At 72.6% G+C, this 57,671-nt stretch carries 46 protein-coding genes and 2 tRNA genes (2 of these 48 running past the window's edge); 11 read left to right on the top strand and 37 right to left on the bottom strand.

All coding sequences use genetic code 11. The annotated features are described in order from the left end of the window. From rsfS to E0L36_RS02760, 4 genes are all read right to left on the bottom strand, one after another. A protein-coding gene (gene rsfS / locus E0L36_RS02775; RefSeq protein WP_180927239.1) for a ribosome silencing factor crosses the window boundary here: on the bottom strand, nt 1-157 show its start. The gene continues 272 nt to the left of window position 1, outside the view; the window shows 157 of its 429 coding nt (coding positions 1-157); it begins with the start codon at nt 155-157; its stop codon lies off the left edge, out of view. Between the two features lie 140 nt (nt 158-297). After that, nucleotides 298-2,181 (bottom strand): LCP family protein, encoded by a 1,884-nt coding sequence (locus tag E0L36_RS02770; protein WP_180927238.1) that lies wholly within the window; start codon nt 2,179-2,181, stop codon nt 298-300. After that, nucleotides 2,178-2,804, bottom strand: a complete 627-nt coding sequence (nadD, locus tag E0L36_RS02765; RefSeq protein WP_180927237.1) for a nicotinate-nucleotide adenylyltransferase — start codon at nt 2,802-2,804, stop codon at nt 2,178-2,180. The genes E0L36_RS02770 and nadD overlap by 4 nt, the downstream gene beginning before the upstream one ends. A 198-nt stretch (nt 2,805-3,002) precedes the next feature. Further along, a complete protein-coding gene (locus E0L36_RS02760; protein ID WP_180927236.1) occupies nt 3,003-3,167 on the bottom strand; it encodes a hypothetical protein in 165 nt (54 codons plus the stop codon). 481 nt (nt 3,168-3,648) lie between these two features. On the opposite strand from E0L36_RS02760, the gene E0L36_RS02755 reads away from it, so the two are divergent. Continuing rightward, a complete protein-coding gene (locus E0L36_RS02755; protein ID WP_180927235.1) occupies nt 3,649-4,761 on the top strand; it encodes a M48 family metallopeptidase in 1,113 nt (370 codons plus the stop codon). Between the two features lie 175 nt (nt 4,762-4,936). On the opposite strand, the gene E0L36_RS02750 is transcribed toward E0L36_RS02755, so the two are convergent. From E0L36_RS02750 to proB, 5 genes are all read right to left on the bottom strand, one after another. Then, nucleotides 4,937-6,055: a hypothetical protein gene (locus E0L36_RS02750; protein WP_180927234.1), complete on the bottom strand. Its 1,119-nt coding sequence runs from the start codon at nt 6,053-6,055 to the stop codon at nt 4,937-4,939. Between the two features lie 154 nt (nt 6,056-6,209). After that, complete coding sequence (locus E0L36_RS02745) at nt 6,210-6,869, bottom strand: hypothetical protein (RefSeq protein ID WP_180927233.1); 660 nt, start codon at nt 6,867-6,869, stop codon at nt 6,210-6,212. Nucleotides 6,870-6,954: 85 nt separating this feature from the next. Further along, nucleotides 6,955-8,232 carry a glutamate-5-semialdehyde dehydrogenase gene (locus E0L36_RS02740; RefSeq protein ID WP_180928554.1) on the bottom strand — a complete coding sequence of 426 codons (1,278 nt, stop codon included), beginning with the start codon at nt 8,230-8,232 and terminating at the stop codon, nt 6,955-6,957. A 110-nt stretch (nt 8,233-8,342) separates the two neighbouring features. Continuing rightward, nucleotides 8,343-8,807, bottom strand: coding sequence for a hypothetical protein (locus tag E0L36_RS02735; protein ID WP_374705503.1), 465 nt, complete (start codon nt 8,805-8,807; stop codon nt 8,343-8,345). 411 nt (nt 8,808-9,218) lie between these two features. Beyond that, a complete protein-coding gene (proB, locus tag E0L36_RS02730) occupies nt 9,219-10,367 on the bottom strand; it encodes a glutamate 5-kinase (RefSeq protein ID WP_374705479.1) in 1,149 nt (382 codons plus the stop codon). 284 nt (nt 10,368-10,651) lie between these two features. On the opposite strand from proB, the gene E0L36_RS02725 reads away from it, so the two are divergent. Next, nucleotides 10,652-12,784 (top strand): hypothetical protein, encoded by a 2,133-nt coding sequence (locus tag E0L36_RS02725; protein ID WP_180927232.1) that lies wholly within the window; start codon nt 10,652-10,654, stop codon nt 12,782-12,784. Nucleotides 12,785-12,895: 111 nt separating this feature from the next. On the opposite strand, the gene E0L36_RS02720 is transcribed toward E0L36_RS02725, so the two are convergent. Beyond that, the gene (locus tag E0L36_RS02720; RefSeq protein WP_180927231.1) at nt 12,896-13,471 is read right to left on the bottom strand and encodes a dihydrofolate reductase family protein; all 576 of its coding nucleotides are present in this window, start codon (nt 13,469-13,471) and stop codon (nt 12,896-12,898) included. Between the two features lie 242 nt (nt 13,472-13,713). On the opposite strand from E0L36_RS02720, the gene E0L36_RS02715 reads away from it, so the two are divergent. After that, nucleotides 13,714-14,292: a TetR/AcrR family transcriptional regulator gene (locus E0L36_RS02715; RefSeq protein ID WP_180927230.1), complete on the top strand. Its 579-nt coding sequence runs from the start codon at nt 13,714-13,716 to the stop codon at nt 14,290-14,292. Between the two features lie 56 nt (nt 14,293-14,348). Here E0L36_RS02715 and obgE read toward each other — a convergent pair whose 3' ends face one another. The 14 genes from obgE to E0L36_RS02645 form a co-directional block, all read right to left on the bottom strand. Beyond that, a complete protein-coding gene (gene obgE / locus E0L36_RS02710) occupies nt 14,349-15,803 on the bottom strand; it encodes a GTPase ObgE (RefSeq protein WP_180927229.1) in 1,455 nt (484 codons plus the stop codon). 283 nt (nt 15,804-16,086) lie between these two features. Beyond that, on the bottom strand, nt 16,087-16,338 hold the full coding sequence (rpmA, locus tag E0L36_RS02705) for a 50S ribosomal protein L27 (protein ID WP_180927228.1): 252 nt from the start codon (nt 16,336-16,338) through the stop codon (nt 16,087-16,089). 14 nt (nt 16,339-16,352) lie between these two features. Continuing rightward, nucleotides 16,353-16,679, bottom strand: a complete 327-nt coding sequence (gene rplU / locus E0L36_RS02700) for a 50S ribosomal protein L21 (RefSeq protein ID WP_180927227.1) — start codon at nt 16,677-16,679, stop codon at nt 16,353-16,355. A gap of 359 nt (nt 16,680-17,038) precedes the next feature. Beyond that, nucleotides 17,039-21,229, bottom strand: coding sequence for a ribonuclease E/G (locus E0L36_RS02695; RefSeq protein ID WP_180927226.1), 4,191 nt, complete (start codon nt 21,227-21,229; stop codon nt 17,039-17,041). 252 nt (nt 21,230-21,481) lie between these two features. Then, the gene (locus tag E0L36_RS02690; RefSeq protein WP_180927225.1) at nt 21,482-22,276 is read right to left on the bottom strand and encodes a TIGR03936 family radical SAM-associated protein; all 795 of its coding nucleotides are present in this window, start codon (nt 22,274-22,276) and stop codon (nt 21,482-21,484) included. A gap of 519 nt (nt 22,277-22,795) precedes the next feature. Then, nucleotides 22,796-24,724: a TIGR03960 family B12-binding radical SAM protein gene (locus E0L36_RS02685; protein WP_180927224.1), complete on the bottom strand. Its 1,929-nt coding sequence runs from the start codon at nt 24,722-24,724 to the stop codon at nt 22,796-22,798. A 155-nt stretch (nt 24,725-24,879) separates the two neighbouring features. Continuing rightward, entirely contained in the window at nt 24,880-26,079 is a 1,200-nt protein-coding gene (gene rodA / locus E0L36_RS02680; protein ID WP_308416610.1) for a rod shape-determining protein RodA, read from the bottom strand. Beyond that, a complete protein-coding gene (gene mrdA / locus E0L36_RS02675) occupies nt 26,076-28,232 on the bottom strand; it encodes a penicillin-binding protein 2 (protein ID WP_180927223.1) in 2,157 nt (718 codons plus the stop codon). The genes rodA and mrdA overlap by 4 nt, the downstream gene beginning before the upstream one ends. Then, nucleotides 28,229-28,972, bottom strand: coding sequence for a rod shape-determining protein MreD (gene mreD / locus E0L36_RS02670; RefSeq protein ID WP_180927222.1), 744 nt, complete (start codon nt 28,970-28,972; stop codon nt 28,229-28,231). Before mreD ends, mrdA begins: the two co-directional genes overlap by 4 nt. A gap of 3 nt (nt 28,973-28,975) precedes the next feature. Beyond that, nucleotides 28,976-29,920, bottom strand: coding sequence for a rod shape-determining protein MreC (gene mreC, locus E0L36_RS02665; protein WP_180927221.1), 945 nt, complete (start codon nt 29,918-29,920; stop codon nt 28,976-28,978). A gap of 174 nt (nt 29,921-30,094) precedes the next feature. Next, a complete protein-coding gene (locus E0L36_RS02660) occupies nt 30,095-31,114 on the bottom strand; it encodes a rod shape-determining protein (RefSeq protein WP_180928551.1) in 1,020 nt (339 codons plus the stop codon). A 294-nt stretch (nt 31,115-31,408) separates the two neighbouring features. Continuing rightward, nucleotides 31,409-31,834: a nucleoside-diphosphate kinase gene (gene ndk, locus E0L36_RS02655; RefSeq protein ID WP_180927220.1), complete on the bottom strand. Its 426-nt coding sequence runs from the start codon at nt 31,832-31,834 to the stop codon at nt 31,409-31,411. A 152-nt stretch (nt 31,835-31,986) separates the two neighbouring features. After that, entirely contained in the window at nt 31,987-32,316 is a 330-nt protein-coding gene (locus tag E0L36_RS02650; protein WP_180927219.1) for a DUF4233 domain-containing protein, read from the bottom strand. Then, on the bottom strand, nt 32,313-33,893 hold the full coding sequence (locus E0L36_RS02645; RefSeq protein ID WP_180927218.1) for a folylpolyglutamate synthase/dihydrofolate synthase family protein: 1,581 nt from the start codon (nt 33,891-33,893) through the stop codon (nt 32,313-32,315). The genes E0L36_RS02650 and E0L36_RS02645 overlap by 4 nt, the downstream gene beginning before the upstream one ends. A gap of 415 nt (nt 33,894-34,308) precedes the next feature. Here E0L36_RS02645 and E0L36_RS02640 point away from each other — a divergent pair, with 415 nt between their 5' ends. Then, complete coding sequence (locus E0L36_RS02640) at nt 34,309-35,292, top strand: hydroxyacid dehydrogenase (RefSeq protein ID WP_258016002.1); 984 nt, start codon at nt 34,309-34,311, stop codon at nt 35,290-35,292. Nucleotides 35,293-35,407: 115 nt separating this feature from the next. Here E0L36_RS02640 and E0L36_RS02635 read toward each other — a convergent pair whose 3' ends face one another. Continuing rightward, complete coding sequence (locus E0L36_RS02635) at nt 35,408-38,047, bottom strand: valine--tRNA ligase (protein WP_180927216.1); 2,640 nt, start codon at nt 38,045-38,047, stop codon at nt 35,408-35,410. 141 nt (nt 38,048-38,188) lie between these two features. On the opposite strand from E0L36_RS02635, the gene E0L36_RS02630 reads away from it, so the two are divergent. From E0L36_RS02630 to E0L36_RS02620, 3 genes are all read left to right on the top strand, one after another. Further along, on the top strand, nt 38,189-39,091 hold the full coding sequence (locus tag E0L36_RS02630; RefSeq protein ID WP_180928717.1) for a hypothetical protein: 903 nt from the start codon (nt 38,189-38,191) through the stop codon (nt 39,089-39,091). Nucleotides 39,092-39,307: 216 nt separating this feature from the next. Then, nucleotides 39,308-40,285: a hypothetical protein gene (locus E0L36_RS02625; RefSeq protein WP_180927215.1), complete on the top strand. Its 978-nt coding sequence runs from the start codon at nt 39,308-39,310 to the stop codon at nt 40,283-40,285. A gap of 216 nt (nt 40,286-40,501) precedes the next feature. Further along, nucleotides 40,502-41,365, top strand: coding sequence for a hypothetical protein (locus E0L36_RS02620; RefSeq protein ID WP_180927214.1), 864 nt, complete (start codon nt 40,502-40,504; stop codon nt 41,363-41,365). Nucleotides 41,366-41,593: 228 nt separating this feature from the next. Here the strand turns inward: E0L36_RS02620 and clpX are convergent, their stop codons facing one another. From clpX to E0L36_RS02595, 5 genes are all read right to left on the bottom strand, one after another. Continuing rightward, entirely contained in the window at nt 41,594-42,883 is a 1,290-nt protein-coding gene (gene clpX, locus E0L36_RS02615) for an ATP-dependent Clp protease ATP-binding subunit ClpX (protein WP_180927213.1), read from the bottom strand. Between the two features lie 159 nt (nt 42,884-43,042). Beyond that, nucleotides 43,043-43,717 carry an ATP-dependent Clp protease proteolytic subunit gene (locus E0L36_RS02610; protein WP_180927212.1) on the bottom strand — a complete coding sequence of 225 codons (675 nt, stop codon included), beginning with the start codon at nt 43,715-43,717 and terminating at the stop codon, nt 43,043-43,045. A gap of 81 nt (nt 43,718-43,798) precedes the next feature. Then, complete coding sequence (locus E0L36_RS02605; RefSeq protein ID WP_180928550.1) at nt 43,799-44,404, bottom strand: ATP-dependent Clp protease proteolytic subunit; 606 nt, start codon at nt 44,402-44,404, stop codon at nt 43,799-43,801. A gap of 284 nt (nt 44,405-44,688) precedes the next feature. Further along, a complete protein-coding gene (gene tig / locus E0L36_RS02600) occupies nt 44,689-46,113 on the bottom strand; it encodes a trigger factor (protein WP_180927211.1) in 1,425 nt (474 codons plus the stop codon). A gap of 111 nt (nt 46,114-46,224) precedes the next feature. Then, nucleotides 46,225-46,301 (bottom strand) — tRNA-Pro (locus tag E0L36_RS02595). Nucleotides 46,302-46,440: 139 nt separating this feature from the next. Here E0L36_RS02595 and E0L36_RS02590 point away from each other — a divergent pair. Beyond that, nucleotides 46,441-46,511 (top strand) — tRNA-Gly (locus E0L36_RS02590). A 350-nt stretch (nt 46,512-46,861) separates the two neighbouring features. Here E0L36_RS02590 and E0L36_RS02585 read toward each other — a convergent pair. Then, entirely contained in the window at nt 46,862-47,056 is a 195-nt protein-coding gene (locus E0L36_RS02585) for a hypothetical protein (protein ID WP_180927210.1), read from the bottom strand. 635 nt (nt 47,057-47,691) lie between these two features. Here E0L36_RS02585 and E0L36_RS02580 point away from each other — a divergent pair. Next, complete coding sequence (locus tag E0L36_RS02580) at nt 47,692-48,927, top strand: acyltransferase family protein (RefSeq protein WP_180927209.1); 1,236 nt, start codon at nt 47,692-47,694, stop codon at nt 48,925-48,927. A 170-nt stretch (nt 48,928-49,097) separates the two neighbouring features. On the opposite strand, the gene mgtE is transcribed toward E0L36_RS02580, so the two are convergent. The 5 genes from mgtE to E0L36_RS02555 all read right to left on the bottom strand — a co-directional run bounded on the left by mgtE (nt 49,098) and on the right by E0L36_RS02555 (nt 54,463). Continuing rightward, nucleotides 49,098-50,474, bottom strand: a complete 1,377-nt coding sequence (gene mgtE / locus E0L36_RS02575) for a magnesium transporter (RefSeq protein ID WP_180927208.1) — start codon at nt 50,472-50,474, stop codon at nt 49,098-49,100. A gap of 402 nt (nt 50,475-50,876) precedes the next feature. Beyond that, a complete protein-coding gene (locus E0L36_RS02570; RefSeq protein WP_180927207.1) occupies nt 50,877-52,034 on the bottom strand; it encodes a PP2C family protein-serine/threonine phosphatase in 1,158 nt (385 codons plus the stop codon). Between the two features lie 159 nt (nt 52,035-52,193). Beyond that, nucleotides 52,194-53,063 carry an Fpg/Nei family DNA glycosylase gene (locus E0L36_RS02565; RefSeq protein WP_180927206.1) on the bottom strand — a complete coding sequence of 290 codons (870 nt, stop codon included), beginning with the start codon at nt 53,061-53,063 and terminating at the stop codon, nt 52,194-52,196. 139 nt (nt 53,064-53,202) lie between these two features. Then, nucleotides 53,203-53,688, bottom strand: coding sequence for a ribose-5-phosphate isomerase (locus E0L36_RS02560; RefSeq protein WP_180927205.1), 486 nt, complete (start codon nt 53,686-53,688; stop codon nt 53,203-53,205). A gap of 172 nt (nt 53,689-53,860) precedes the next feature. Continuing rightward, nucleotides 53,861-54,463: a biotin transporter BioY gene (locus E0L36_RS02555; protein ID WP_180927204.1), complete on the bottom strand. Its 603-nt coding sequence runs from the start codon at nt 54,461-54,463 to the stop codon at nt 53,861-53,863. A gap of 445 nt (nt 54,464-54,908) precedes the next feature. Between E0L36_RS02555 and E0L36_RS02550 the strand changes: the two genes are divergently transcribed. Both E0L36_RS02550 and E0L36_RS02545 read left to right on the top strand, forming a co-directional pair. Continuing rightward, nucleotides 54,909-56,390, top strand: coding sequence for an amino acid permease (locus E0L36_RS02550; protein WP_180927203.1), 1,482 nt, complete (start codon nt 54,909-54,911; stop codon nt 56,388-56,390). Between the two features lie 152 nt (nt 56,391-56,542). Continuing rightward, nucleotides 56,543-57,184, top strand: coding sequence for a superoxide dismutase (locus E0L36_RS02545; RefSeq protein WP_180927202.1), 642 nt, complete (start codon nt 56,543-56,545; stop codon nt 57,182-57,184). A 209-nt stretch (nt 57,185-57,393) separates the two neighbouring features. Here the strand turns inward: E0L36_RS02545 and E0L36_RS02540 are convergent, their stop codons facing one another. Further along, nucleotides 57,394-57,671, bottom strand: the final stretch of a protein-coding gene (locus E0L36_RS02540; protein WP_180927201.1) for a DsbA family protein. The gene runs 352 nt beyond the window's last position; 278 of the gene's 630 nt are visible here — the last part of the coding sequence; its start codon lies off the right edge, out of view; the stop codon is at nt 57,394-57,396.

Genomic DNA, 57,671 nt, shown 5'->3' with positions numbered 1-57,671 from the left:
TGACCTGGCGGTCGTTGGGCGCCGAGGCCAGCAGGAAGGCGTCGGTGATGGCGAGCACGTCACTCACGTCGTACGCGACGACGTCGTGCGCGAGCTTGTCGGCCGCGGCCTGCGCGGCGGCGGTGGTCAGCTCGATGGAACGGTCCGTGGCGGTCACAGGAGATGCTTTCGGGTCGAGGGCCGGGGTCCGGATGGACACATCCCGCCCAGGATCTCACGGCGCCCGCCGGTACCGGGGGCCGAGCCCGGCGGGGCCGCGCGGCCCCGCCGGATCGCCGACGGGCCCGCGCCGGTGGATCAGCTCCGGTAGTCCCCGCCCAGCACCACCGTGACGTCGGCGTTGGCCGCGCCCTTGCCCTGGCGGACCGCGCTGCCCGGCAGTCCGAGCGTCTTCGCGACCTCCGTGGCCTTCGCCTTGTGCTCGGCGTCCGCGTAACTCACCCGCGAGCGGGCCCGCGCGGCGCCCCCGGCGCCGCCGTCGACCACGGTGTAGCCGCTGTTCACCAGGTCGGCGGAGGCCGTGTCCCCGGCGCCCCGCGTGCCGCTGGCGTTGGTCAGGCTGACCCGCAGGACGGCGTCCGGATCGGAGTTCTTGACGGTGCCGCCGAGCACGTCCTTGACGAGACCGCCGCTGGTGGCGCTGGAGAGCGTGCCGTTCTGCCGGACGGGCACCAGCCGGGTGGCGTGCTCACCGTCCTTCGCCAGCTGCGCGAGCTTCGCGAGGGAGGCGCCGAGCTGCCGCTCGGTCAGGGACGGGTCGGGGATCTGACCGAGCGCCTTCACCAGCTCGGTCGCCCCGTCCGCGTCGCTGGACAGCTTGCGCAGCGTGGCCTGCATCACCCGCCCGAAGCGGTGCAGTTGCTTGCCGTGGTGCTCGCCTGGGACGCGGTGGGTGGCGTAGGCGACGGCCGCCCGGCCGTCCAGGTTCTGGTCCTTGCCCTGCTTCACCCGGGGCGGCTTGCCGCGCTTCTCGGCGGGGACCGCGACGTCCGTGTCGAGCGAGATCCCGCCGACCAGCTCGACGAGGGTCTCCAGGAACGGGGTGTCCAGCCGCCAGGTGCCCTTGATGTCGGCGCCCAGCAGGGTGCTCAGGCCGTCCCGGGTGGCGGCGGCGCCCTCGTCCTCGACGGACTTGCCCAGCGTGGTCGTCGTCCCCTCCTCCGCGGAGACAGCGAGCGCGTTGGGGAGGAGCAGGGTCGTGCCCGCGCCGGCGTCCTCGTTGGCCACCAGCAGTGCGGTGGAGCTGCCGCCGCCGTCGGTGTCGCGCAGGTGGACGACGATCACGTCGCGCTGCTGTCCGCGCGCGGTGGCGGCGTCCCCGCCGCCACCGTCCATCCCGGGCAGCTTTCCCGCCTGCCAGAGGTAGCCCGCGCCGCCCGCCACCACCAGCACCACCAGCACCACCAGTGCCGTGACCCGGTGGCGGCCCTTGCGCTTGGCCTCCTCCCGGCGCTCGGTGCGGCTCTCGGTGAACTTCAGCCAGTCGATGACGTCCTCGGAGTCGTCCGTCGGCTCCTCGACGAAGGAGAACTGCTCCGTCTGGTACCCGGCGCCGTCCGGGGCGCGCTGGGAGGGCACGCGCCCGGCGCCCTCCGGATCCTCGCCCCCCGCCGGTTCCGCGCCCGGTCTCTCGGCCGCGGGCGGTCCGGGCTGCTGGGGCAGCCACTCCCGCTCCCGGGTCCGGGCGTACCCCGGGTTCCCGGCGGCCTCCGCCTCGTGGGACGGGCCGGGCACCGCGTACGGGTCGTAGGCACCGGGGTCGGACGAGGCCGCCGGGGCGCCGTAGCCCCCGCCGTAGCCCCCCGGCTGACCGTAGTCGCCCGGGTAGCCCTCGGCGGGGGCGGCGGGATAGGCGTAGCCGCCGTGCGGATCGTGGGCGGAGCGCTGGTCCGGGTAGCCGGGTGGCTCCGGGTAGCCGGGGTTCCCGGTGTACCCCGGGTGTCCGGGGGGTCCCTGCTGGCCGGGCTGGGCCGGGTAGGCGGCTGTGGGGTCGTAGGTGGGGTCGTACGCCGGGTCGTACGCCGGTTCATAGGGGGCGCCGGGGCCCGGCCCCTGCCGGTAGACGGGCTGTCCGTACTCGTCGTACCCGAGGATCTCCGGCTGCCCGCCCCGGCCGTACGGGTCGTGCTGGCCGTACGGGTCGGACGGGTCGTAGGGGCCGTGGCCGTAGCGGTCGTTCACGCCTGCGGGCCCCCTTCCCGGTACAGCGCCCGCTTGTTGATGTACCGCACGACGCCGTCCGGCACGAGGTACCAGACCGGGTCGCCGTGGGCCACCCGCTCCCGGCAGTCGGTCGAGGAGATGGCCAGCGCGGGCACCTCGACCAGCGAGACCCCGCCGTCCGGCAGGCCCGGGTCGGCGAGGTGATGCCCGGGACGGGTCACTCCGATGAAGTGGGCGAGCGAGAACAGCTCCTCCGCGTTGTGCCAGCCCAGGATCTGGGAGAGCGCGTCGGCGCCGGTGATGAAGAAGAGGTCCGTCTCCGGGTTCTCGTCCCGCAGTTCACGGAGCGTGTCTATGGTGTACGTCTTGCCGCCCCGGTCGATGTCGATGCGGCTGACCGAGAACTGCGGGTTGGACGCCGTGGCGATCACCGTCATGAGGTAGCGGTCCTCGGGCGGCGAGACCGTCTTGTGGCTCTTCTGCCATGGCTGGCCAGCGGGCACGAACACCACCTCGTCGAGGTGGAACCGCGCGGCGACCTCACTCGCGGCCACCAGGTGGCCGTGGTGGATCGGGTCGAAGGTCCCGCCCATCACCCCGAGCCGCCGCTTACCGCCGCCGGGCACTCTGCGCTCTCCCATGCGTGCCGACCCTATCCTCATGTCCGGGCGCCGGTCCCGTGTCCCGCCGAACGAGGGTTCGGAATCCCGTGGGACGCGGCCGAGCGCTGATGGAGTACCAACGAGTGCCGGTGGGCCCCGGCACACCCGACGCGCCTCAGCGCCCCTGGTGACCGCCGGTGGACCCCGGGCGCGCCCCACGCACTCCGGCCGGGGGCCTCAGCGGTCGCGGTTGAACCGGGTGGTGATCCACAGCAGCAGAAGCAGCGTGACCAGCGCGCCACCGCCGACGAGCAGCGGGCTCAGGCTCTCGTGGGCTCCGTGCTCTCCGCCTCCGGAGGCGAGGGCGTTGAGGGTGTCGTGGGCTGCGGCGGTGAGGGTCATCGTCAGCGGGGCCTCTCCACATCGGGACGGACGGTTGCCTGAAGTGCCGGTCGTGCGGTCACTGCCGTCCTGCGCGGACCGAGGCGGCCCCGGCCGTGTCGCCGTGCAGGTCGAGCAGGAACTGTTCAGGCACATCGTAAGCGTGCGTCTTCTGGCGGCTCACGGCGACTCAGCTCTCCCGGTCGTCGCCCGCGCCACCGGGCGCCGCGCGCCCGGCCGTCCGGAGCGCCGCGCGCCCGGCCGTCCGGAGCGCCGCGCTCCGGGGGTGACGGGGCCTCGGCCGAGGACCGGCGGGTCCCGGCGCACGCCGGAGTTCCGGGGAGCCCCGCTCCCCTCCGCCGGCCGACGGTTCGTGACGGTTCCGCGTTTCCGCTGGTCGTGGCGGTACAGCCAGGTGCGGGGCCGGACTTGTCCACAGGCCCGCCGCGCTCCGGTGCCGAACGTCTAGGCTGGACAGCCCAGTCGACGAGGGGGAACGACCATGAGCGACAGCACAGACGGCGTGGAGCGGCTGCCCGGCCGGGAGCGGCGGCGCTTCTCCGGGATCTCCTCCCGCGCCTACGAACACCCGGCCGACCGCTCGGCGCTGGTCGCGCTGCGCAAGCTGAGCGGGTTCGACACCATCTTCAAGACGCTGAGCGGTCTGCTGCCCGAGCGCAGCCTCCGGCTGATGTACCTCTCCGACTCCGTGCGGGTCAGCGACGAGCAGTTCGCCCACCTGAACGCCATGCTGCGGGACGCCTGTTACATCCTGGACCTGGAGAAGGTCCCGCCGATGTACGTCACCCAGAACCCGATGCCGAACGCCATGTGCATCGGGCTGGACGAGCCGATCATCGTCCTCAACACCGGTCTGGTGGAGCTGCTGGACGAGGAGGAGATGCGCGCCGTCATCGGCCACGAGGTCGGCCACGCCCTCTCCGGGCACGCGGTGTACCGCACCGTCCTGCTCTTCCTCACCAACCTCGCGCTCAAAGTCGCGTGGATCCCGCTGGGCAACGTAGCGATCATGGCGATCGTCACGGCGCTGCGTGAGTGGTTCCGCAAGTCCGAACTCTCCGCGGACCGCGCCGGGTTGCTGGTCGGCCAGGATCTCCAGGCGTCCATGCGGGGGCTGATGAAACTCGCGGGCGGCAACCACCTGCACGAGATGAACGTCGACGCCTTCCTGGCCCAGGCCGACGAGTACGAGCGCGCCGGGGACCTGCGGGACTCCGTCCTGAAGATCCTCAACGTGCTGCCGCGCTCCCACCCGTTCACCACCGTGCGCGCCGCGGAGCTGCGGAAGTGGGCCAACAGCCGGGACTACCAGCGCATCATGGACGGCCACTACCCCACGCGTGACGAGGACGGCGACACCACCATCGCCGACTCCTTCCGGGAGTCGGCGACCCACTACTCGGACACGGTCAAGAACAGCAAGGACCCGCTGATGAACCTGGTCAAGGACATAGCAGGCGGGGCGGGCGACCTCGGCGGCAAGTTGCGGGACACCTTCACCGGCCGCAACGGCTCCTCCGAGTCGAAGTCCTCCGGACCGGGCGCCGACGGCGATCCGGAGCCCGGTTCCGACGCGGGCCCCGGCAGGAGCTGAGCCGAGCCGGCACCGGCCTGCCGCGCCTCCGGGCGCCGGGGTTCCGGCCGGAACTCGCCCTCAGGCCAGGCGCGTTGCCCGGCCCGGGCGCCCCGGCCGGGCCGGGTCCCGCGAGCGCCGGGCCGCGTCCGCCGGTGGGGCAGCCGCCGGGTGTGCCTGGGGTGACTCCGCCCGCTCAGCTCTCGGCGCTTTCGGCCCCCTTGGGGCTGGGCTGCGCGTCCGGGGCGAGGACCCCGCACATCGGCGCCGAGGAGCGGCCCCGCGCGAACGGGTCGGTGCCCGCCGGGCCGTCGTCCTTCGCCCGCTGCCCGGCCAGCAGCGGCGTCAGCACGTCCGAGGAGTCGGCGGCGCACGGCAGCGGACCGGCCTGGGTCGAGACCTGCTGGACGCTCAGCTGGTGGTCCCGCAGGGACTCCCGGTCGAAGTGCATCCGCAGCTCCCGGCGCACGGTGAAGAGCGAGGCCCGCCCTTCGGCCCGCTCCCCCGCACCGCCCTTCGCGGCCCGGACCGCGTAGACGAAGACGTGGTCGGCGGTGACCTCCAGCGCGTTGCTCCCGGCCTCCCGCACGGCGAACTTCCCGCTCACCCGGACCTCCGGGTCGGCGAGCGCCACCTTGGCCGGGTCGAACCGGACCATCCAGCTGGTGGCCGCGTGCCGTCCGTCCGCCCGCGGGTCGTCCAGGCTCTCGTCGAACTGCTCCTGCTGGGCGGGGGACAGCATCAGCCGCACGGAGCGGGCGGCGCCGCCGGTCAGCACGTCCGGATCGATCGAACTCTCCACCACGTACTCCTTCGCCGTGGTGAGCGCTGAGAGGACCTGACTCTCCGAGAAGTGCTCGCTGCCGCGGGCGGGCGGCAGCGCCACCCCGCTGGCACCGCTGCGGAACTGTGCCGCCGGGCTGTGCTCGAAGAGGACGTCGGGCGTCTCGCCCGGCACCGCCTCCCGGGGGGCCAGGGGCAGCATGGTGGCCCGCATCGGCTCCGCGCTGGGCGGGTCGGGGGTGTTGTACGGGTTACGGACACCCATGTATATCGCGGTGCCGAAGGCGACCACGATCAGCAGCACGAGTATCAGCCCCTGTCGCGACGCGGCGATCCCGCCACGCACCGACGGTGGGTCGGGTCGGCTGCGGACAGCCGCGTGCTCCTCGTCCTCCAGGCGCTCCTGCGCGGAGAACTCCTGAATGCGTGCCGCCTCGATGAACGACTCGTCGAAGACGAGCGATCGGTACTCTTCTTCGCCTCCCGGGACGCCCTCGGGTGTCCCCTCGGGAGGATCTCCTCGCCCGGCCATACGAACAGGGTAGGGCGGAGAAGACGATCGCACGTCGCTCGGTAGGTCAAGATTTCGACCATTCCGCTTCCGCCCGGCCGCCGCCGCCCGCCAGTGCTCTCGCGGGACCTCGCGCGCCACCCCGGAGACAACCCGGAGGGGCGCGTTCAGCCACTCAGGGGGCGCCGGGCACGACCGGAGTCCCGGCGTCGACCGGGGTGGAGGGGCGGACGGGCCCGCCCAGCCCCTGCTCCTCCTGGCTGTCCACCCCGGAGGTGGTGGGCGGCGGAGAGGGCTCGGGACGCTGACCGGAGCTGCCCCGGTAGACCGCGGAGAAGGCGAGGGCCACCACACCGAGCCCCATCACCAGGGCGAGGACCCAGGCCACCGGCCGCTGCCAGCGCACATGGCCGCGGTAGGGACGGTCCTCCTCGGCCTCGCCACCGATCGGGTAGCCGTAGTCGGCGCCGTGCTCGAAGTCCGCGGCGTCCCCCGTCTGCCAGGGGGGCAGGCCCTCGACACGGGCGCCGCGGCCCGCGCCGAACTCGCCGTTCCCCCGGTGGCCGAGGTGGTCGGGGTGGCCGAACCGGCTGTCGGCGTCCGCGTCCTCCGCGGCGCCGCCCTCCGTACCGCCGCTCCCGCCGTGGTTCTCGGCGGGTGAGGAGGCGGCGGCGCGCAGCCGCTCGGCGGCCGTGGGTTCGTGAATCCCGGCGGCCCGCACGAAGTCGTCGTCGAACACCACGGAGGCGAACTCCTCGTCCGCGTCCGCGCGCTGGTGGCGGTACTCGGGCTCCTCGCCGTCCGGGAACGGCTGGCCCCCCACGTCGTCCGGCACGGGACCAGCGTAGTCCCGCATGGCCGGTTTGGGCAGTCCGGGCGGAAATTCTCGGCCGGACCAGCGTGGCTGCCCCGGCCGGGGGTCAGTCCCGGATATGGCCGTCGCCGGTGACCACGTACTTCGTGGAGGTCAGCTCCGGGAGCCCCATCGGGCCGCGCGCGTGCAGCTTCTGCGTCGAGATGCCGATCTCCGCGCCGAAGCCGAACTGGCCGCCGTCGGTGAACCGGGTGGAGGCGTTCACCAGCACGGCCGCCGCGTCGACCAGCGCGGTGAAGCGGCGGGCCGCGGCGGTGTCCCGGGTGACGATGGCCTCGGTGTGCCCCGAGGACCACTCCCTGATGTGCGCGACCGCCGCGTCCAGCGAGGGCACCACGGCGGCGGCGATGTCGTACGAGAGGTACTCGGTGGCCCAGTCCTCGGCGGTGGCCGGGCGCACCTCCGGGTCGGCGCGCTGCCAGGCCGCGTCGCCGTGCACGGTGACGCCCGCCGCGCGGAGCGCCTTCAGCGCGCGCGGCAGGAAGTCCTCCGCGACGGCCTGGTGGACCAGGACCGTCTCCGCCGCGTTGCAGACGCTGGGGCGCTGTGCCTTGGAGTTGAGGAGGATGTCGACGGCGGTGTCGAGGTCGGCGTGCTCGTCGACGTAGACGTGGCAGTTGCCGGTGCCGGTCTCGATCACCGGGACGGTCGACTGCTCGACGACCATCGAGATCAGCGCGGCGCCACCGCGCGGGATGAGGACGTCCACCAGACCGCGGGCCCGCATCAGCTCGGTGACCGACTCCCGGCTGGTGCCCGGCACCAGCTGCACCGCGTCCGCCGGGAGCCCCGCGGCCTCCACGGCCCGCCGGATCACCGCGACCAGGGCCCGGTTGGAGGCGTGCGCGGAGGAGGAGCCGCGCAGCAGCACCGCGTTGCCGGACTTCAGGCAGAGCGCGGCGGCGTCCGCGGTGACGTTCGGCCGGGCCTCGTAGACGATCCCGACGACGCCGAGCGGCACCCGCACCTGGCGCAGCTCCAGGCCGTTCGGCAGGGTCGCGCCGCGCACCACCTCACCGACCGGGTCGGGCAGCGCGATCACGTCCCGGACATCGGCGGCGATCGCGGCCATGCGCTCCGGGGTGAGCAGCAGCCGGTCCACGACGGACTCGGCGGTGCCGCCGTCCCGCGCGGCGCGCACGTCCTCCGCGTTGGCCTCGACCACGGCGGCCACGTTGGCCGGGTCGGCCAGCGCCTCCGCGACGGCGGTCAGCGCCGCGTCCCGCGCGGCCCGGGGCAACGGCGCGAGCTGAGCGGCGGCCTCCCTGGCGCGGCGGGCCACCTCGGTCACGGTCGGGCTCTGCGATGCGGTCATGCTCCGCAGCCTAGTCCCGGCCGCCGCCCCGTCCCGGCCGCCGTTCACCAGCCGAGACGGCCCGCCCGGAGCGCGGACGGCCGCCCGGTTCCGCGGGCGGGCGACGGGGCGAGGCCGGGTCACGAGCCGCCGAAGGGGTGCACCCCGACCGGGGCGGCGGGCGGTGGGCCGTACCCCTCGGCGACGCGCTGCTGGTAGGTCTCCCGGCCGATCACCTCAAGACCGACGATCTCCCAGGGCGGCAGCCGGGCCGAGGCCCGGTGCTCGCCCCACAGCCGCAGCGCCACGGCGGCGGCGTCGTGCAGGTCCCGTGCCTCCTCCCAGTACCGGATCTCCGCGTGCCCCTGGGCGTACCGGCTGGTGAGAAAGAAGGGGTGGTCGTGGGCGAGCTGTTCGAGGGCCCGTCGGACCTCGGCCAGCGGCAGCTCCGCCCCGGAGACGCTGAGCGTGACGTGCCAGAGCCGGGACTGTCCCGGCCGGGCGGTCGCCGCAGCATCCGACGTGGACGGCCGGTCGGCGCCGGACGGCCCGTCCGTCTCCCGTGGGTACGCCCCGGCGGCGCCGACCCGCCGGGCGGAACCCATGTCGACGCTGGCCAGTCGTCTCACCGGTGGCCTCCTGAGCTGAGTCGCGGTTCGGATGCTGGGCTGGGGCGGGCCCCGGAGCGGTACGCCGGTGGGTCGGCCGCCGGGCCGGGCCGTCCCGGGGCCACAGGTCGCGCCGGGCGGTGCGCCGCGGTGCGCGGGCCCGCCGGGGACGGCCGGGCACCGCCGCCGCCCGCCGGAGCGGAACGGCCCCGCTACAAAGTTGACCAGCCCACGCCCCCGCGCGGGACCGTTTTCCGGAAGCTGTCCGTGGAAAGGCTGGTCTTTCCCCGAACTCGCCCCGGCGGCACGGGAGTCGGGGACCATGGGCGAACGGCGCACCGCGCCACAGCACCCGCCCCACCGGCCCCCCGACCGGCCACCCGCGCCGCCGCTCTCGCGCCAGGGGCCTCAGGGGCGGAGCAGTACCAGGTCGTCCCGGTGCACGACCTCGCGCTCGTACTCCGGGCCCAGCTCCCGGGCCAGGTCGTGGGTCGAGCGGCCGAGGAGCCGGGGCAGCTCCGCCGCGTCGTAGTTGACCAGGCCGCGCGCCACCGCGCGTCCCTCCTGGTCCCGCAGCTCCACCGGGTCCCCGGCCGAGAACCCGCCCTCCACCGCGGCGATGCCCGCGGGCAGCAGCGAGGTGCGGCGTTCGACGACGGCCCGTACCGCGCCCGGGTCCAGCACCAGGGCGCCGAGCGGGGTCGAGGCGTGCGCCAGCCACAGCAGGCGGCCGGTGGTGCGGCGGCCGGTGCGGTGGAAGAGGGTGCCGGTCTCCCCGCCGCCCAGGGCCTCGGCGGCGCGCGCGGCCGAGGTGAGCACCACGGGCACACCGGCCGCCGCCGCGATTCCGGCGGCCTCCACCTTCGTCACCATGCCGCCGGTGCCCAGCCCGGCCCGGCCGGCGGTGCTGATGTCGATTCCGGCCAGTTCGGCGGGGCCGGTGACCTCGGTGATCCGCGAGCTGCCTGGCAGCGAGGGGTCACCGTCGTAGAGGCCGTCGACGTCGGAGAGGAGCACCAGCAGGTCGGCCCGGACCAGGTGGGCGACGAGGGCGGCCAGCCGGTCGTTGTCGCCGAACCTGATCTCGTCGGTCGCGACCGTGTCGTTCTCGTTGACGATCGGCACGGCGCCCATCGCCAGCAGCTTGTCCAGGGTGCGGTACGCGTTCCGGTAGTGGGCGCGGCGGCTGGTGTCGTCCGAGGTCAGCAGCACCTGCCCGACGCGCTGGCCGTAGCGTGCGAAGGACGCGGTGTACCTGGCGACCAGCAGCCCCTGCCCGACGCTGGCCGCCGCCTGCTGCCGGGCGAGGTCCCGTGGGCGCCGGTCGAGGCCGAGCGGGGCGAGGCCCGCGGCGATGGCTCCGGAGGAGACCAGCACGATCTCCCTGCCGTCCTGCTCACGGTGTGTGGCCAGCACGTCGACGAGGGCGTCCACCCGGTCGGCGTCCAGGCCCCCGGAGCGCGTGGTGAGCGAGGAGGACCCGACCTTCACCACGATCCGGCGCGCGGCGCGCACCTCCCGCCGACCGCCCTCCGGCGCCTCTGTTACCCCTGTCACGCGAACGTTCTCCCACCGTCGGCACACCGTGCGTGGCCCGCCCGCGGTACCGCGCGGACCATCAGGCAATTTACGCCAGGGCCCGGGTCGCGGCGGCGCCCCGTCACCCGCGCACGGGCCCGGCGCGTGGAACCTGGCCGTTTGCCCCCTTTAAGCCGAGTGACGCACCATCGAAGATTGTCACTGAGGCACCGACCGGCATACGGTCAGTGGTCACTCTGGCCACCCCTCACAGGCGGCTGTCCACTCGCAACCTTCGACTCTCCCTTCCAGGAGCTCAGCCCGTGCCCTCTGCCGGACTCACTGCCCGACGCGCGGTCCAGCTGGCGGCGCTCCTCGCGCTGGCGGTCTTCTACACCGCCCAGCTCGCGGGCGCCCTACTGCCGAACGTCCCGGTCTTCGTCACCGCCTCCCTGGCGGGCCTCGCGCTCGACATCTACCTCACCCACAGACAGCCGGGGCTGCTGGCGCTGCTGGGGAAGGTCCGCTTCGACGTGACCACCCGGCAGCTGCTGCGCGACATGCTGATCGTTATCGGCCTCGTCCGGATCCCGGACGTGCCTCCGGACATCGAGCGTCCGCTCACGCTGCTGCTGCTGGTCGCCTACGGCGCGCACTTCCTGTGTCAGGCGGTGGCCCAGCTGGTGCGCCGCAGCCGCACGCTCCCGGTCGTCACGCGGAACATCGACACCTCGGGGCTGCGCCTCACCAAGGCGCCGCCGCGGTTGCTCGCCCGCCAGCCCAGCCGGCGGCTGCTGCGCTTCTCCATCCCCGGCACCCTCGGGCTGACGCTGACGGCGGGGCTGTCGGTCGACGTCTGGGGCATCGTCGGCGTCACGATCACGCTGCTGCTCTCGCTGGGCAGCGCCTTCTACCTCGGCACCTGGCTGCTGTCCGGAAAGCGCCGGGTGAACGACGAGCGGGTGCTGGCATGGCTGGACAGCTGGCTGGCCGACTACCAGCCCACGGTGGGCATGTACTTCTCCGGCGGTACCTCCTCCGCGTACCAGGCGAACATGTGGCTCTCGACGCTGGCGTCCGTGCGGGGCCGCCCGATCGTGGTGCTGCGTGAGCGGTTCATGGTGCAGAAGATCGACGCGACGGACGTCCCGGTCGTGTGCATCCCGAAGGTCGCCGACCTGATGCGCCTGGAGCACTCCTCGGTGCGGGTGCTGCTGCACCCCGCGAACTCCGGCAAGACCTCGCAGGTGCTGCGCATCCCGACGATCAAGCACGCGTTCACCAACCACGGCGAGAGCGACAAGCTCTCCTCCTGCAACCCGTACGCCAAGGCGTACGACGAGGTGTGGGTCGCCGGTCCCGCCGCGCGGGAGCGGTACCAGCTGGCCGAGGTCGGGGTGGCCGACGCCGACGTGGTGGAGGTCGGGCGGCCGCAGCTCGCCCCGATCGAGCGGTGGTCCGGCGCCCCCACGGGCGAGTGGCTGACCGTCCTCTACGCCCCGACGTGGGAGGGGTGGGACGGCAAGCCCGGCAACACCTCGATCATCGAGGCGGGCGAGAACATCGTCGCGCGACTGCTGGCCGACGAGCGGGTTCGCCTGGTCTACAAGCCGCACCCGATGACGGGTTCGGTCGACCCCCGCGCGGGCGCGGCGGACGCGCGGGTCCGCGCGATGATCGCGGAGGCGAACACGCGCCGCGCGGAGAGCGCGGGCGCCGCCGCCGCGGCCCCGGCCGAGACCGGCGCGCGGGCGCTGGAGCAGGCGGAGCACGAGCTGGAGGCGCTGACGGCGGCCTCCTTCGGCCGGGGCGCGGACGAGATGGAGCGGATGCTGACGCAGGGCGTGCCGGAGCACGGTCGCGCCCAGCGGGTCGACGCGGCGCTGCGGGCCTGGGAGGACGCCTTCTGGGGCTCGCTGCCCGCCTGGGAGCACCAGGTGGTGACCGGTCCGCGCCCGGGGATCTACGCCTGCTTCAACCGCGCGGACGTGCTGGTGTCCGACGTCTCGTCGGTGATCTCGGACTACCTGAGCAGCGAGAAGCCGTACGCCGTGGCGAACACCAGCGGAATGAGCGAGGAGGCGTTCCGGGAGGTCTTCCCGACGGTGCGGGCCGGTGTGGTGGTCTCGCCCGACGCGCGGGAGATCCCGGGGCTGCTGGAGGCGGTGCGTGATCCGGCCAGGGACGGCTTCGTCGAGGCGCGCGCCCAGCTGAAGACCCACCTGCTGGGACCCTCCGACCCGCCCTCGCTGGCCCGGTTCGACCAGGCCGTGCAGGACCTCGCCGCCGAGGCCGAGGCGCGCAACGCCCGGTTCGAGCGTCGCGAGGCGGAGATCCCCGGCCAGCGCGAACTCGACGCGGACACCGGCGAGGAGCTGGAGTCCCCGGTGGGCGACGGGGAGGGGCTCGACCCCACGGCCAGCGGCGCCGAGTCCGAGGACGCGATGACGGGCTGACGTTCCCGCCCGCGCGGTGGCCCCGGGAGGTTCGCCTCCCGGGGCCACACGCGTCCCGGCGGCGGCGCTACCGCCACCGGTGTCTCGCCACCACCCCGCCGGAGGCGGCGGTCAGGCCCGGCGGTACTCGCGGACGACCACGCCGTTGTTGAAGGAGCGCACCGACTCCAGGGCGAACTCCTCCAGCGCGAACGCGGAGTCGAACATGGGCATCCCGCTGCCCAGCACCACCGGGTAGCTCTTGATGACCAGCTCGTCCACCTCGTCCCGCAGCAGCCCGGCGACCCCGGCGCCGCCGCACAGGTAGATGCCGAGCCCCTCCTGCCGCTTCAACTCCCGTACCAGGCCCACGACATCGCCCGAGACGATCTCGACGTCGGGGTCGGGCGAGGTGAGGGTGCGGGAGACGACGTACTGCTTCAGATGGGCGTAGGGGCTGGTGAACCCGATCTTCAGCCCCACCTCGTAGCTGCCCCGGCCCTGGATGACCGTGTCGAAGCGGCGGTTCTCCCGGTCGGGCAGGCCGAGTATCGCGCGGGCCGGGGTCGGCAGGGTCTCGTAGTACTCCTCGTCGAGCATCGCGGAGTACTCCTCGTCGACGTACCGGGTGAAGAACTCCGCCTCCCCGCTGGGGTCTCCGATGAAGCCGTCGATCGACGCCGCGACGTAGTAGGTCAGCTTGCGCATACGGGTATCTCCTCTGTGTCAGCTGAACGGTTCGCGCCGCGTCGCGTCATCCCGCCGTCCCCGGACGCCGCGGCCCCGGGCGGTCATCCGGGGGTGCTGGCGGGTGGGGCCGTCTGGTGTGCCACAGCCCGGGACGCCCTCCGTCGGACGCGATCCGGTCGACCCCAACCACTCCGGCTATAGTGCTACACCTGTAGTGGTTACGCAACGTGCTTTTTCCCCGCCCAGACCGGGAGGTCCCCATGGTCAGGAATCCGGAGCGACGTACGGCCCTCATCGACGCGGCGATCGAGGTGCTCGCCCGGGACGGCGCGCGCGGGCTCACCTTCCGCGCGGTGGACACCGAGGCGGAGGTGCCGACCGGCACCGCCTCCAACTACTTCGCCAGCAGGGACGACCTGTTCACCCAGGTCGGCGGGAGGGTCCGGCTCCGGATGACGCCCGACCCCCACCAGGTGACCGAGGCGATGAGCGCGCCGCCCTCCCGGGAACTGGTCACCGAGCTGATGGTCTGGCTCGTCGAGCGCATGGCCGCCGAACGCACCGGCTACCTGGCCATGCTGGAGCTACGCCTGGAGGCCACCCGCCGTCCGGAACTCCGCGCCCAGCTGCACCACAGCCTGCGCGCGGAGCTGGCGGAGAACCTCCGCTTCCACGAGGACGCCGGACTCCCCGGCGGGGCGGACCACGTGCTGACGCTCTACTTCGCCATGACCGGCCTGCTCCTCGACCACCTCACGACGCCCGGGATCCTGGAGGGCCGCGGGCCGACGGAGCGGCTGGTGGAGAACCTCGTCCAGCTGATCATCCCGCCCGAGTAGCACCGGCCGGGCGGCGGTTCGCGGTCCCGTCCGGTGCGCGGAACGGGACCGGGTGGTCAGCGGCCCGACCGACCGTCGAAGGGGTCGAACTCGTCGAACTCGCCCAGCGCCTCGTCCCGTTCCGACTCGCGGTCCCGGCGGCGCTGGGCAGCCGGACGCGACTCCTCCATCCGGTGGTCCTCACCCCGGCGGCCCAGCATCTCGGCGCCGGAGACCATCGCGGGCTCCCAGTCGAAGACGACGGCGTTCTCCTCCGGGCCGATGGCGACGCCGTCGCCCTCCCGGGCGCCCTGCTTGAGCAGTTCCTGCTCGACGCCCAGCCGGTTCAGCCGGTCCGCGAGATAGCCGACCGCCTCGTCGTTGTTGAAGTCGGTCTGCCGCACCCAGCGCTCCGGCTTCGTCCCGCGTACCCGGAAGAGACCGTCCGCCTCGCGCGTCACACTGAACCCGGCCTCGTCCACGGCGGGCGGCCGGATGACGACGCGGGTGGACTCCGCCGCCGGACGGGTCGCACGGGCCGCGTCCACCGCGCCCGCCAGCGCGTACGACAGCTCCTTCAGGCCCTTGCGGCTCACGGCGGACACCTCGAAGACGGGGAAGCCGCGCTTCTCCAGCTCCTCGCGGACCATGTCCGCCAGCTCCTGCCCGTCCGGGATGTCGACCTTGTTCAGCGCCACCACGCGCGGCCGGTCGGCCAGCCCCCCGTACCGCGCCAGCTCCTCCTCGATCACGTCGAGGTCGGAGAGCGGGTCCCGCTCGGACTCCAGCGCCGCCGCGTCGAGCACGTGCACCAGGACCGAGCAGCGCTCGACGTGCCGGAGGAACTCCAGACCCAGGCCCTTGCCGTGGCTGGCCCCCGGGATCAGCCCGGGCACGTCGGCGACCGTGTAGACGCTGCCGCCCGCCGTCACCACGCCCAGGTTCGGCACCAGCGTGGTGAACGGATAGTCCGCGATCTTCGGCTTGGCCGCCGAGAGCACCGAGATCAGCGAGGACTTCCCGGCGCTCGGGTAGCCGACCAGCGCCACGTCCGCGACGGTCTTCAGCTCCAGCACCAGATCACGGCTGGTGCCCGGCTCACCCAGCAGCGCGAAACCCGGCGCCTTGCGGCGGGCGGAGGCCAGCGCGGCGTTCCCCAGCCCCCCGCGTCCGCCCTGCCCCGCGACGAAGGTGGTGCCGCCGCCGACCAGGTCGGCCAGCACCTCGCCCCGGGAGTCCCGCACCACGGTGCCGTCCGGCACCGACAGCACGAGGTCCCGGCCGTCCGAACCGGAGCGGTGCCCGCCCTCCCCCGGCTTCCCGTTGGTCGCCTTCCGGTGCGGGGAGTGGTGGTACTCCAGCAGCGTGGTCACGTCCGGGTCCACGACGAGGACGACGTCCCCGCCGCGCCCGCCGTTGCCGCCGTCCGGCCCGCCCAGCGGCTTGAACTTCTCCCGGTGCACGGAGGCACAGCCGTGCCCTCCGTTACCCGCGGCGATATGCAGGTCGACGCGGTCAACGAAGGTGGTCATAACGGCCTCCAGGACGTGGGTGGAACGGGTTCGGGGTGGTGCCCGGGAGCCCGGCGCCCAGGCGCCGGTACCCGTGGGGCGGACCGCCGGGCCGCCGGGCCCGCCGGACCTCCATGGTGGAACGGCTCACCCGTGGAGCGCGCGGCGTCCGCCCGCGCTCCACCGGCTGCCGTAACGCGCCGAGGGCGGACCCATCCCCCGCGCACACGAAGCCGTGTACGCGCGGGAGCGCGGGTCCGCCCTCGGAGCGGAAATCGAGTGCCGTGCCGAACTGACCTGAGGGTCAGGCCGGGACGATGTTCACGACCTTGCGGCCACGGCGGGTACCGAACTGCACGGCGCCCGGGTTCAGCGCGAACAGCGTGTCGTCGCCGCCACGGCCGACGCCCACACCGGGGTGGAAGTGGGTGCCGCGCTGGCGGACCAGGATCTCACCCGCGCTGACGACCTGACCGCCGAAGCGCTTCACACCGAGGTACTGCGGGTTGGAGTCGCGCCCGTTCCGAGTGGACGATGCGCCCTTCTTGTGTGCCATCTCTTCTCAGTCCCTTACTTCTTGGCGGCCGGGGCGTCGATACCGGTGATCTTCAGCGCGGTGTGCAGCTGACGGTGACCGATCCGCTTGCGGTAGCCGGTCTTGTTCTTGTACTTCTGGATCCGGATCTTCTCGCCCTTGTGGTGGTCCACCACCTCGGCCCGCGCCTTCACTCCGGCCAGGACCCACGGGTCGCTGGTGACCGCGTCCCCGTCGACCACAAGCAGGGTCGAGAGTTCGACGCTGTCGCCGACCTTGCTGTCAGAAATCCGGTCAACCTCGATGACGTCGCCAACAGACACCTTCTGCTGACGCCCGCCGGTGCGCACGATCGCGTACACGCGGAACTCTCTCTCTGCTCGAAACGGAGCCCCTGATGCCAGCCGCTCCACGCCCGGCCGCGTGGCGGCCCGGCGGAGTGATCCGGAAGGACTGAGCGGCCTCTCCCGGCGGATGGCGCGGGAGGTGGGTGCTCAGGGGCACGGCGGGTCAGCACGACACGCCGACGGACAAGGCTACGGGGCGCTGCTCCCCTGGTCAAACGGGGCCCGGGCGGCCGCACCACGGCCCCGCGACGGCCACGAGAGCCGCCACCAGGTAGGCACGCAACAGTCCGGCCGGTCCCCGGAGCGGGGACCGGCCGGACCACGGTGTTCCGCGTCACCCGGCGCTGGTCGGCGACCGGCTGACGTGCCGCGCGCTACTCCGCGTCGAGGCTGTCCGCCGCGACCGAGACGCCCGGCTGCGCGGGCTGCTCGGCGGCGGCGGTCTTCTTCACCGCCGCGCCGGTCTTCTTCGCGGCCGTCTTCTTCGCGGCGGTCTTGCTCGCCGTCTTCTTCTCGGCGGACTTGGCCGCCGCCTTGGTGGCGGCCTTCTTCGTGGTGCTCTTCGCCGCCGTCTTGGTCGCGGCCTTCTTCTCGGCGGACTTGGCCGTCGCCTTCTTCGCGGTGCTCTTCGCCGTCTTCGCGGCGGCCCGCTTCGTCGCGGGCTTCTCGGGCTCCGCGTCCACGGCGGCGGGCTCCGTGCCCTCGCCCGTGGGCTCGGCCTCCTCCGCCTCCCCTACCGGCGCCGACACCTGCCGGGTGACCCGCCGCCGGGAGCGCGCGGGTGCCGGCTCCCCGGCCACCGACGGCTGGGGCTCCTCGCCGGACCCGGCCGCCAGCTCACCGGACTCGCCGGGAGCGGCCTCCGCGGCGGCGGTCACCACCGTGCCGACCGCCTCGTCCACCGACTTCGGCGGACCCGCCGGGGCTCCGGCCCGGCGCGCCGCCCGGCGCCGCGGCCGGGTGCTGTCCTCAGGTGCGGCGACCTCCGCGGCCTCAGCGGCCTCCGGCCGCGACCCGGCCGGGGGCTCCTCCGCGAGCCGCGGCTCCGGGGCGCTCGCCGGGGCGGTCTCCACCACCGGCTCCTCCGCCGCGCCGCCCGGCGAACCGGCCGGCGCCGACGCGCGGCGCACCGCCCGGCGACGGGAGCGCGGCGCCGGGGCCTCCTGCTCGGCGGCCGACTCCGCGGGGGCCGCGGGCTCGGCCGCGACGGGCGCCGCCGGGGCCTCGGCCCGCTCGGGCTCCACCTCGGCGGGGCGCGCGGACGGCTCGTCCGGCACGCTCTCCTCCCTCGGCGCTCCCTCGGGCACCCCGGCGCGGCGGCTCGCCCGGCGACGGCCACGCCGTCCCGTCGGTCCGGCCGCCGCCTCGGCCTCGGCGACACTGCCGAACAGCTCCTCGTCCGGCGCGAACGCGGGTTCGGGGAGGGCCTTCGGCTCCTCGGCGGGCTCCTCCGGCTCCTCGGCGCGCGGCGCCTCGGGCTCGCGGGCCTCCGGCTCGGCGGCCTGCTGGCCGCCCCTGCCCTTCTTGCGGCTCTTCTTGCCACCTCCGCCACCGGCGCCCTGGACCTGCTCCATGTGGACCAGCACGCCCCGGCCGTTGCAGTGCACGCAGGACTCGGAGAAGGACTCCAGCAGGCCCTGGCCCACCCGCTTCCGGGTCATCTGCACCAGGCCCAGCGAGGTGACCTCGGCCACCTGGTGCTTCGTACGGTCCCGGCCCAGGCACTCCAGCAGGCGGCGCAGCACGAGGTCCCGGTTGGACTCCAGCACCATGTCGATGAAGTCGATCACGATGATGCCGCCGAGGTCGCGGAGCCGCAGCTGCCGCACGATCTCCTCGGCCGCCTCCAGGTTGTTCCTGGTGACCGTCTCCTCCAGGTTGCCGCCCTGGCCGGTGAACTTGCCGGTGTTCACGTCGACCACGACCATCGCCTCGGTCCGGTCGATCACCAGCGAACCACCGCTGGGCAGCCAGACCTTGCGGTCCAACGCCTTCAGCAGCTGCTCGTCGACGCGGTACGTCGCGAAGACGTCCACGTCCGAGGTCCACTTCTGGAGCCGGTCGGCCAGGTCCGGAGCGACGTGCGAGACGTAGCCGTGGATGGTGCTCCAGGCTTCCTCGCCGCTGACGATGACCTTGGAGAAGTCCTCGTTGAAGATGTCCCGGACGACCCGCACGGTCATGTCGGGCTCGCCGTAGAGCAGCGTCGGCGCGTTGCCCTTCCGGGCCTTCTTCTGGATCTCCTCCCACTGCGCCTGGAGACGTTCGACGTCCCGGCGCAGCTCGTCCTCGCTGGCCCCCTCGGCCGCCGTCCGCACGATGACCCCGGCGTTCTCCGGGACGACCTTCTTCAGGATCTGCTTCAGCCGGGACCGCTCGGTGTCCGGCAGCTTGCGGCTGATGCCGGTCATCGAGCCCTCGGGCACGTACACCAGGTACCGGCCGGGCAGCGAGACCTGGCTGGTCAGCCGGGCGCCCTTGTGACCGATCGGATCCTTGGTGACCTGGACGAGCACCGACTGGCCGGACTTCAGCGCCGCCTCGATACGGCGCGGGCCGTTGGCCATGCCCAGCGCCTCGAAGTTGACCTCGCCCGCGTAGAGCACGGCGTTCCGGCCCTTGCCGATGTCGACGAAGGCGGCCTCCATCGACGGCAGCACGTTCTGGACCTTGCCCAGGTAGACGTTGCCGACGTACGAGGTGGACTGCTCCTTGTTGACGAAGTGCTCGACGAGCACGTCGTCCTCCAGGACGCCGATCTGCGTCCGCCCGCCACTCTGCCGGACGATCATCTCCCGCTTGACCGCCTCACGGCGGGCCAGGAACTCGGCCTCGGTGATGATCGGAACCCGGCGGCGCCCCTGCTCACGACCCTCGCGGCGGCGCTGCTTCTTCGCCTCCAGCCGGGTGGAGCCCTTGATGGCCTGGACCTCGTCACCGGCGGTCGTGGCCTCGTCCTTCTTCTTCCGCGGCTCGCGGATCTTGACGACGGTGCGCTCCGGGTCGTCGCCGCCGCTCTCGCCCTCGGGCGCGCCCTCGGAGTCCCCGGACCGGCGCCGCCTGCGACGGCGGCGGCGGGAACTGCTGCTGGAGCCGTTGCCGCCGGAGCGCTCGTCCTCGCGCTCCTCGGCCGCGCCCTCCTGCTCGGCCTCGGCGGTCTCGTCCGACTCGGCGGACTCCTCCGCCTCCTCCGCGGAACGCTCCTCGCGGGCGGTGTCCTCACCCTCCGGCTCGCCGGACTCGCCCTTACGGCGACGACGGCCTCCCCGGCGACGGCGACGCGCGGGCCGGTCCTCGGACTCCTCGCCCCGCTCCGCCTGCTCGGCCTCGGCGGCCCGCTCGGCGCTCTCGTCCTCGGCTTCCTCCTCGGCCAGCTCACCCCCGCGGGTGGCGCGGCCACCCGCCGCCTCGGCACGCCGACGGCGGCGCGCGGCGGCGCTGGCGGGGCGCTGGCCGCGCTCCTCGGCCTCGGCCGCCGTCTCCTCGTCCTCCTCGACGCCCTCGGCCTCGTCGTCCCGGGCGGCCTCGGCCGCCGCGACGGCGGCGCTCTGCGGGGTCTGGAACGCGGGCTCGGTGAAGACCGGTGCCTGGAACAGCGCGGCCGGCGGCCGGGCGCCCCGGGACCGGCCCGTGGCCGGGGCCTCGGCGGCGGCCCGCTCCGGGGCGCCGCCCGTCGTCTCGTCGCCCGTCGGCTCCTCGCCGGTGGTCTCGGCCCGGGCGGAGCGCCGCCGGGACCGGGTGGTGGTCTTCTTCGGCTCCCGCGCGCTCGGGGCCGACTTCTCGGGCGCCTCGGCGGTGACCTCCGCGTCCGCGGGCTCCTGGGCGGCGCCGGTCTCCGGGGAGGTGGCCTCGGCGGGGGCCGTCTCGCGCTCCTTCGCCGGGGCGCTCGTCGCCCGGCTGGCCCGAGTCGCCCGGCGGGGGGTGCGCGGGGCGGACGGCTCCTCCACGGGGGCGGTGGCGTCGGCGGACCCAGCGCGCTCGGTGCTCGCGGGGGCCTCGGCGCTGGCGGCGCTCTCGGTGCCGTCGGTGCTCTCAGCGCTCTCCGGCGCTGTGCTCCGCGCGGGGGCCGCCGTCTTGCGTGCGGCGCGGCGGCGGGTCCGGGCGGGGGGCTCGGCCGGGGTGTCCCCGGCGGCCGGGGTGGCGTCGACGGCTCCGGCCCCGGCCGTGTCGGCGGTCTCACCGGAACCGGTGGCCTCGGCGGACGCGCTCGGGGCGGTGGCGCCACGGGTCGCGCGGCGGCGCGGGGGCGCGGTGGTCTTCGCCGCGGGGGCCGCGGTCTCCGCCGTCTCACCCCCGGTGGTGGCGGAGGCGGTGTCGCCCGGTGGCGCTGCGCTGGCGGCGCTCCCAGTGTGCTCGGCGGTTCCGGCGGTTCCGGCGTTCTCGATCACGGCCGACTCACCGGGACCGCCCGCGGGCGGTCCCGCCGGACGGCTGACCGCCCTGCGACGGCGACGCGGGGGGAGGGTGTCCCCGGGCCCCGAGCTGTCGGCGCCGGAGGCGGCACCGGTTCCCGGGGCGGTGTTCTCGTTGCTGTCCGCGGTGGCGGACTCCATCGGTTCGAGCATGCGGGCGTTTCTCCCGTCACGCTCCCGGGCGCCGCGCTCAGCATTCCGGCCACGGTCCGCGACAGAGCGCGGCTCCGCTCCGGGGCGCGTGCGCCGCACGGGAGCTTGTTGTCTCACTCGCCGGTTCCGTCCTCCGAGAGGATCGGCTACGGCGAAAGTCTCCTGGTCATCGCGCTCGCCTGCCGGACAGCAGCTGCCCGGGTGGCTCCCTGGCGCGTACGCAGCGGCGGCGCTTTTTCTCCTCCGGCGGTCCTACGCGGGGCCGCCCGGCGCCGTCGCGACGGGGGTTGCGTCGCGGTCGGGCGCCAACGGGTCGGTCACCGTGCCGGTCTCCTCATCGAGCGGCCCCTGCGCCAGCCTGGTCACCATGACGGGAACCGGCGGCGCCAGGTCGGCCGCAGCGCGGAGACCGGACAGGACATCGTCGGGTCGTACGGCAGGTGTCAGGTGCCGTACCACCAAGCGCAGTATCGCACAGGGAGCCGTGCCGGGCCTATCGCCCCCGGTCGGGGCCGGTGCCGCCACAGCGTCCCGAGCCCCGGGAACACCGCTCTCGCCGACGAGCGTGAGGGAGACCACGGCGGCTCGCGCGTCGAAGGTGCGCAGCCCCTTCTTGGTCTGCCGCTGGACCTCTACGGAGTCGGCGGCCAGGAAGGCCGCAACCGCCTTTTCGGCCATCTCCGGTGGCACGCCGTCCAGGCGCAGCTCCCACTCGGAGACCTCCAGCCGGGCCGTGAAGTCCGCGCCGTGCGCCTCCACGGCGTCGACGAGGTCGAGCCCGTCCGGCATGCTCTCGTCGAGTTGGGCGAGCAGCCGCGCCGGTTCGCGGTGCTCCGAGAGGGCGAGTTCCAGGTACTCGGCCTCGCTCCCCGTGCCGGTCGGCGCCGCGTTGGCGTACGAGACCTTGGGGTGCGGGGTGAACCCGGCGGAGTACGCCATGGGCACCCCCGCGCGGCGCAGCGCCCGTTCGAAGGCGCGCTGGAAGTCGCGGTGACTGGTGAACCGGAGGCGGCCACGCTTGGTGTAACGCAGTCGTACGCGCTGCACGGCGGGTGCGGGCGGCGGGCCTTCGGGCTGTCGCTTGCCCAGTGGTTCTCTCCTCGTGCCGGGCGGGCCACATCGGGTCGGCCGCCGTGGAAGGACGGATGGTGGTGCGCGGATCTGCTGTTGTCGCCGCGGTGGCGAAGGTCACTCGTCCGCCCGCTCCCGAAGGGCGGGGTCCCGCCACCCCGGGGTCGGCCCGGGGATCCGCGCGGGTGGCGCACGGCGGCGGACCGCTCTCGTGCCCGCGTCGTGCGGCGGGCCCCGGCGATACCGGGGACACCGAGCCGGTGCGGGGCGGGCCCATGGGCCCGGGCTGGTCGGCGGGACCTCCCCCAGGGTACGCGGCGGTGTTCGCACGGGACCGACCGCTCCGCCGAGCGGGGCGCGCCGACGCCCGCGAGCCGGGCGTCCGCCCGGGCCCACCGAGGGTTTCCCGGGCGGGCGGCCCGCGTGTTCCGCGCGCGCCGGAGCCGCCGGCCGGACTGCCGGGGGGCGGACCGCCACGCGCGGACCGGTGGGTCGCTAGTCGTTGACCACGGTCAGGGGAAGCAGCTTCTTTCCGGTGGGGCCCACCTGGATCTCGGTGTCGAGAGCGGGGCAGACACCGCAGTCGAAGCAGGGGGTCCAGCGGCAGTCCTCGACCTCGGTCTCGTCGAGGGCGTCCTGCCAGTCCTCCCAGAGCCAGTCCTTGTCGAGACCGGAGTCGAGGTGGTCCCAGGGGAGCACCTCCTCGTACTCGCGCTCCCGGGTGGTGTACCAGTCGACGTCCACCCCGGTGGGGGGCAGCGCCTTCGCGGCGCTCTCCATCCACAGGTCGTAGGAGAAGTACTCGCGCCAGCCGTCGAACCGGCCGCCGCGCTCGTAGACCTCGCGGATGACCGGGCCGACACGGCGGTCGCCGCGTGAGAGCAGGCCCTCGACGATCCCGGGACGGCCGTCGTGGTAGCGGAAGCCGATGGAGCGGCCGTACTTCTTGTCGCCGCGGATCTTGTCGCGCAGCTTGCCGAGCCGCGCGTCCGTCTCGTCCGCGGACAGCTGCGGGGCCCACTGGAAGGGGGTGTGCGGCTTGGGCACGAACCCGCCGATCGAGACGGTGCAGCGGATGTCGTTGGACCGGGCCACCTCGCGGCCCTTGGCGATGACGTTGACCGCCATGTCGCCGATCTGGAGGACGTCCTCGTCGGTCTCGGTGGGCAGCCCGCACATGAAGTAGAGCTTGACCTGCCGCCAGCCGTTGCCGTACGCGGTGGCCACGGTGCGGATCAGGTCCTCCTCCGAGACCATCTTGTTGATGACCTTGCGGATGCGCTCACTGCCGCCCTCCGGGGCGAAGGTGAGGCCGGAGCGGCGGCCGTTCCGCGTCAGCTCGTTGGCGAGGTCGATGTTGAAGGCGTCGACCCGGGTGGACGGCAGCGAGAGGCCGACCTTGTCCTCTTCGTACCGGTCGGCGAGGCCCTTGGCGACCTCCCCGATCTCGCTGTGGTCGGCGGAGGAGAGGGAGAGCAGCCCGACCTCCTCGAAGCCGGTCTTCCGCAGCCCCTTGTCGACCATCTCGCCGATCCCGGTGATGGAGCGCTCCCGCACCGGGCGAGTGATCATGCCCGCCTGGCAGAAGCGGCAGCCCCGGGTGCAGCCGCGGAAGATCTCCACGGACATCCGCTCGTGCACCGTCTCCGCGAGCGGCACCAGCGGCTGCTTGGGGTACGGCCACTCGTCCAGGTCCATCACGGTGTGCTTGGACACTCGCCACGGGACGCCGGAGCGGTTCGGGACGACGCGGGAGATCCGGCCGTCGGGCTGGTACTCCACGTCGTAGAAGCCGGGGACGTAGACGCCGCCGGTGCGGGCCAGGCGGAGCAGCAACTCCTCGCGGCCGCCCGGGCGTCCCTCGGCCTTCCAGCTCCGGATGATCTCGTTGACCTCCAGCACCGCCTGCTCGCCGTCGCCGATGACCGCGACGTCGATGAAGTCCGCGATCGGCTCCGGGTTGAACGCGGCGTGCCCGCCCGCCATCACAATCGGGTGGTCCTCGGTGCGGTCGGCGGCCTCCAGCGGGATACCGGCCAGGTCGAGGGCGGTGAGGAGGTTGGTGTAGCCCAACTCGGTGGAGAAGGAGACCCCGAAGACGTCGAACTCCCGGACCGGGCGGTGCGCGTCCACGGTGAACTGCGGGACGCCGTGCTCCCGCATCAGCGCCTCCAGGTCGGGCCAGACGCTGTAGGTGCGCTCCGCGAGGACCCCGGGCCGCTCGTTCAGCACCTCGTAGAGGATCATGACGCCCTGGTTGGGCAGCCCCACCTCGTAGGCGTCCGGGTACATCAGCGCCCAGCGGACATCGCACTCGTCCCACGGTTTGACGGTGGAGTTGAGTTCGCCGCCCACATACTGGATCGGCTTCGATACGTGCGGGAGCAGGGCCTCCAGGCGGGGGAAGACCGACTCGACAGGCATGGCGGATGTCCTCGGGCAGGCGGTTCTCTCGTCGAGAGATGACCATCCAGCCTAACCCGCTGCCACCGGCCCCCCGCCACCTCGTCCACCCCGCTCCCGGCCCGCCCCGTCACGGGCACGGACGGGACGGGCACGGACGGGGAGGCGGGCCGGGGTCAGGCCGAGATGGGGCGCTGCACCCGGATCGACTGGAGTAGCCCGAGCGCGATCCAGACGGCGAACATCGAGGTGCCGCCGTAGGAGACGAAGGGCAGGGGGAGCCCGGCGACCGGCATGATGCCCAGCGTCATCCCGATATTCTCGAACGCCTGGAAGGCGAACCACGCGGTGATCCCGGCCGCGACCACGGTGCTGTACAGCTCCGCCGACTCGCGGGCGATCCGGCAGGCCCGCCAGATCACCACCCCGAGCAGCAGGATGATGAGCCCACCCCCGACGAAGCCCAGCTCCTCGCCCGCCACGGTGAACACGAAGTCGGTGTGCTGCTCGGGCACGAACTGGCCGGTGGTCTGGGTGCCCTCGAAGAGCCCCTTGCCGGTGAGTCCGCCCGAACCGATGGCGATCCGCGCCTGGTTGGTGTTGTAGCCGACACCGGAGGGGTCGAGCGCCGGGTTGGCGAAGGCCGCGAACCGGTTGATCTGGTACTCGTCCAGCAGGCCGAGGGCCCAGACCAGCACCGCGCCGCCCGCTCCGGCCAGCCCGAGGCCGATGATCCAGCGGTTGGAGGCGCCCGAGGCGAGCAGCACCCCCAGCACGATCACCACCAGCACCATGACCGAACCGAGGTCGGGCATCAGCATGATGACGGCGATCGGCAGCGCCGCCATCCCCAGCGCGTGCAGCACGGTGCGGTGGTCCGGGTACTCCCGGTCGCCCGCGTCGACCTTGGCGGCGAGCAGCATCGCCATGCCGAGGATCAGCGTGATCTTGATGAACTCGGCCGGCTGGATGGAGAACCCGCCGGGCAGCTGGATCCACGCCCGCTGCCCGTTGATGGTGGCGCCCAGCGGCGTCAGCACGACCAGCGCCAGCAGCACCGACACCCCGTAGAGGACGGGCACCGCGCCGCGCAGCCGCCGGTGGCCCACCCAGACCGTCGCCGCCATCAGCAGCAGCCCGACGAGGATGCTGATCACGTGCCGGGTGGCGAAGGAGTACGGATCGCCGTCGTTGATGTCGGTGCGGTTCCGGGTGGCCGCGTACACCAGCACGGTGCCGATCGCGGAGAGCGCCAGCCCGGCGAACAGCATGATCCAGTCGAGCCGCCACACGTCCGAGTCGCGGGCGACGAGCCTGCCCCACAGCGACTTGGGCCGCCGGTCGAGACCCCGGTAGGAGTAGGTGTGGGTGCTCACCGCTGCTCCTCGGCCTCGGCCACCTTGCGCTTCTTACCGTCGGCGATCATCGACTTGTCCCGCTGCGCCTCGATCGTGCCGTCCTTGCCGATCTTCGGCAGGTCCTTCTCCGGCTCGGGCAGCAACGCCTTCTCGCGGTCGATGCCGCCCTTGCCGCCGACGCCGTAGAGCGCGTCGTAGATCTTCCGGACGGCCGGGCCGGAGGCGCCGGATCCGGTACCGCCCTGGGAGATCGTCATCACCACGGTGAACTCGTCGGTGTAGGTGGCGAACCAGGAGGTGGTCTGCTTCCCCGCGACCTCGGCGGTACCGGTCTTGGCGCGCATCGGGATCTTGTCCTGCGGCCAGCCGGTGTCCCCGAAGCGCCAGGCGGCGGTACCCCGGGTGGCGACGCCGCGCAGCGCGCCGTCGATGTTCTTCAGGGTCTTCTTGTCGACCGGCAGCTTGCCCTGCTCAGTCGGCTTGATCCGCTTCACCTTGCGACCGTCGGCGCTGACCACGGCCTTGCCGAGACTCGGGGTGTACATGGTGCCGCCGTTGGCCAGCGCGCCGTAGATCATCGCCATCTGGATCGGGGTGACGAGGGTGTCGCCCTGCCCGATGGAGTAGTTGACGCTGTCACCGGCCCGCATCTTCATGCCGGAGACGCAGTTCTCCTTGGCGATCTTGTCCGCGTAGCTCTTGGCGTCCTTGCCCTGCTCGCACCAGACGTCCTTGTTAGCGTCCCAGTAGTCCTTCTTCCACTGGCGGTCCGGCACCCGGCCCTCGACCTCGTTGGGGATGTCGATGCCGGTCTTCCGGCCGAGGCCGAAGTCGTGCGCCGTCTCGTAGAACCAGTCCTTGGCGCCCTTCTTCGGGGTGTTCCCGCCGTCCTTCTGCCACTGCTTGTAGGCCAGGTCGTAGAAGACGGTGTCGCAGGAGACCTCCAGCGCGCGGCCCAGGTCGATGGTGCCGTACCCCTTGGACTCGAAGTTCTTGAACACCTGCCCGCCGACGCTGTACGAGGAGGCGCAGTCGTAGTTGCCGTCGAAGGGGTAGCCCGCCTTCACGGCGGCGGCGGTGGGGATCACCTTGAAGATGGAGCCCGGCGCCGCCAGCCCCTGGATCGAGCGGTTCAGCAGCGGGTAGTTGGACTTCTTGCCGGTGAGCTTCGCGTACTCCTTGCCGGAGATGCCACCGACCCAGGCGTTCGGGTCGTACTCCGGGTTGGAGGCCATCGACACCACCCGGCCGGTCTTGTTCTCCATCACCACGACGGCGCCCGCGTCCGCCTCGTAGTTCCGGTTGGTGTTCCGGTCGTGCTCCTTGCGGGCGGCCTTCATCGCCTCGTCGAGCTGCTTCTCGGTCACCGCCTGCACGCGCGAGTCGATGCTGGTGATCAGGTTGTCGCCGGGCCTCGCGCGGTCCGTCTCGCCCCGGCCCATCACGCGGCCGAGGTTGTCCACCTCGTAGCGGGTGACGCCGGAACTGCCGCGCAGGTAGCTGTCGTAGCTGCGCTCCAGGCCGGAGCGGCCGATCTCGTCGGAGGAGAGGAACGGCGAGTCGGAGTCCTTCGCCTTCTCGATCTCCTCGTCGGAGACGGGCGAGAGGTAGCCGAGCACCTGCGAGGTGTTGGCGCCGTAGGGCGCCGGGTAGCGGCGCACCGCGGCCGGTTCCGCCGTGACGCCCGGGAAGTCCTCGGCCCGCTCGCGGATCTGGAGGGCCTGCTGGGTCGTGGCCTCGTCGGTCACCGGGATCGGTTGGTAGGGGGAGCCGTTCCAGCAGGGCTTGGGGGTCTTCGCGTCGCAGAGCCGGATCTTCTCCCGGACGCTGCGCTCGCTCATCCCGAGGACGTCGGCCAGCCGCCGCAGGACGGCCTCCCCCTCGTCGTCCATCTTCATCAGTTCGGTGCGGGAGGCGGAGACCACAAGCTGGGTGTGGTTGTCGGCGATCGGCACGCCGCGGGAGTCCAGGATGGCGCCGCGCACCGCGGGCTGGACGACCTGCTGGACGTGGTTGCCCGCCGCCTCCTTCTCGTACTCCTCGCCGTTGCGCACCTGGAGGTACCAGAGCCGCCCGCCGAGCGTCAGCAGCAGCGACATCACCAGAATCTGGATGGCGACCAGCCGGATGGTGACCCGGGTGGTCCGCCCGGTCTCCGGGATGTTGGTCACAGTCGTTTGACCCCCTTGATACCCGCCGTCCCGGCTCCCCCGCTCCGGCTCAGCTTCGCGGACCGGCCCGCCTTACCGGACTTGGCCGCCTTCCCCGCCTTCGGTGGCTTCCCCGCCTTCCCGAGCGCCCCGCCGCCGCCCGCGGTGCCGACCCGCAGCCCGGTACCGGAGCTGAGCCAGCCGTAGGAGCGGCCAACCCCGGTGGCGGTGCCGCCACTTGACTCGGCCGCCAGCGGATCGTGGTCCGATCGCCGCGCCAGCGCCATGATCACCGGGACGGTGAACGGGGCGAGCAGCAGATCGTAGAGCGTGGCGGTGAACAGCAGGCCGGTCAGCCCGACCTGCCGCGCGGCGGTGTCCCCCACCAGCGCCCCGACCCCCGCGTACAGCAGGGTCGAGCTGATCGCGGCGACCGCGACCACCAGCATCGGGACGGTCGCCGAGCGGTGCTGACCGCTCTCCGGCTTGGTCAGCCCCGCGACGTAGCCGACGACGCAGAGCACCAGCGCGTACCTTCCGACCGCGTGGTCGGCGGGCGGGGCGACGTCGGCGAGCAGCCCCGCGGCGAAGCCCACCAGGGCGCCCGCCGTGTGCCCGTACACCAGGGCGAGGCCCAGCACCACGAGCAGCAGCAGGTCGGGGACGGCGCCCGGCAGTTGGAGCCGGGCGAGCACACTCACCTGGACGACCAGGGCGACGAGGATGAGTGCGGCCGAGAGCAGCATCCGGTTGAGGCGCATCGGTCAGCTCCTGGGGGCGGGCGAGCTCCCGCTGGGCGAGGGTTTCTTGGTGACGGTCACCGTCGGTGTGGGCTTGGGCTTCGGCGGCTTCTTGGGGACGAGCACGTCGTCCCGCGGGTCGGTGCGCGGCGGCTTCACCACGACGCCGACGACGTCGAGCTTGCTGAAGCCCACGTACGGGCGGACGTTGACCGTGCGGGTCAGGTCGCCGCCGTGCCGGTTGACGCGGATCACCTCACCGACCGGGACCCCGGGCACGAAGGGCCGTCCCGCGTGGGACCCGAAGGTGACCAGCCGGTCCCCCTTCGCCACCTTGGCCTTGCCGTTCAGCAGCTGGACGCTGAGCGCGTTGCCGCCGCGGCCGGTGGCGAAGCCGAGTTCGCTGCTCTTCTCCATCCGGGTGCCGACCGAGAAGTCCGGGTCGTTGGCGAGCAGGACGGTGGAGGTGGAGGGGCCGACGGTGGTGACCCGGCCGACCAGGCCGTCCCCGTTGATGACCGTCTGGTCGCGGGTGATGCCGTCGTTCTTGCCGGCGTCGATGGTGACCGTCCAGGAGAAGCCCTGCGCCGCGCCGATCGCGATGACCTCGGCGCCCTTGATGCCATACCCGCCGGCACCAGCCGTGCGCAGCAGCTTGTCGAACTCCTTGGCCCGGGCGCGGTTCCGGTCGTCCGAGCCGAGCTTCTGCTTGAGCGAGGCGTTCTCCCGCTCCAGCTCACTGATCCGGCTGTGGCGGTCGCCGGAGTCCCGCACGGCGCTGACCGCGTTGCCGACGGGGTCCACCGCCGCCGCGACGCCGTTCTCCACCGGGCCGAGGACGGACGCGGCCCCCGACCGCGCGCTGTCGAGCGGCGACCGCTCGCCTCCCCTGATGTCCACCGTGATCAGCGCGAACGCGATGGCGATCAGCAGGACGAGCAGCAGACGGCTCTCTCGTGTGTCCCTCACGTGCGACGGCCGTGCCTTTCTCGTCGGACCTCGTGGATCCCGTCGGACCCCGTCAGACGTCTGTCGACTGTGCTGTTGAGTTCTCGGTGACCGGGACCCGTACGAGGTCCCGGAATGTCAACGATCCGCCGCGTGGTTGGTCAGTGTCTCCTCGCGGCGGATCGTCTCCCTCGGTCAGCGCCTCGGCTGGGCGTCCAGGACCTGTTGCAGCGCCTCGAACTCCTCGACGCACTTGCCGGAGCCCAGCGCCACGGAGTCCAGGGGATCCTCGGCGATGTGGATCGGCATACCGGTCTCGGTACGCAGCCGCTCGTCGAGCCCCCGGAGCAGCGCGCCGCCGCCGGTGAGGACGATGCCACGGTCCATGACGTCGCCGGACAGCTCGGGCGGGCACTTGTCGAGCGTGGTCTTGACCGCGTCGACGATGGCGTTCACCGGCTCCTCGATCGCCCGGCGGACCTCGGCCGCCGAGATGACGACCGTCTTGGGAAGCCCGCTGACCAGGTCCCGGCCCCGGATCTCGGTGTGCTCGTCGGTGTCCATGGAGTGCGCGGAACCGATGGTGATCTTGATGCTCTCGGCGGTGCGCTCACCGAGCAGCAGGTTGTACTCCTTCTTGATGTGCTGAATGATCGCGTTGTCCAGCTCGTCGCCCGCCACCCGGATCGACTGGGCCGTCACGATGCCACCGAGGGAGATCACCGCGACCTCGGTGGTCCCGCCGCCGATGTCGACGACCATGTTGCCGGTGGCCTCGTGCACCGGGAGGCCGGAGCCGATCGCGGCGGCCATCGGCTCCTCGATGATGTGCACCTGCCGAGCACCCGCCTGCGTCGACGCCTCGATCACGGCGCGTCGTTCCACCCCGGTGATGCCGGAGGGCACGCAGACGACGACGCGCGGACGGGCGAGGTAACGGCGCTTGTGGATCTTCAGAATGAAGTAGCGGAGCATCCGCTCCGTGATCTCGAAGTCGGCGATGACCCCGTCCTTCAGGGGACGCACCGCCACGATGTTGCCGGGGGTCCGGCCGATCATCTTCTTCGCCTCGGCTCCGACCGCGAGAATGCCACCGGTGTTGGTGTTGATGGCGACCACGGACGGCTCGTTGAGGACGATCCCGCGACCCCTGACGTACACCAGCGTGTTGGCGGTCCCGAGGTCGACAGCCATATCACGGCCGATGAACGACATGTTGTTCGCCATAGGATGCGTCTGGCCTTCCAAGTGGAACGGTGTGGTGTGGGACTACGGCAGGAGATGTGCACGCGCTGAGGTGAAATGGCGCGAGGTTCCATCGTAGACGCGGTGGCTCGGACGCGCGGCGACGGCTCCTCCGCCATATGTCAGCGGAACACCGATTGTCCCCCGTCTTGGTGACGTGGTGTCGGGCCCAAGCGTTCCCCCGTTCGCGCGGCGCCATGCCCGGCATCCCCGCCCTGGAATCGGTCGTTCCAGGTCACCGGCGAGACTCGGCTCGCGGAATCCTCAGGAGACCGCGGCGTCACCCTCCGGGAAAAAAATCTTGATTTCCCGCTCGGCCGACTCCTCCGAGTCCGAGGCGTGAATCAGGTTCTCCCGCACGATGGTCCCGAAGTCCCCCCGCACCGAACCGGGGGCCGCCGCGATCGGGTCGGTGGGACCGGCCAGCGTCCGCACCCCCTCGATCACCCGCTCCCCCTCGACGACCAGCGCGACCGACGGACCGGAGGCCATGAACTCCATCAACGGCGCGTAGAACGGGCGTCCCTCGTGCTCCGCGTAGTGCGTCTCCAGCGTCGAACGGTCCAGGGTGCGCAGCTCCATCGCGACGATGCTCCACCCCGCCTTCGCCTCGATCCGGCTGAGGACCTCGCCCACCAGACCACGGCGAACCGTGTCCGGCTTGAGGAGAACGAGGGTGCGCTGGGACATGTGGGGCTCCTTGCGGATACGACTCGGGCTGGGACACGGGCCACCGCGCGGCAGCCCGCGCGGACCTCGCCCGGGCAACGGCCGGACGGCGGGGCCCAGAGGCTACAGGGGCGGGCGCGCGGGACGGGCACCGGTGCACCCACCGGCCGCCGCTACGCCGCCCGGGCGGCGGCCTTCGCCTCGTCGATCTTACGGCCGTAGTGGATGGAGGCCCACCACAGCCCCGCGAAACAGGCGCCCAGGAAGAACATCGTGGGCACCACGAACCCCGCGGCGACCAGCCCGGCCTGGAGAACCCAGCCCAGCCCCACCGCGCCGGGCCGGGACAGCACCCCGCACAGCAGCAGGCAGAGCACCATCGCGATCCCGCTCACCGTCCACACCGTGCCCGTGGACAGGTCGGTGGTCTGCATGGCGACCAGCCCGGCGAAGCCGACCACGAAGAACTCCCCGATCAGCGTGGAGGCGCAGAGCGTTCTCATGCCGCACCTCCCCGCCCGCCGAGCAACAGCCGCGCCTCACCCACGGTGATCACCGAACCGGTGACGAGGACTCCGGCGCCCGCGTACTCGCCCTCCTCCTCGGCCAGGGTGATGGCCTCCTCCAGCGCGCTGTCGAGCCGCGGCTCGACCTGGACCCGCTCCTCCCCGAAGACCTCGACGGCCAGCGCCGCCAGCTCGTCCACGTCCATCGCCCGGTAGGTGGAGTTCCGCGTCACCACCACCTCGGCGAAGATCGGCTCGAACGCCTCCAGCAGCCCCCGTACGTCCTTGCCGCCGCTCGGGCCGACGACCCCGACGAGCCGGCTGAAGCCGAACGCCTCGGTGACCGCCTCGGCCGTCGCCACCGCCCCACCGGGGTTGTGCGCGGCGTCCAGCAGCACCGACGGGCTGGAGCGGACCAGCTCCAGCCGTCCCGGGGAGCTGACGGCGGCGAACGCCTCCCGCACCACCTGCGGGTCCAGCGTCCGGGTGCCCTCCCGGCCGACTCCGAAGAACGCCTCGACGGCGGCGAGCGCGACCGCCGCGTTGTGCGCCATGTGCGCGCCGTGCAGCGGGAGGAAGACGTCCGGGTAGTCGCCGTTGAGCCCGCGCAGCGTCAGCAGCTGGCCGCCGACGGCCACCTCCCGCTGGGTGACGCCGAACTCCAGGCCCTCCCGGGCGACCGTCGCGTCGACCTCGACCGCCTTCTTCAGCATCACCGAGGCGGCGCCCACCGGCTGCTGCGCCAGCACCACGGCGGCGTCCGGCTTGATGACCCCGGACTTCTCCACCGCGATCTCCTCCGGAGTGCCCCCGAGGCGGTCGGTGTGGTCCAGGCTGATCGGGGTGATCACGGCGACGTCCCCGTCCACCACGTTGGTGGCGTCCCAGGTGCCGCCCATACCGACCTCGACCACGGCCACGTCGACCGGGGCGTCGGCGAAGGCCGCGAACGCCATCCCGGTCAGTACCTCGAAGAAGGAGAGGCGGTACTCCTCGCTGGCGTCCACCAACTCGACGTAGGGGCGGACGTCCTCGTAGGTCTCGATGAAGCGCTCGGCGGGGAGCGGGGCGCCGTCCACACTGATCCGCTCGGTGATCGACTGGACGTGCGGCGAGCTGTACCGGCCCACGCGCAGGTCGAAGGCGCCGAGCAGGGTCTCGATCATGCGGGCGGTGCTGGTCTTGCCGTTGGTGCCGGTCAGGTGGATCGCCGGGTAGGAGCGCTGCGGCTCCCCGAGGACGTCCACCAGGGCGGCGATCCGCCGCACCGAGGGATCCAGCTTGGTCTCACCCCAGCGGGTGGCCAGCTCGGCCTCCACCTCGGCCAGCCGCCGGTCCAGCTCCGGATCGGCGGGACGGGAGGGCACCGGATCGCCCTGCGGCGGCCCGGCCTGGGCCCGCAGGGTGCGGCTGCCCGCCTCGATCACGGCCAGGTCGGGGTCGCGGTCGGTCTCCTCGCCCACGATGCTCTCGAACTCCTCGAACTCCCCGCCAGCGGAGGGGAGGGGAGCGCCAGCGTCGTCATCGGGGCCGTCGTGGGGGTCAGGCCGCGGGGGCCGGGGCTCGTCGCTCACGCCGCCCAGTCTACGTATGGCCCCGTGGGCGTCCGCGCGGGCGTGGGGCGCGGCAGGACCCGGTCCGCGCGGCCCGGCGCGCGCTCCCCGCGCCCCTCCCGCCCGTCCCCGCCCGTCCCGCTCGCCGCCGTCCGCCCGCTCGCAGCTCCCGCCCTCCGCCCGTCGGCCCCACCCCGCCTCCTCCCCTCGGGCCGCGCTCTTGACGGGGGCCACCGCGCTGCCAAGGATGACGCCGGAGCCCACCACCGGCCCCGGGGCCGGTCAGCCCGTGACCGCGCCCCGCACCCGTGGCGCCCGGCGCCCGCACCCGTCCACCCCGACCGCGGTCCGCCCCGCGTGGGCCCGTCAGGAGCGCGCAGTGAACCCCAGCCGCACGGAACCGGAACCGGCACACCGCCCCGAGGCGCTGCTGGCGATGACGCCCGAGGTCGCGGAGCGGCTGCTGCCACCGCCGCTGCGCGCCCGGCTCACCGAACTCGCCCGGCTGGACCCGGACCTGGTGACCGACGACCTCTCCGCTCCCCGGTCCGCGGCGGCGCTGCGCACCGCCGAGGTGCTGGTGACCTGCTGGGGCTGCCCACCGCTGGACGAGACGGTGCTGGCCGCGGCGCCCCGGCTGCGCGCTGTGATCCACGCGGCGGGCTCGGTGAAGCACCACGTCACCGACGCGGTGTGGCGGCGCGGCATCACGGTCTCCTCCGCCGCCTGGGCGAACGCCCTGCCCGTCGCCGAGTACACGGTCGCGGCCGTGCTGTTCGCCAACAAGCGGGTCTGGGAGGTCGCGGACGCATACCGGAGGCGGCGTACCGCCTCGTCGGACTGGTACGCGCGCTGGCCCCAGGCGGGCAACTACCAGCGCACCGTGGGGATCGTGGGCGCCTCGGCCATCGGCCGGCGGGTGCTGGAGCTGCTGCGGCCCCACGCGCTGCGGCTGCTGGTCACCGACCCGGCGCTGGACGAGGACGGGGCGGCGGCGCTCGGCGCGCGGCTGGTCCCGCTGGACGAACTGTGCGCGGCCTCGGACGTGGTGAGTGTGCACGCGCCCCAACTGCCGTCCACACGGGGGCTGCTGAGCCGGGAGCGACTGGCCCTGATGCCGGACGGCGCCACCCTCGTCAACACCGCGCGGGGTTCGCTGGTCGACCAGGAGGCGCTGCTGGAGGAGGTGTGCGCCGGGCGGCTCCAGGCGGTGCTCGACGTGACGGAGCCGGACGTGCCCCCCACCGACTCCCCGCTGTACGAGCTGCCGAACGTCCTGCTGACCCCGCACATCGCCGGTTCACTCGCGGGCGAGCTGCCCCGGCTCGGGGAGGCGGCGCTCGCGGAACTGGCCCGCTACGCGGGCGGGTTGGAGTTCGAGCACCCGGTGCGCGCCGAGGCGCTGGCCTACACCGCCTGAGCAGGGCCGCGCCGCCGCTGCCCCGGCTCCCCGGTCCGCTCCGCGACTGTCCGTTCCGCGACGCGAGGGGCGCCCGGGCAGACCCGGGCGCCCCTCGGCGGTGTTCGGAGACGCGTCAGCGCTGGGGCAGGCGCTCCAGCTGGGCGGTGAGGCGCTCGATATCCGCCTCCGCCGCGGCCCGGCGGTCCCGGATCTTCGCGACGACCTCCTCCGGCGCCTTGGCCAGGAAACCCTCGTTGCCGAGCTTCGCGCTCGTCTGACGCAGCTCCTTCTCGGCCGCGTCGCGGTCCTTGGTCAGCCGCTTGCGCTCGGCCTCGATGTCGATCACGCCGGAGAGGTCCAGCGCGACCGTCGCCCCGGCGACGGGCAGCGAGGCGGTCGGCTGGAACTCACCGCCCGCGGGCTGGAGCCGGAGGAGCTGGCGAATCGCCTCCTCGTGTGCGACGAGCGGGGTGCCCGCCAACTCCAGCTGGGCCGGGACCCGTTGACCGGGCTGGAGCCCCTGGTCCGCGCGGAAGCGACGGACCTCGGTGACGGCCTGCTGGAGGGTGGCGATCTCCGCCTCCGCCGCCGGGTCCCGGAAGCCGGAGTCCGCGGGCCAGGCGGCGACGACCAGCGACTCGCCCCCGGTGAGGGTCGTCCACAGCTCCTCGGTGACGAACGGCACGATCGGGTGGAGCAGCCGCAGGGTGGTGTCCAGCACCTCGCCGAGCACCCGGCGGGACACCTCGGCCTCCCGGCCGCCCGCGGCGAAGGTGGTCTTGGACAGCTCGACGTACCAGTCGAAGACCTCGTCCCACGCGAAGTGGTACAGCGCGTCGCTCAACTTGGCGAACTGGTAGTCCTCGTAGTGGGCGTCGACCTCGGCGACCACCGAGTTGAGCCGGGAGAGGATCCAGCGGTCGGCGGCAGACAGCTCGCCCTCCGCGGGGAGCGGGCCCTCGACCGTGGCGCCGTTCATCAGCGCGAACCGGGTGGCGTTCCAGATCTTGTTGGCGAAGTTGCGGGACGCCTTGACCCAGTCCTCGCCGATCGGCACGTCCGTGCCCGGGTTGGCGCCGCTGGCGAGCGTGAAACGGAGGGCGTCCGAGCCGTACGCCTCCATCCACTCCAGCGGATCGACCACGTTCCCGAAGGACTTGGACATCTTCTTGCCGTGCTCGTCCCGGACGAGGCCGGTCAGCGCGACGGTGTGGAAAGGCGGTTCGCCGTCCATCGCGTAGAGCCCGAACATCATCATCCGCGCGACCCAGAAGAAGATGATGTCGTACCCGGTGACCAGCACGTCGGTGCCGTAGAACCGCCGGAGGTCGGCGGTGTCGTCCGGCCAGCCGAGGGTGGAGAAGGGCCACAGGCCGGAGGAGAACCAGGTGTCCAGCACGTCCGGGTCCTGGTGCCAGCCCTCGCCGGGCGGCTCCTCGTCCGGGCCGACGCAGCGCACCTCGCCGTCCGGGCCGTACCAGACGGGGATGCGGTGGCCCCACCACAGCTGGCGCGAGATGCACCAGTCGTGCATGTTGTCGACCCACTCGAAGTAGCGGGTGGACATCTCCGCCGGGTGGATGCGCGTCCGGCCGTCCCGCACGGCGTCGCCCGCCGCCCGCGCCAGCGGTTCGACGTTCACCCACCACTGCATGGACAGCCGCGGCTCGACGGTCGTCTTACAGCGCGAGCAGTGCCCCACGCTGTGCCGGTAGGGCCGCTTCTCCGCGGTGATCCGGCCCTGTTCGCGCAGCGCCGCGACGATCGAGGAGCGCGCCTCGAAGCGGTCCAGGTGCTGGAAGGGGCCGTGCGTGGTGATCACGCCGCGCTCGTCCATCACCGTCAGCGCGGGCAGGTCGTGCCGCTGCCCGATCGCGAAGTCGTTGGGGTCGTGGGCCGGGGTGACCTTGACGGCCCCGGAGCCGAACTCCGGGTCGACGTGGGCGTCCGCGATGACCGGGATGGTGCGGTCGGTGAGCGGCAACGCGATCCGCTTCCCGACCAGACGGGCGTAGCGGGGGTCGTCCGGGTGCACCGCGACGGCCGTGTCCCCGAGCATCGTCTCCGCGCGGGTGGTCGCGACGACGAGGGAGTCCTCACCCTCGCCGTACCGGATGGAGACCAGTTCGCCGTCGTCCTCCTGGTGTTCCACCTCGATGTCCGAGAGGGCGGTCATACAGCGTGGACACCAGTTGATGATGCGCTCGGCCCGGTAGATGAGGCCCTCGTCGTACATCCGCTTGAAGACGGTCTGCACGGCGCGGGAGAGCCCGGCGTCCATCGTGAACCGCTCCCGGGACCAGTCCACGCCGTCTCCGAGGCGGCGCATCTGGCCGAGGATCCGGCCGCCGTACTCCTCCTTCCAGCGCCAGACCCGCTCGACGAACTCCTCCCGGCCCACGTCGTGCCGGGACTTGCCCTCCTCGGCGAGCTGCTGCTCCACCTTGTTCTGCGTGGCGATCCCGGCGTGGTCCATACCGGGCAGCCACAGCGCCTCGTAGCCCTGCATACGCCGCCTGCGGGTGAGGGCGTCCATCAGGGTGTGCTGGAAGGCGTGGCCAAGGTGCAAGGATCCCGTGACGTTCGGCGGGGGGATCACGATGGTGTACGGATCCCTGTCGCTCTTGGGGTCCGCTTCGAAGTACCCTCGCTCTACCCAGCGCTCGTACAGCGTCCCCTCTACCTCGGCCGGTGTGTACTGGGTGGGCAGATCCGCGGGGGCGCTCGGGTGGGGTCCGGGCTGGCCGGACCGCTGCTGAGTGTTCTCGGTCACGACCGCCAGTGTACGGGCGCCGCCGTCGCGGCCCCGAACCGATTCCGGGGGGCCGCTGGGTTTCCGGAGCCCGGCATCCGTAAGGATGGGGAGCGCGCAGGCGCCAACGTATGTATGGCCAACGGAGGGGGAAGCGCCACCATGAGTACGAACCAGCCCGGCCCATACGGCCAACAGCCGGGGCAGCCCGGTCCGTACGGACAGCAGCCGCCGCCCGGCCCGCCCGGTGCCCCCCAGCAGCCCCCGGGCGCCCCCGGCTTCCCCCCGCCGGGCACACCCCCCGGCCAGCCCGGTGGCCCCGGCGCCCCCGGTGGTTACGGTCCGCCCCAGCAGCCCGGCCCGCCCCAGGGCGGCGGCAACAGGGGCAGGACCATCGCCCTGGTGGTCGGCGCGATCGTCGTGGTCGGCGCGATCGTCGGCGGCGTCCTCATGTTCACCGGCGACGATGACGACGGCGGCGGCGGGAACGGCAAGGGCGGCGGCAGCGGCGAGATCGCCGACGACGGCAAGCGCTACAAGCTGACCCCACCGCAACAGGCCGCCGGGTTCACCAAGAGCACCACCGACGACCCCGACGAGGCGAACGAGAGCGACCTCAGGGAGTTCGAGGGGTTCGGCGTGCGGGACCCGAACGCCGTCTCCGCCAACTACGAGGCCGGCGGCGGCGCCAAGAAGCTCCAGTTCTACGGCCTGTACGGCACCATCTCCGACCCCGAGGCCACGCTGGACCGCACCTTCGCGAAGCTCACGAAGGAGTCCACGAAGAGCCGCCCCGGCAGCGAGGGGTCCATCGAGATGGAGGGCGACGCCCCCCGGGAGGTCAACCCCGACGGCTTAGAGAACGCCGTCATGAAATGCCAGAACCTCGTCTTCGACGGCCCCCGGAGCTTCAAAGTGCCGGTCTGCATGTGGGCCGACAAGAGCACCATGGGCTGGGCGGTGCTGGACCCCACCGCGGGGAACGGGAGCGCCACGGTTCCCATCCCCGAGGCGGCCAGCACCCTCACCACGTTCCGGGAGGAAGCCCGGGTCGAGATCAGCTGACCGAAAGACCGGCCGAACCGGCCGCCGCCGTCCGGGGAGGGCACGTCAGACGCCCTCCCTCCACGGCCCCGAGCGCTTCACCGCCACCGCACCGGGGCGTCACGCCCCACCGTGGTACGGAATTCCCCCGGCAGCGCACGGCCCCGTCCCTCCACCAGGAGGGGCGGCACAGATGAGCACCCCTTCGTGAAACCGCTCCCAGGAGGAAGCGCCGCCATGAGCTACAACCAGCCCGGCCCCTACGGCGGACAGCCGCCCCAGCAGCCCGGACAGCCGGGCCCCTACGGGGGCGGAGCCCCGGGCCAGCCCGGGTACGGCTACCCCCAGCAGCCCGGACAGCCGGGAGTCCCGCCCCAGCAGGGCGGCGCCCCGGGCTACCCCCCGCCCGGCACGCCCCCCGGCCAGCCCGGGGCGCCCGGTGGTTACGGCTACCCCCAGCAGCCCGGCCCGCCGCAGGGCAACGGCAACAAGGGCAAGACCATCGCCCTGGTGGTCGGCGCGATCGTCGTGGTCGGCGCGATCGTCGGCGGCGTCCTCATGTTCACCGGCGACGACGATGACGACGGCGGCAAGAAGGGCGGCAAGGGCAAGGGCGGTGGCGGCGACAGCAGCGAGATCGCCGACGACGGCAAGCGCTACAAGCTGACCACGCCGCAGCAGGTCGCCGGGTTCACCAAGAGCCCCTCCTCCGGGTCCGGTCCGAGCGACAGCGACCTCAAGGAGTTCGAGCAGTTCGGGGTGAAGAACCCCGAGGGCGTCTCCGCCAACTACGAGTCCGGCAACGGCTCCACCGGCAAGAAGCTGAACTTCGCCGGGGTGTACGGCACCATCTCCGACCCGCAGGCCGTGGTGGACGGCGCCTTCGCGAAGCTCTCGAAGGAGGCCACCGACGACCCGGAGGTGGGCGGCGGCGGCACCGCGAAGCTGGAGGGCGAGCCGCAGGAGGTCAAGCCCGCCGGTCTGGACAACGCCATCATGAAGTGCCAGAACGTGGCGTTCACCAACATGGGGGGCGGCAGCGGCTCCGGCCCGGACAGCTTCAAGCTGCCCATCTGCATGTGGGGCGACAAGAGCACCGTCGGCTGGTCGATCGTCATGGACCCCAGCGCGGCGATGGCGGGTGGCACACCCATCTCCGAGGCGGCCAGCACGCTCGCCAAGGTGCGGAACGACACCCGCGTCGAGATCAACTGACGGACACCGGCCGGGACCCGGCCGTCACCGCTCGGGAGCGGCGCGCTCGCGCCCTCTCCGAGCGGTCTCCGAGCGCTTCACCGATACCTCACAGCGGTGTCACACCCCTGCTGCGGTACGGACTCCCCGGCAGCGCACGGCGCTGCCCGTCCACCAGGATGGGCAGCACACATGAGCGTCCTTTCGTGAAACCGCTCCCTAGGAGGAAGCGCCGCCATGAGTTACAACCAGCCCGGCCCCTACGGCGGACAGCCGCCTCAGCAGCCCGGACAGCCGGGCCCCTACGGGGGCGGAGCCCCGGGCCAGCCCGGGTACGGCTACCCCCAGCAGCCCGGCCAGCCCGGACAGCCGGGAGTCCCGCCCCAGCAGGGTTACGGCTATCCGCAACAGCCCGGCCAGCCCGGTCCGTACGGGCAGCAGCCCTACGGGCAGCCCGGCCACCCGGGGATGCCGATGCCCCCGCAGGGCGGCGGCAACAAGGGCAAGACCATCGGCATCGTCGTCGGTGCCCTGGTGCTGGTCGGTGCCGTCATCGGCGCCTACTTCCTCTTCTTCGCCGGTGGCCAGTACAAGCTGGAGGCGCCGCAGAGCGTCGGCGACTACCAGCGGCAGGGCGAGCCCAAGACCGAGGACAGCGAGGGCGCGCTCGGCGGCGGCAAGAAGGACAAGGACGTAACCGGACTGGACGTGGAGGGCAGTATCAGCGCCCAGTACAAGGCGGGCACCTCGCAGATGGGCTTCGCCGGGGCCTGGGGCTCGGTCGACGACCCGGGCAAGGCCGTCGACTCCATCTTCGAGAAGATGGACGAGGGCATGTCGAGCGGCACCTCCCCCAGCGGTGAGGCGAAGGAGGTCAACCCCGACGGCTTCGAGGGCGACGCCATGAAGTGCCGGGAGAGCAGCACCGGCGGGTCCGGTGTCGGCGGTGGGATGGTCATGTGCGTCTGGGCTGACGACAGCACCGTCGGCATCGTCACCCACATCGCCATGGACCCGACCTCCGGCAGCAAGTCGGTCAGCGTCGACGACGCCGCGTCGAGCACCGCGGACCTGCACAAGGAGGCGCGCGTCGAGAAGTGACGCACCCACCGGCCGACGGGCCCCGGGAGCGTGCCCGCGTGGCGCGCGCCCGGGGCCCGTTGCCGTACCCGGGGAGGCGGCACCACCACGCGCGGCCGTCCGCTGGGCGCCCCCACACAACGCGGTGGCCCGCCTCCGTCGACATCCGTCAACGAGGGCGGGCCACCGGGAACACCGGCCGGGCACGGCCCGAACGGGGGCCGTCAGGCCCGGAGTCGGGCGCGGGGCTCAGGCGCTCTTCTCGTGCCGCTGGCCCTCGCCGGTGCCCCGCGAGCGCGGCACGAGCGTCGGGTTCACGTTGGAGTGCACCACGTCCTCGGTGATGACGACCCGCTCCACGTCCTTGCGCGACGGGACCTCGTACATCACGGAATTGAGCACCTCCTCCATGATGGCGCGCAGACCGCGCGCCCCGGTGCCGCGAAGGATCGCCTGGTCCGCGATGGCCTCCAGCGCCGGACGGTCGAAGTCCAGCTCCACGCCGTCGAGTTCGAAGAGCCGCTGGTACTGCTTGACCAGCGCGTTCCGCGGCTCCATCAGGATCTGCAACAGCGCCTCGCGGTCCAGGTTGTGCACGCTGGTGAGGACCGGGAGGCGGCCGATGAACTCCGGGATCATGCCGAACTTCACCAGGTCCTCCGGCATGACCTCCTCGAACCGGTCGCTGGCGTCGCTCTCCCGCTTGGAGCGGATGTCGGCGCCGAAGCCGATGCCCTTGCCGCCCGACCGCGCCTCGATGATCTTCTCCAGACCGGCGAAGGCACCACCCACGATGAACAGGACGTTGGTGGTGTCGATCTGGATGAACTCCTGGTGCGGGTGCTTTCTGCCGCCCTGCGGCGGCACCGACGCGGTGGTGCCCTCCAGGATCTTCAACAGCGCCTGCTGCACACCCTCCCCGGAGACGTCCCGGGTGATCGACGGGTTCTCGCTCTTCCGGGCGACCTTGTCGATCTCGTCGATGTAGATGATCCCGGTCTCGGCCTTCTTGACGTCGTAGTCGGCCGCCTGGATCAGCTTCAGCAGGATGTTCTCCACGTCCTCACCGACGTACCCCGCCTCGGTCAGCGCGGTGGCGTCGGCGATGGCGAACGGGACGTTGAGCATCCGGGCGAGCGTCTGCGCGAGGAGCGTCTTACCCGAACCGGTGGGGCCGAGCAGCAGGATGTTGGACTTCCCCAACTCGATGCCGTCGTCCCGGCCCTGGGCGGAGCCGTTCTCCCCGGCCTGCACCCGCTTGTAGTGGTTGTACACCGCCACCGAGAGCGCCTTCTTGGCGGCCTCCTGGCCGACCACGTAGCCCTCAAGGAACTCGTAGATCTCGCGGGGCTTGGGCAGTTCGTCCCACCGCACCTCGGAGGACTCGGCCAGCTCCTCCTCGATGATCTCATTGCACAGATCGATGCACTCATCGCAGATGTAGACGCCTGGTCCCGCGATGAGCTTCTTCACCTGCTTCTGGCTCTTGCCGCAGAACGAGCACTTGAGCAGATCGCCGCCATCACCGATGCGTGCCACGAGGTGCTTCCCCTTCGCCTGTGATCCGCCACCCAGGACGGACCGAGGTACGTGCTCTCCGACGGTACCTTGCCGGACGGCCGGAGTGGGCCCCCCTTGGACCGACTCGGTCGCGCCGGTACACCGGACACCGGGTCAGGCCAAGGGGGTTGCCGGGACTCAGACTCCGGCCGTGCTCTTGCGGGTGGCGACGATCTGGTCGATCAGGCCGTACTCCAGCGACTCCTCGGCGGTGAGGATCTTGTCCCGCTCGATGTCCTCGCGGATCCGCTCGATGTCGCGGGTGGAGTGCTTCGAGAGCATCTCCTCCAGCTGGACGCGCATCCGCTGCACCTCGTTGGCGGCGATCTCCAGGTCGGAGACCTGACCCCGGCCGGTCTCGCTGTACGGCTGGTGGATCAGGATGCGCGCGTTCGGCAGCGCCAGCCGCTTGCCCGGCGTACCGGCCGCCAGCAGCACGGCGGCGGCCGAGGCGGCCTGCCCCATGCAGACCGTCTGGATGTCGGGCTTGACGAACTGCATGGTGTCGTAGATCGCGGTGAGCGCGGTGAACGAGCCGCCCGGGGAGTTGATGTACACCGAGATGTCCCGGTCGGGGTCCATCGACTCCAGCGTCAGCAGCTGGGCCATGACGTCGTTCGCCGAGGCGTCGTCGATCTGCACGCCGAGGAAGATGACCCGCTCCTCGAAGAGCTTCGCGTACGGGTCGTACTCCCGCATGCCCTGCGAGGTGCGCTCGACGAAGCGCGGGAGGATGTAGCGGGCCTGCGGGGAGGGGCCGTCGTAACGGGCGAGCGGGCCCGTCGTGAACCCGGCCTCGGGGGAGTTGGTCATCGGAGCGTTCTCCTGGTGATGAGCTGGCTGCGGTAGGGGCGGGCGCCTGGGGGCACCCGTCGTCGACGGCGAGTGCCGGGCTCAGGCGCCCGTACCGCCACCGCCCGGAAGCTGGGAGGCTGAGGCGAAGACCTCGTCGATCAGGCCGTACTCCTTGGCCTCCTGGGCGGTGAACCAGTGGTCGCGGTCCGCGTCCCTGGTCCACTGCTCGACGGTCTGCCCGCTGTGCAGCGCCGAGAGCTCCGTCATCTTCTTCTTGGTGCGGAGCAGCTGCTCGGCGTGGATCTTGATGTCCGTCGCGGAGCCCGCCAGGCCGGCCGAGGGCTGGTGGATGAGGATGTCCGCGTTCGGCAGCGCGAAACGCTTGCCCGGGGTACCGGCGGTCAGCAGGAACTGGCCCATCGAGGCGGCGAGACCCATGGCGATGGTGACCACGTCGTTCTTGATGTACTGCATGGTGTCGTAGATCGCCATGCCCGCCTGGATGGAGCCACCCGGGCTGTTGATGTAAAGGAAGATGTCCTTGTCGGGGTCGGCCGCGAGGAGCAACAGCTGCGCGGTGATCTGGTTGGCGATGTCGTCGTCGACGGGCTGCCCGAGGAAGATGATGCGCTCGTTGAGCAGCCGGTTGTAGACCTGGTCGCCGAGGCCACCACCAATGTTGGGCTCAGCGGCGGCGGAAGGCATCGGAAGCGTCACGTGTCCACCTGCTCGTATCCGGACGGCCGCGCGAGTACTGGCCGTCGCTGGGGTCTTCGTGTACTTGGACCCTAACGCGGTGTCCGTCCCACGCCATCCCCGTCCCGAAGCTGTTCGCTGTGAGCGCAGGTGGGGCCCGGGCGGCCCGTGGGACGGTGACCCGAGACCGCCGCCGGGGCCCGGCGGGGAGCACGAGAGGCCGCGGACGCCCTGCGACGCCCGCGGCCTCTCGCCACGTCCTCACCGGTGGGCGGACGCGCCGCCCGCCGGGCTCAGCTGCCGGCCTTCTCCTGGCCCTCGGCCTCAGCGGCCTCGGCCTTCGCGGAGTCGGCGGCCGCCTCGGTCTCCACGGCCTCGGTCGCCTCCTCGGCGGCCTCGGCCTCGTCCTCGTCGTCGAGGTCGACCACGTCACCGTTGGTGTCCTTCACGGTGACCGCGTCGACCACGGTCGCCAGGGCTTTGCCGCGGGCGACCTCGCCCACCAGCATCGGCACCTGGCCACCCTCGACCACGGCCTGCGCGAACTGGTCGGGGCTCATCCCGGAGGACTGGGCGCGGCGCATGAGGTGCTCGGTCAGCTCCTCCTGGCTCACGTTCAGCTTCTCGGTGCTGACCAGCTCGTCCAGCACGAACTGGGTCCGAATGCCCTTCTCCGCCTGCTCCTTGAGCTCGGCGTCGAAGTCCTCCTCGGACTTCTCCTGCATCTTGAGGTAGGTGGCGAGGTCCAGGCCGAGCTGCGCGAGCTGCTGGTTGACCAGGTTGCTCTTGCGGGTGCCGATCTCCTCCTCCAGGAGCTTCTCGGGCACCGGAACCTCGGTCAGCTCCAGGAGGGCGTCCAGCACCTTCTCCTGGGCCTGGGTGGCCTGCTCGTACTTCTTCTGCCGACCGAGCCGCTCGCGGCTGTCCGCGCGCAGCTCCTCCAGGGTGTCGAACTCACTGGCCAGCTGAGCGAACTCGTCGTCAAGCTCGGGCAGTTCACGCGCGGAGACGGTCTCCACCTCGACCTTGACCTCGGCCTCCTTGCCGGCGGCCGAGCCGCCCTTCAGCTCCGAGGTGAAGGTGGCGCTGCCGCCCGCCTCCAGGCCGGTGACGGCCTCGTCGATGCCGTCCAGCAGCTCGCCGGAGCCGATGGTGTAGTCGACACCCTTGGCGACGCCGTCCTCCAGCACCTCGCCGTCGACCCGGGCCTCCAGGTCGACCTTGACGACATCGCCCTCGGCGGCGGCGCGCTCCACGACGGAGGTGGAGGCGAAGCGCTCGCGGAGCTGCTTGACGGCGTCGTCCACGTCCTCGTCGGAGACCTCGGCGACCTCGACCTCGACCTCGATGCCGGAGTAGTCCGGGATCTCGATCTCGGGGCGGACGTCCACCTCGGCGGTGAACGACAGCAGCTCGTTGTCCTTCAGCTCCGTGATGTCCACCTCGGGCTGGCCGAGCGGGTTCAGCTCACCCTCCTCGACGGCGGACTGGTACAGCTTCGGAAGAGCGTCGTTGACGGCCTCCTCCAGCACGGCACCGCGGCCGAAACGCTGGTCGATCACGCGGGCAGGGATCTTGCCCTTACGGAAGCCAGGCACCGTGACCTGCTGGTTGATCTTCTTGTACGCCGCGTCGAGGCTGGGCTTGAGCTCCTCGAAGGGCACCTCGACTGTGAGCCGAACCCGGGTCGGGTTCAGGTTCTCCACGGCGCTCTTCACGGTCGGTCTCCTTGGGGCTGACATCTTGGGGTTGATCTTGAGGGCGCCCCGATGCGATGCGGCACGCGGACGCGAAAACACGGCACAGGCACGCGCGTCTCTCATAGTACGTGGTCGGGGTGGCCGGATTCGAACCGACGACCTTCCGCTCCCAAAGCGGACGCGCTACCAAGCTGCGCCACACCCCGTCGGTGCGACACGTAGAGTACATGCCGTACGATGCTCACCGTGCGGTTCCAGCCCGCCCCCAGAAACAGCCCAGAGACAGCCCGCGAAGGAATACCTCCGAGGGAGCATCTCCGGGAGGGGACGTGCGAGGACGCGCTCGCGGGCGTAGCTCAATGGTAGAGCCCTGGTCTTCCAAACCAGCTACGCGGGTTCGATTCCCGTCGCCCGCTCCGAGGCACACACGAGGGCCCGCCTTTCCGAAGGCGGGCCCTCCGCCGTGCCATTGCCCCGCCGTTCCGCCGTCCGTTCCGCCGTCGCGCCGCACTGTCGAGGGCGGCTTCCCCCCGCTCGCGGCTTCCCCCTCCCCCCAGACCCCTCCCCACACCGTTCCCCACGCCGTTCCACCGCGTCCCGTATGCCGCGCGCCGCTCCGGGCGCCGGCGGGAGGGGCGGCCCTGGTGAGGGGGTCACGGAGACCGAAGGGGGCGGGTGGTGACGGGGCGGGGGCGCGGGGGCGCCCGGCGGTGGCGCGAGGGGTTGAGGGCGGCCGAACAGTGGCCGACGGGTGGCCGAGCAGCGGCTAGAAACTGATGCCGTTGACGGTCTCGGCGACCCGGTTCAGGAAGCTCCGTATGTCCGGGGCGATGCCGGTCGAGGCCAGGAAGAAGCCGAAGAGCACGGCGACGAGGGCCGGACCCCATTTCAGGCTGCCGTTGCGGACCATGAGGAACAGCACGATCGCCAACAGCAGGACGACAGACACTGAGATGGCCATCACTGATCACACCCTCGCTGTCCGAACTCCACGCCAGGTCCACGGGATTCGCACCCCGCGCACCCATCGTGCCATCAACTCCCCTGCCACAGGGGCCGAGTGGCGTCCCGGCGGCACGCCTCAGCGTACGGGCGGAGTTCGACCTCGCCCCGCGCCCGGCGCCCGCCCGGCGCTCGCGCCGCGAACGCGCCGCGCCGCGTGGGGCGTTGGCCCCGGCACGGCGTTGACCAGGGGGCGGCGGGGCCAGGAACGAACGGCGAGGGGCCCGGCCACCCCGGGCGACAGGACCGGACCACCACGGGAATCAGGCCCGGAATTCGGCCTGATCACCGCGCACCCGCATTCGGGGGCACCAAGTGCAATAGATGCGGCACCCCGTGCACAGTCCCGACGCAATTCCCTTACGGGACACAGGCGCTGTGGAGTGCGTCACATATGGGGCGCATCTCGCGCCGCTTCCTCGTCAACCCCCGCCGAACTGGGGGTTTATAGCGCTCTTAGTCCGGACTACCGCGACAAACCTCGCGTCGCACGCGGCTTCCCCCGCATCCGGTGGTTCACGGTGTCACGAATTCGACCCTGGGTAGCAGAACAACGAGCAGGCCGAGAATTTACGACGCATAGGTTTCAACGCTATGGTGCGCCGGATGTTGCATGCTGGTTATGAACGGGCGCCGCTCCCCCCGGCCCGTGAGGAGTCCCGGACCGAGACGCCTCCCGAGTCGTCGGAACCGCCCGCCAGGGCACAGAAGAAGCCCGCGAAGTCGCGGGACCCCTTCTTCGACAACGCGAAGTACCTGACGATCCTGCTGGTCGGGATCGGTCACGCCTGGGACCCGCTCCGCGAGGACAGCCGGGCCGCCGAGGCGATGTACTTCGTGCTGTACACCTTCCACATGCCGGCCTTCATCCTCATCTCCGGCTACCTCTCGCGGAGCTTCGAGGCACGGCCGGGCCAGATCAAGCGGTTGATCACCGGTATCGCGATCCCGTACCTGATCCTCCAGACGATCTACACGTACTTCATGCGGTGGGCGCAGGACAACCCGGACCGGGAGTTCCACTACCAGGAGCCGGGGTTCGCCCTGTGGTTCCTGGTCGCCCTGTTCATCTGGCGGCTGACGACGCCGATCTGGAAGACGCTGCGCTGGCCGCTGCCGGTGGCGCTCGCGCTGGGGATGGCCGCCAGCGTCACGCCGACGATCAGCTCCGACCTGAACCTGATGCGGGTCCTCCAGTTCCTCCCGTTCTTCGTGCTGGGGCTGCTGCTGCGCCCCGAGCACTTCGAGCTGGTGAAGCGGAAGCAGATGCGGATGATCGCGGTGCCGATCGTCGCCCTCACGCTCCTCTTCTCCTACTGGGCCGTGCCCAGGATGAGCAAGAGCTGGTTCCTGCACGACAAGGCGGCGGAGGACTTCGGCGTCCCGTCCTGGGTGGGCGGCGTGATGTACCTCGCGCTGTTCGGCTGCGGCCTGGTGCTGACCGTCTGCTTCCTCTCCTGGGTCCCGCGGCGCCTGATGTGGTTCACGTCGCTGGGCGCCGGGACGCTCTACGCGTACCTGCTGCACATCTTCTTCATCCAGGGTTCGCGCCAGTTCGACTGGTACGAGATGGACTGGGTGGACCACCCGCTGAGCAGGGTGGCGATCACCGTGCTCGCCGGGGTGATGATGACGGTGCTCTGCACCCCGCTGGTGACACGGATCTTCCGGTACGTCATCGAGCCGAAGGCCGACTGGTTCTTCCGGCGGGACGCCGGTGAGGCCGCGCGGAAGCGGGAGAAGCAGTCCGGGCGGCACGCCCGCCCCACGAGCCGGGCGCACGAGCGGCCGAGCCGGGCCCAGCCCCCGACCCCGGGCGCGCACACCTAGCGGTCGGCCGCCGACACCGGCGGAACGTCCCGTAGTACCGGCAGGCACCGCGCACGTGGGGCGGGGAGGCAGGGCCTCCCCGCCCCACGACGTCGTTCCGGGTCCCTCCGGCGGGCGCGCCACCACACCGGGACACCCGGCGGGCGCCCCTGGCGTGCCGGGCGGGGACGCTAGCCGAGGCCCAGGATGAGGCGGGCGGTGAGGAAGTAGATGACCAGGCCGGTGGCGTCGACCAGCGTGGTGACCATCGGCGCTGAGACCACCGCCGGGTCGATCCGCAGCCGCTTCGCCAGCAGCGGCATCGTGCCGCCGACGGTGGCCGCCCAGGAGCAGATGATCACGAGGGTGACGCCGACCACCACCGCGATGTCGGCGGCCACGAAGAGGGTGCCGAGCGCGAGGCCGACGGCCGCCAGCAGCAGTCCCAGCACCAGCCCCACCCGGCACTCGCGCCAGACCACCGCGAGCAGGTCGGAGGCGCGCACCTCCCCCACCGCGAGCGCCCGTACCACCGAGGTGGCCGCCTGCGCGCCCGCGTTGCCGCCGGTGCCGATGAGCAGCGGGATGAAGAGCGCCAGCTGGGTCACCTCCTCCAGCGTGGCCTCGAAGGCCTGGGTGACGGTGACCGTGAGCACGGCGGCCAGCAGCAGCAACAGCAGCCACACCACGCGGTAGCGGGCCAGCTGCCAGACGGTGGCCGCCATGTAGTGCCCGGCCCACGGGGCGGTACCGGACTGCCGGGCCACGTCCTCGGTGTCCGCCGCCTCGATGACCTCCAGGGCGTCATCGGAGGTGAGCAGCCCGACCAGACGGCCCTCGCTGTCCACCACCGGGAGGTTCAGCACGTTGGTCTCGCGCATCAGCCGCGCGGCGTCCTCGGCCGGTTCGGCGGCGACGGCGTACGGCGCCTCGCTGTCCGCCAGCTCGGACACCGGCCGGTCCGGTTCGCTCAGCACCAGTTCACGCAGTCCGACGACGCCGGTCAGCCGGCGCCCCGCGTCCACCACGGGCAGCGTGTAGACGGTCTCGGCCTCGGCGCCCCGCGCCCGTACCCGCTGGAGGGCCTGCTGGACGGTCTGGCCCTCGTGCAGCGGCACCAGTTCGGGCGTCATCCAGCGGCCGACCGAACGCTCCGGGTAGCCGAGGAGGGCGGCGGTCACCCGGCGTTCGCGGGCACTGAGTCCCTCCAGCACCCGCCGGACCACCTTGGCCGGGGCCTCCCGGAGCATGCGGACCCGGTCGTCCGGGTCCATCGCCTCGACCAGTTCGTGGAATGCCGGGCCGCGCAGGCCCGCGAGCAGGTCCTGCTGGTCGACGGGGTGCAGCTCCTCGAAGACCGCGAGGGCCCGGTCCTTGTCGAGCAGCCGGAACGCGATCAGCGCGTCCACCGACTCCAGCCGGGCCAGCTCGTCCGCGACCAGGTGGGCCGGGCCGGTGGCCAGTTGACGCTGGGCGGCCTCCAGGTCGTGGGCCTCCAGGACGTCCCGCAGCCGGGTGGGACGCTCCTCGGGGGCCGGGGAGGCCGGAGGAGTCAGAGGAGGGCTCATGGGTGGGTTCCTCTGCCGGGTGCCAGGGGTGGGGTGCCGTCGCGCGCGGACCGGTGCCGCACCGTTCCCACCCGGCGCTCCGGCTCAGGAGGCACGCGGGGGTGACGGGAGCACACCGGCCGGTCGACTGGGGGGCTCTCCGCGCGTCACGGCCTCCTCCCGTACCGTCCCCGGGCCACGCCCGGGGCGTCCGCACACCGAACGCCGGGGGCACGTCCTCGCCGCCGGCTGCCCGGCCACGACGGAGTCGCCGGTGCGCCCTCGGGCCGCTGACCAGCAGCATACCGACCGGGGGGCACGCCAGCGAACGCGCGCCCCCGGCGGACCGGGCCCCGGGAGCGGGGTGACGCGCGGGGGCGTCGGCCCGGGCAGCGGGCGTAGGCCGGGGCCGCGGGGCGGGGGTCAGTCGCGGCTGAGGAGGAGCAGCGCCCGGTCGTCGTTGACGTCCCGGGCGACGGCCTCGATCAGGTGCCAGGCGACGCCCTGGAACCCGGAGACCACGTACCGGTCGGCCTCGCCGCAGAGCCGGTCCAGGCCCTCGTCGAGATCGCGGTCGGCCCGCTCCACCAGGCCGTCGGTGAACAGCATCAGCACGTCGCCGGAGCGCAGCGTGCCCTGGACGGCCTCGAAGGTGGCCCCGTCGTACACGCCCAGCAGCGGTCCCTCGGCGGCCTTCTCCTCCCAGCGGCCGGTGCCCGCGTTGAGCTGCATCGCGGGGACGTGTCCCGCGGACAGCAGTTCGTAGTCCCCGCTGTCGAGGTCGAGCACCAGATGGACGGAGGTGGCGAAGCCCTCGTCCCAGGACTGGCGGAGCAGGTAGCCGTTGGCGGCGGGCAGGAACGCGTGCGGGGGCAGCGAGCCGAGCAGCCCGCCGAAGGCCCCGGACAGCAGCAGCGCGCGGGAGGCCGCGTCCATGCCCTTGCCGGAGACGTCGGTGAGGACGACCTCCAGGGTGCGGCGGCGCGGGCCGGTGCGCGCGGCGACGACGAAGTCGCCGGAGAAGGACTGGCCGCCCGCCGGGCGCAGCGCCATCTCCCGGTGCCAGCCGGGCGGCAGCTTGGGCAGCTTGCTCTGTACGCGGATGCGTTCGCGCAGGTCGAACAGCATGGTGCCGCCACCGCGCCAGGGCACCCCCACCCGGCCGCGGAACTGGGCGACCAGCAGCCCGAAGAGCCCGGCGGCGGCGACCACCAGCACGGTGCCGGGGGTGACCCGGCCCGCGCCGTCGTCGTACGGGCCCATCACCTCGGACTCGACGATCAGCGCGACGGCCGCCGCGGCGTACAGCGCGAGCAGGCTGGAGGGGTGGAGCAGCAGCCCACCGACGATGATCGGCAGGACCAGGGCCTCGGGCGCGAACCAGAGCGGGCGCAGCACGGTCCCCACCGTCAGCGCGGGCACCACGAGGAGCAGCGCGGTGAGCACGAGCCAGTCGGAGCCGTCGCCCCGGAAGTAGTCGACGGCGGAGCGGCGCAGACCGACCCGGGCCCGGTGCAGCGCCTTGCGCGCCCGATGCCACCGTGCCGTGGGAGGGGTCCGGCCAGTCCGGCGTCTCGCCATGCCCCGGGACCTTAGCCGCCCCCTCGGTGACCCGTCGATTCCCGGCGTGCCGTGGGATTCTGACGCTGTGTGCATCCGCACGTGCGGGTGGGACGGGCGCGCCGGGCGGGGTCCCCGGGCCGTTAGGCCAGGCGGCGCCGGGACGGGGCGCCGGGTGGTTCAGTGGCGCTGGCAGCGGGGGCACCAGAAGAGGTTCCGGGCGGCCAGCTCGGCCCCCCGGATCTCCGTGCCGCACAGGTGGCAGGGGAGTCCGGCGCGGCGGTAGACGTAGACCTCGCCGCCGTGGTCGTCGACGCGCGGGGGCCGTCCCATCGCCTCCGGGGTGTGCTCCGGGCGGACGGTGTCGATACGGCCCACCCGCACCCCCTCGCGCAGCAGGTGCGTCAGGTCCGTCCAGACGCTGTCCCACTCCTCGCGGCGCAGGTCGCGCCCCGGGCGGTAGGGGTCGATGCCGTGCCGGAACAGCACCTCGGCGCGGTACACGTTGCCGACCCCGGCGAGGACCGCCTGGTCCAGCAGGAGCGCGGCGACGGTGACCCGGCTGCGGGAGACGCGCCGCCAGGCGGCGTCCGGATCGGCGTCCGCGCGCAGCGGGTCGGGGCCCAACCGGCCACGGACGGCGAGCCGTTCGGCCTCGGTGATCAGTGCGCAGCGGGTCGGTCCGCGTAGGTCGGCGTGGTGGTCCTCGGTGTGGAGGCGCAGCCGCACCTGCCCGACGGGGGCGGGCGCGGGGCCCTCGCCGAAGGTGACCTTGCCGTAGAGCCCGAGGTGGATGTGGATCCAGGCCAGTTCCTCGGCCGGGGCCCCGGAGGAGCCGGGGTCCGTCGGGGCGCCGGGCGGGCCGGAGGAGCCGAGGAAGCCGAGGAACAGGTGCTTGCCGTGGGCCTCCGCCCGCTCCATGCGCTGGGCGTCCAGCAGGGCGGCGCCGTCGGAGAACTTGCCCTGCGGGCTGCTGGCGCGCACCGGGGAGCCCGCGAACCGCGCCGCGTAGTCCCGGGCGAGCCGGTGGATGGTGTGCCCCTCAGGCACCTGCCCTCCCCTTCGGTGTCAGGCCCCGGGCCGTCCCGGCGCCGGGGGCCGGAAGCCGCCGGTCGCCGGTGGCTCCCGGTCGGCCGGTCCGGGGCTCCTCGGTGTCGTCCGGGCGCGGAACCGCACGCGCCCGGCGGCCTCAGCCGCGCGGGTGGTGGTCCGGGATCGGGGGCAGCTCGCGGTCGTCCTCGTACGCGCTGAGCATGGCGATGCGGCGGGTGTGCCGGTCGTCCCCGGAGTAGGGGGTGCGCAGGAAGGTGTCGACGAAGCGGACGGCGTCCTCGGAGGAGTGCATCCGGGCGCCGACGCTCACCACGTTGGCGTTGTTGTGCTCGCGGGCGAGGCTGGCCGTCTCCTCGCTCCAGGCGAGCGCGCACCGCACGCCCCGGACCTTGTTCGCGGCGATCTGCTCGCCGTTGCCGGAGCCGCCGATGACGATGCCGAGCGCGGTGTCGTCGGCGGCGGTGCGCTCGGCGGCGCGGAGGCAGAACGGGGGGTAGTCGTCCTGGGCGTCGTACACGTGCGGGCCGCAGTCGACGGGCTCGTGTCCGGCGGCCTCCAGCCACGCGACGAGATGGTTCTTGAGTTCGTAGCCGGCGTGATCGGAGCCGAGGTAGACGCGCATGTGGCGAGTCTATGACGGCCCCGGGGGGCGCCGCCCGCCGGGCCAGCGCGAACGTGACGGCGGCCCGTGGCGGGTGCCACGGGCCGCCGGTGCCGGGGGCCGAACGGGCGTGCCACGGCGGGCTGTTCGGCCCCCGCGCGAGGGGGTTCGGCGGGTGGGGCGGTCGCCCGGCTCAGTCGCGTTCGCCGAGCAGTTTCCAGGCGGTGGGCAGCAGCCCCATGGCGAGGACCGCCTTGAGCGCGTCCCCGATCAGGAAGGGCACCAGCCCGGCGGCGACGGCCTCGGTCAGCGTCATGCCGGTGGCCAGGGCCAGGTAGGGCACGCCGACCGCGTAGATGATGACGGTGCCGACGGCCATGGTGGCCGCGGTGCGCGGCACGTTCCGGTCGCCGCCGCGCCGGGCGAGGGCGCCGACGGCGGTGGCGGCGAGCAGCATGCCGAGGACGTAGCCGAAGGCGGGCATGCTCACGCCGGAGCCGGATTCGGCGAACCACGGCATTCCAGCCATTCCCGCCACGGTGTAGAGGGCCAGCGCGAGGAAGCCGCGCCGGGCGCCGAGCCCGACGCCGACGAGGAGCGCCGCGAAGGTCTGCCCGGTGACCGGCACCGGGGAGCCGGGAACGGGCACGGCGATCTGGGCCGCCGCGCCGGTCAGCGCGGCGCCGCCCAGCACGAGCGCGGCGGTGCGCGCGAACGCTCGGGAGGAGCCCGCCGAGGGCAGCGCGTCCGCGAGAACGGCGCCGGGGCGCGGCGAGGTGGTGGTGAGGGCGCTCATACAGGGATCTCCGAGTCTGTCGTGGGCCTGTGGCCGGGGTCGCCCGTGCGGGCGCGCGCGCCGACCGGGAAAGGACACGGACCGTTCGACGCTAGCCGAATACGCCGGAGTTGGGACCGTGAGCTTGCTGACACCGCCCGGGACCACGGCGGTGCGGACGCTACCGCCGCCGCGCGGGACCACCCTTCCCGGGGTGTGGGGCCGGCCACCGGGCCGGGGATGTCCGCGCCGCCGGAAGTGCCACGGAGGGCCCCGGTTCGGCGGCAGACGACGGTGGCCGGATCACTTCGCTTCGGAGCGTGAGCGGACTGTCCGAATGCCGGAACAAGGCGCACGACTATTGAACTGTCCGCACGGCCCGCCGAAACTGAGCGGACGCATACCGCCGCGGCGTGACCACGCCTGCCCGGTGCTCCCGACCCGCCCCCCATCAGGAATGGCCCCCATGTCGCGCACCCACGTTACCGACGCGCCACCCCCAGGAGACCCGGAGGGGTCGGGAGGGAAGGACGCCGGGCGGCAGACCCTCTCCAACGGCCTCAAGCAGCGCCACCTTTCCATGATCGCCCTGGGCGGGGTGATCGGCGCCGGGCTCTTCGTCGGGTCCGGCGAGGCCATCCGCGCGGCGGGCCCCTCGGTGATCATCGCCTACGCGACCTCGGGCCTGATCGTCATGCTCGTGATGCGGATGCTGGGCGAGATGTCGGCGGCGCGTCCGGCCTCGGGCTCCTTCTCGGTGCACGCCGAGCGGGCGCTGGGCCCGTGGGCGGGGTTCGCCTCCGGCTGGATCTACTGGGTCACCCTCTGCGTCGCCATCGCCGCCGAGGCCATCGCGGCATCCGACATCATGGTGGGCTGGATCAGCGGCGGGCCGGACCCGTGGGTCTGGGTGCTGCTGTTCATGACCGTCTTCTGCGGCAGCAACCTCGTCGCGGTGCGGAACTTCGGGGAGTCGGAGTTCTGGTTCGCGGCGCTGAAGGTCTTCGCCATCACGGCGTTCCTGCTGCTTGGCCTCATGGCCATCATCGGCCTGCTGCCCGGCACCGAGGCGCCCGGCGGCGCCAACCTCAACGGCGAGGGCGGATTCCTGCCGGAGGGCACCAACGGGCTCATCATCGGCCTGCTGGCCTCGGTCTTCGCCTACGGCGGCCTGGAGACGGTGACGATCGCCGCCGCCGAGTCGGAGGACCCGGTGCGGGGCGTCGCCAAGGCGGTGCGTACCACCGTCTGGCGCATCGCGATCTTCTACGTCGGGTCGATGATCGTGATCGTCACCCTGATCCCCTGGCACGAGGAGTCGGTCACCTCGGGCCCGTACGCGGCGGTGCTCAAGCACATCGGCATCCCGGCGGCCGGGGAGGTCATGAACGTCGTCATCCTGGTGGCGCTGCTGTCCGCGATGAACGCGAACATCTACGGCGCCTCGCGGATGGCCTACTCCCTGGTGTCCCGGGGCGAGGGTCCCGCGGTCCTGGGCAGGCTGAGCAGGATGGGCGTGCCCTGGCTCACCGTGATCGCCTCCTCCGCCTTCGGGTTCGTCGCGGTGCTGCTCAAGTTCCAGTGGGAGACCTCGGTCTTCCAGTGGCTGCTGAACATGGTGGGCGCCACGACGCTGGTGGTGTGGGGCTTCATCACCGTCTCCCAGGTGATCAACCGGTACCGGCTGGAGCGGGAGGCCCCGGAGCGGCTGGTGGTGCGGATGTGGCTGTTCCCCGGGCTGTCCGTCGCGACGCTCGTCGGCATCGTCTCGATCCTGCTGCTGATGCTGCGCCAGGACAACACCCGTACCCAGCTGGTGTTCACCGCGGGACTGACGGCGGCGCTGGTGGTCATCGGCCTGATCCGGCAGCGGCTGGCTCCCCCGCCGCCGCCCACCGCCGAGGCGGCCGCCGCCTCGGACGCCCCGGAGCCGCGCGCCCGGGACTGACGCCCCGCGCCCCGCGCCCCTGATGGGCCGCACCCCCGGTGGGTGCGGCCCATCAGCCGTTCCCGGCCGTCTCCGTTCCCGGCCGTCCGGGGCTACTGTTGCTGCTAACGTCTTCTTGCAAGTGATGTGCAACAGCGGAGAGGCAGCAGTACATGTCCACGTACGTCCTTCCGGAACTCCCCTACGACTACTCCGCCCTGGAGCCCGTGATCAGCGGCGAGATCATCGAGCTGCACCACGACAAGCACCACGCCGCCTACGTGAAGGGCGCGAACGACACCCTGGAGCAGCTGGCGGAGGCGCGGGACAGGGATCAGTGGGGGGCCGTCAACGGCCTGGAGAAGAACCTCGCCTTCCACCTCTCCGGCCACATCCTGCACTCCATCTACTGGCAGAACATGACCGGCGACGGCGGCGGTGAGCCCCTGGAGAAGGACGGCACCGGCGAACTCGCGGACGCCATCGCGGAGTCCTTCGGCAGCTTCGCCGCCTTCCGCACCCACCTGTCGAAGGCCGCCGCCACCACGCAGGGCTCCGGCTGGGGTGTGCTGGCCTACGAGCCGGTCAGTGGCCGCCTGATCGTCGAGCAGGTCTACGACCACCAGGGCAACGTGGGGCAGGGCTCGGTGCCGCTCCTGGTCTTCGACGCCTGGGAGCACGCCTTCTACCTCCAGTACCGCAACCAGAAGGTCGACTTCGTCGAGGCCATGTGGCGCGTCGTCAACTGGCAGGACGTGGCGAAGCGGTACACGGCTGCTCGGCAGCGGGCCGGCGAACTGCTGCTGGCTCCCTGACCGGTGGCGGGCGCCGCGGCCACGCCCGGCGCCCGCCCGTCCGACGGCCCGCCCGGCGGCGGGCCGCCGCCCGCCTCGTGGTCGTCTTCTCACCGTGCACGGGCGGGGGGCGCACAAGCGGCGGGGCCCGGGTGGACGTGACACCCGGGCCCCGCCGTCGCCGTGCGGCGTGCTCGATCGCGGAGCCGTGCTCCGCCGAGGAACCGTGCTCAGTCGAAGATCGGGCCCACGTCCCGGGTCCGCTTCAGCTCGAAGAAGCCGGGGGTGCTCGCCACCATCAGGGTGCCGTCCCACAGCCGGGCCGCCGCCTCGCCCTTGGGCGCCGGAGTCACCACGGGCCCGAAGAAGCCCAGGCGCCCGCCGTCCGCGCCGGGCACGGCGATCACCGGGGTGCCCACGTCCTGCCCGACCAGGTCGATGCCCTCGCGGTGCGAGGCGCGCAGCGGCTCGTCGTACTCCGTGGAGTCCGCCGCGTCCGCCAGACCGG

It is taken from the genome of Streptomyces sp. AJS327, assembly GCF_013450295.1.
Taxonomy (GTDB): domain Bacteria; phylum Actinomycetota; class Actinomycetes; order Streptomycetales; family Streptomycetaceae; genus Streptomyces.
This window is presented reverse-complemented; position numbering and strand designations above follow the sequence as displayed.

Bases quoted from the DNA above. Each gene is read 5' to 3' on its own strand.
- mgtE (WP_180927208.1), bottom strand. From the start codon at position 50,474: ATGAGCCCTCCTCTGACTCCTCCGGCCTCCCCGGCCCCCGAGGAGCGT.
- mreD (WP_180927222.1), bottom strand. From the start codon at position 28,972: ATGCGCCTCAACCGGATGCTGCTCTCGGCCGCACTCATCCTCGTCGCC.
- E0L36_RS02715 (WP_180927230.1), top strand. From the start codon at position 13,714: ATGGTCAGGAATCCGGAGCGACGTACGGCCCTCATCGACGCGGCGATC.
- E0L36_RS02560 (WP_180927205.1), bottom strand. From the start codon at position 53,688: ATGCGCGTCTACCTCGGCTCCGATCACGCCGGCTACGAACTCAAGAAC.
- E0L36_RS02580 (WP_180927209.1), top strand. From the start codon at position 47,692: ATGGTGCGCCGGATGTTGCATGCTGGTTATGAACGGGCGCCGCTCCCC.
- E0L36_RS02695 (WP_180927226.1), bottom strand. From the start codon at position 21,229: ATGCTCGAACCGATGGAGTCCGCCACCGCGGACAGCAACGAGAACACC.
- E0L36_RS02570 (WP_180927207.1), bottom strand. From the start codon at position 52,034: ATGGCGAGACGCCGGACTGGCCGGACCCCTCCCACGGCACGGTGGCAT.
- nadD (WP_180927237.1), bottom strand. From the start codon at position 2,804: ATGGGAGAGCGCAGAGTGCCCGGCGGCGGTAAGCGGCGGCTCGGGGTG.
- ndk (WP_180927220.1), bottom strand. From the start codon at position 31,834: ATGTCCCAGCGCACCCTCGTTCTCCTCAAGCCGGACACGGTTCGCCGT.
- E0L36_RS02755 (WP_180927235.1), top strand. From the start codon at position 3,649: ATGAGCGACAGCACAGACGGCGTGGAGCGGCTGCCCGGCCGGGAGCGG.
- E0L36_RS02735 (WP_374705503.1), bottom strand. From the start codon at position 8,807: ATGGGTTCCGCCCGGCGGGTCGGCGCCGCCGGGGCGTACCCACGGGAG.
- rpmA (WP_180927228.1), bottom strand. From the start codon at position 16,338: ATGGCACACAAGAAGGGCGCATCGTCCACTCGGAACGGGCGCGACTCC.
- E0L36_RS02605 (WP_180928550.1), bottom strand. From the start codon at position 44,404: ATGCCTTCCGCCGCCGCTGAGCCCAACATTGGTGGTGGCCTCGGCGAC.
- E0L36_RS02545 (WP_180927202.1), top strand. From the start codon at position 56,543: ATGTCCACGTACGTCCTTCCGGAACTCCCCTACGACTACTCCGCCCTG.
- E0L36_RS02585 (WP_180927210.1), bottom strand. From the start codon at position 47,056: ATGGCCATCTCAGTGTCTGTCGTCCTGCTGTTGGCGATCGTGCTGTTC.
- E0L36_RS02660 (WP_180928551.1), bottom strand. From the start codon at position 31,114: ATGTCGTTCATCGGCCGTGATATGGCTGTCGACCTCGGGACCGCCAAC.
- E0L36_RS02685 (WP_180927224.1), bottom strand. From the start codon at position 24,724: ATGCCTGTCGAGTCGGTCTTCCCCCGCCTGGAGGCCCTGCTCCCGCAC.
- E0L36_RS02640 (WP_258016002.1), top strand. From the start codon at position 34,309: ATGACGCCCGAGGTCGCGGAGCGGCTGCTGCCACCGCCGCTGCGCGCC.
- E0L36_RS02625 (WP_180927215.1), top strand. From the start codon at position 39,308: ATGAGCTACAACCAGCCCGGCCCCTACGGCGGACAGCCGCCCCAGCAG.
- E0L36_RS02760 (WP_180927236.1), bottom strand. From the start codon at position 3,167: ATGACCCTCACCGCCGCAGCCCACGACACCCTCAACGCCCTCGCCTCC.
- E0L36_RS02550 (WP_180927203.1), top strand. From the start codon at position 54,909: ATGTCGCGCACCCACGTTACCGACGCGCCACCCCCAGGAGACCCGGAG.
- E0L36_RS02630 (WP_180928717.1), top strand. From the start codon at position 38,189: ATGAGTACGAACCAGCCCGGCCCATACGGCCAACAGCCGGGGCAGCCC.
- E0L36_RS02750 (WP_180927234.1), bottom strand. From the start codon at position 6,055: ATGGCCGGGCGAGGAGATCCTCCCGAGGGGACACCCGAGGGCGTCCCG.
- obgE (WP_180927229.1), bottom strand. From the start codon at position 15,803: ATGACCACCTTCGTTGACCGCGTCGACCTGCATATCGCCGCGGGTAAC.
- E0L36_RS02650 (WP_180927219.1), bottom strand. From the start codon at position 32,316: ATGAGAACGCTCTGCGCCTCCACGCTGATCGGGGAGTTCTTCGTGGTC.
- E0L36_RS02720 (WP_180927231.1), bottom strand. From the start codon at position 13,471: ATGCGCAAGCTGACCTACTACGTCGCGGCGTCGATCGACGGCTTCATC.
- E0L36_RS02620 (WP_180927214.1), top strand. From the start codon at position 40,502: ATGAGTTACAACCAGCCCGGCCCCTACGGCGGACAGCCGCCTCAGCAG.
- E0L36_RS02610 (WP_180927212.1), bottom strand. From the start codon at position 43,717: ATGACCAACTCCCCCGAGGCCGGGTTCACGACGGGCCCGCTCGCCCGT.
- E0L36_RS02555 (WP_180927204.1), bottom strand. From the start codon at position 54,463: ATGAGCGCCCTCACCACCACCTCGCCGCGCCCCGGCGCCGTTCTCGCG.